At 69.5% G+C, this 57,671-nt stretch carries 51 protein-coding genes and 1 tRNA gene (2 of these 52 cut by a window edge); 35 read left to right on the forward strand and 17 right to left on the reverse strand.

Annotated features, from left to right (window positions below):
* On the forward strand, positions 1-317 hold the 3' portion of the coding sequence (locus ACYVD1_RS00520) for an SRPBCC domain-containing protein (RefSeq protein WP_460765869.1). It extends 121 nt beyond the left edge of the window; the window shows 317 of its 438 coding nt (coding positions 122-438); the start codon falls outside the window, past its left edge; it ends in the stop codon at positions 315-317.
* Positions 318-322: 5 nt separating this feature from the next.
* Positions 323-640, forward strand: a complete 318-nt coding sequence (locus ACYVD1_RS00525) for an ArsR/SmtB family transcription factor (RefSeq protein WP_460766145.1) — start codon at positions 323-325, stop codon at positions 638-640.
* On the opposite strand, the gene ACYVD1_RS00530 is transcribed toward ACYVD1_RS00525, so the two are convergent.
* The 3 genes from ACYVD1_RS00530 to ACYVD1_RS00540 all read right to left on the reverse strand — a co-directional run bounded on the left by ACYVD1_RS00530 (position 612) and on the right by ACYVD1_RS00540 (position 3,282).
* The gene (locus ACYVD1_RS00530; RefSeq protein WP_460765872.1) at positions 612-833 is read right to left on the reverse strand and encodes a hypothetical protein; all 222 of its coding nucleotides are present in this window, start codon (positions 831-833) and stop codon (positions 612-614) included. The two genes, ACYVD1_RS00525 and ACYVD1_RS00530, sit on opposite strands and share 29 nt — an antisense overlap.
* 86 nt (positions 834-919) lie before the next feature.
* On the reverse strand, positions 920-2,110 hold the full coding sequence (locus tag ACYVD1_RS00535) for an endonuclease/exonuclease/phosphatase family protein (RefSeq protein ID WP_460765875.1): 1,191 nt from the start codon (positions 2,108-2,110) through the stop codon (positions 920-922).
* Between the two features lie 155 nt (positions 2,111-2,265).
* Positions 2,266-3,282: a LacI family DNA-binding transcriptional regulator gene (locus tag ACYVD1_RS00540; RefSeq protein ID WP_460765878.1), complete on the reverse strand. Its 1,017-nt coding sequence runs from the start codon at positions 3,280-3,282 to the stop codon at positions 2,266-2,268.
* Between the two features lie 153 nt (positions 3,283-3,435).
* On the opposite strand from ACYVD1_RS00540, the gene ACYVD1_RS00545 reads away from it, so the two are divergent.
* From ACYVD1_RS00545 to ACYVD1_RS00565, 5 genes are all read left to right on the forward strand, one after another.
* On the forward strand, positions 3,436-5,211 hold the full coding sequence (locus ACYVD1_RS00545) for an HAD family hydrolase (RefSeq protein WP_460765881.1): 1,776 nt from the start codon (positions 3,436-3,438) through the stop codon (positions 5,209-5,211).
* Between the two features lie 35 nt (positions 5,212-5,246).
* On the forward strand, positions 5,247-6,227 hold the full coding sequence (locus tag ACYVD1_RS00550; protein ID WP_460765884.1) for a cell division protein FtsQ: 981 nt from the start codon (positions 5,247-5,249) through the stop codon (positions 6,225-6,227).
* On the forward strand, positions 6,224-7,945 hold the full coding sequence (locus ACYVD1_RS00555; protein ID WP_460765888.1) for an ABC transporter ATP-binding protein: 1,722 nt from the start codon (positions 6,224-6,226) through the stop codon (positions 7,943-7,945). The genes ACYVD1_RS00550 and ACYVD1_RS00555 overlap by 4 nt, the downstream gene beginning before the upstream one ends.
* Positions 7,938-8,768: an energy-coupling factor transporter transmembrane component T family protein gene (locus ACYVD1_RS00560; RefSeq protein ID WP_460765893.1), complete on the forward strand. Its 831-nt coding sequence runs from the start codon at positions 7,938-7,940 to the stop codon at positions 8,766-8,768. Before ACYVD1_RS00555 ends, ACYVD1_RS00560 begins: the two co-directional genes overlap by 8 nt.
* 63 nt (positions 8,769-8,831) lie before the next feature.
* Positions 8,832-8,904: transfer RNA gene (locus ACYVD1_RS00565), tRNA-Ala, on the forward strand.
* A 238-nt stretch (positions 8,905-9,142) separates the two neighbouring features.
* On the opposite strand, the gene ACYVD1_RS00570 is transcribed toward ACYVD1_RS00565, so the two are convergent.
* The gene (locus ACYVD1_RS00570; RefSeq protein ID WP_460765897.1) at positions 9,143-9,610 is read right to left on the reverse strand and encodes an SRPBCC family protein; all 468 of its coding nucleotides are present in this window, start codon (positions 9,608-9,610) and stop codon (positions 9,143-9,145) included.
* Positions 9,611-9,652: 42 nt separating this feature from the next.
* Here ACYVD1_RS00570 and glsA point away from each other — a divergent pair, with 42 nt between their 5' ends.
* From glsA to ACYVD1_RS00590, 4 genes are all read left to right on the forward strand, one after another.
* The gene (gene glsA, locus ACYVD1_RS00575) at positions 9,653-10,885 is read left to right on the forward strand and encodes a glutaminase A (RefSeq protein ID WP_460765900.1); all 1,233 of its coding nucleotides are present in this window, start codon (positions 9,653-9,655) and stop codon (positions 10,883-10,885) included.
* 85 nt (positions 10,886-10,970) lie between these two features.
* Complete coding sequence (locus tag ACYVD1_RS00580) at positions 10,971-11,318, forward strand: ArsR/SmtB family transcription factor (RefSeq protein ID WP_460765903.1); 348 nt, start codon at positions 10,971-10,973, stop codon at positions 11,316-11,318.
* On the forward strand, positions 11,311-11,784 hold the full coding sequence (locus ACYVD1_RS00585) for an SRPBCC family protein (RefSeq protein ID WP_460765906.1): 474 nt from the start codon (positions 11,311-11,313) through the stop codon (positions 11,782-11,784). Before ACYVD1_RS00580 ends, ACYVD1_RS00585 begins: the two co-directional genes overlap by 8 nt.
* Positions 11,785-11,882: 98 nt before the next feature.
* Positions 11,883-14,024 (forward strand): ATP-dependent DNA helicase, encoded by a 2,142-nt coding sequence (locus tag ACYVD1_RS00590; RefSeq protein ID WP_460765909.1) that lies wholly within the window; start codon positions 11,883-11,885, stop codon positions 14,022-14,024.
* Positions 14,025-14,079: 55 nt separating this feature from the next.
* Here ACYVD1_RS00590 and ACYVD1_RS00595 read toward each other — a convergent pair whose 3' ends face one another.
* The gene (locus ACYVD1_RS00595; RefSeq protein WP_460755565.1) at positions 14,080-14,604 is read right to left on the reverse strand and encodes a DUF6315 family protein; all 525 of its coding nucleotides are present in this window, start codon (positions 14,602-14,604) and stop codon (positions 14,080-14,082) included.
* A 206-nt stretch (positions 14,605-14,810) separates the two neighbouring features.
* Complete coding sequence (locus ACYVD1_RS00600; protein ID WP_460755561.1) at positions 14,811-15,158, reverse strand: hypothetical protein; 348 nt, start codon at positions 15,156-15,158, stop codon at positions 14,811-14,813.
* Positions 15,159-15,346: 188 nt separating this feature from the next.
* On the opposite strand from ACYVD1_RS00600, the gene ACYVD1_RS00605 reads away from it, so the two are divergent.
* A complete protein-coding gene (locus ACYVD1_RS00605) occupies positions 15,347-16,876 on the forward strand; it encodes a hypothetical protein (RefSeq protein ID WP_460765912.1) in 1,530 nt (509 codons plus the stop codon).
* Between the two features lie 19 nt (positions 16,877-16,895).
* Here ACYVD1_RS00605 and ACYVD1_RS00610 read toward each other — a convergent pair whose 3' ends face one another.
* Entirely contained in the window at positions 16,896-17,699 is an 804-nt protein-coding gene (locus ACYVD1_RS00610; RefSeq protein WP_460765915.1) for a glutamate racemase, read from the reverse strand.
* A 238-nt stretch (positions 17,700-17,937) separates the two neighbouring features.
* Here ACYVD1_RS00610 and ACYVD1_RS00615 point away from each other — a divergent pair, with 238 nt between their 5' ends.
* From ACYVD1_RS00615 to ACYVD1_RS00640, 6 genes are all read left to right on the forward strand, one after another.
* Positions 17,938-19,389, forward strand: coding sequence for an FAD-binding oxidoreductase (locus tag ACYVD1_RS00615; protein ID WP_460765918.1), 1,452 nt, complete (start codon positions 17,938-17,940; stop codon positions 19,387-19,389).
* Between the two features lie 120 nt (positions 19,390-19,509).
* Entirely contained in the window at positions 19,510-20,796 is a 1,287-nt protein-coding gene (locus ACYVD1_RS00620) for a class I SAM-dependent methyltransferase (protein WP_460765921.1), read from the forward strand.
* Between the two features lie 188 nt (positions 20,797-20,984).
* Positions 20,985-21,470, forward strand: coding sequence for a hypothetical protein (locus ACYVD1_RS00625; RefSeq protein WP_460765924.1), 486 nt, complete (start codon positions 20,985-20,987; stop codon positions 21,468-21,470).
* Between the two features lie 145 nt (positions 21,471-21,615).
* Positions 21,616-22,911, forward strand: a complete 1,296-nt coding sequence (locus ACYVD1_RS00630; protein WP_460765927.1) for a sugar ABC transporter substrate-binding protein — start codon at positions 21,616-21,618, stop codon at positions 22,909-22,911.
* A gap of 66 nt (positions 22,912-22,977) precedes the next feature.
* A complete protein-coding gene (locus ACYVD1_RS00635; protein WP_460765930.1) occupies positions 22,978-23,877 on the forward strand; it encodes a carbohydrate ABC transporter permease in 900 nt (299 codons plus the stop codon).
* A 125-nt stretch (positions 23,878-24,002) separates the two neighbouring features.
* Positions 24,003-24,803: a carbohydrate ABC transporter permease gene (locus ACYVD1_RS00640; protein ID WP_460766150.1), complete on the forward strand. Its 801-nt coding sequence runs from the start codon at positions 24,003-24,005 to the stop codon at positions 24,801-24,803.
* Positions 24,804-24,953: 150 nt separating this feature from the next.
* Here ACYVD1_RS00640 and ACYVD1_RS00645 read toward each other — a convergent pair whose 3' ends face one another.
* Entirely contained in the window at positions 24,954-26,531 is a 1,578-nt protein-coding gene (locus tag ACYVD1_RS00645) for a long-chain-fatty-acid--CoA ligase (RefSeq protein WP_460765933.1), read from the reverse strand.
* 261 nt (positions 26,532-26,792) lie between these two features.
* Between ACYVD1_RS00645 and leuS the strand changes: the two genes are divergently transcribed.
* The 3 genes from leuS to ACYVD1_RS00660 all read left to right on the forward strand — a co-directional run bounded on the left by leuS (position 26,793) and on the right by ACYVD1_RS00660 (position 30,704).
* A complete protein-coding gene (gene leuS, locus ACYVD1_RS00650) occupies positions 26,793-29,288 on the forward strand; it encodes a leucine--tRNA ligase (protein WP_460765937.1) in 2,496 nt (831 codons plus the stop codon).
* Positions 29,289-29,370: 82 nt separating this feature from the next.
* Positions 29,371-29,988, forward strand: a complete 618-nt coding sequence (locus ACYVD1_RS00655; protein ID WP_460765940.1) for a hypothetical protein — start codon at positions 29,371-29,373, stop codon at positions 29,986-29,988.
* Entirely contained in the window at positions 29,985-30,704 is a 720-nt protein-coding gene (locus ACYVD1_RS00660) for a hypothetical protein (RefSeq protein WP_460765943.1), read from the forward strand. The genes ACYVD1_RS00655 and ACYVD1_RS00660 overlap by 4 nt, the downstream gene beginning before the upstream one ends.
* Positions 30,705-30,743: 39 nt before the next feature.
* Here ACYVD1_RS00660 and ACYVD1_RS00665 read toward each other — a convergent pair whose 3' ends face one another.
* Both ACYVD1_RS00665 and lexA read right to left on the reverse strand, forming a co-directional pair.
* A complete protein-coding gene (locus ACYVD1_RS00665; protein WP_460765946.1) occupies positions 30,744-31,862 on the reverse strand; it encodes an alpha/beta hydrolase family protein in 1,119 nt (372 codons plus the stop codon).
* Between the two features lie 83 nt (positions 31,863-31,945).
* Positions 31,946-32,677 carry a transcriptional repressor LexA gene (gene lexA, locus ACYVD1_RS00670; protein ID WP_460765949.1) on the reverse strand — a complete coding sequence of 244 codons (732 nt, stop codon included), beginning with the start codon at positions 32,675-32,677 and terminating at the stop codon, positions 31,946-31,948.
* 678 nt (positions 32,678-33,355) lie between these two features.
* Between lexA and nrdR the strand changes: the two genes are divergently transcribed.
* From nrdR to ACYVD1_RS00690, 4 genes are all read left to right on the forward strand, one after another.
* Positions 33,356-33,844 carry a transcriptional regulator NrdR gene (gene nrdR / locus ACYVD1_RS00675; protein ID WP_460765953.1) on the forward strand — a complete coding sequence of 163 codons (489 nt, stop codon included), beginning with the start codon at positions 33,356-33,358 and terminating at the stop codon, positions 33,842-33,844.
* Between the two features lie 162 nt (positions 33,845-34,006).
* Positions 34,007-36,814, forward strand: a complete 2,808-nt coding sequence (locus tag ACYVD1_RS00680; RefSeq protein WP_460765956.1) for a vitamin B12-dependent ribonucleotide reductase — start codon at positions 34,007-34,009, stop codon at positions 36,812-36,814.
* A 138-nt stretch (positions 36,815-36,952) separates the two neighbouring features.
* Positions 36,953-37,117, forward strand: coding sequence for a hypothetical protein (locus ACYVD1_RS00685; protein ID WP_460765960.1), 165 nt, complete (start codon positions 36,953-36,955; stop codon positions 37,115-37,117).
* Between the two features lie 147 nt (positions 37,118-37,264).
* Positions 37,265-37,693 (forward strand): CBS domain-containing protein, encoded by a 429-nt coding sequence (locus ACYVD1_RS00690; RefSeq protein ID WP_460765963.1) that lies wholly within the window; start codon positions 37,265-37,267, stop codon positions 37,691-37,693.
* 40 nt (positions 37,694-37,733) lie between these two features.
* On the opposite strand, the gene ACYVD1_RS00695 is transcribed toward ACYVD1_RS00690, so the two are convergent.
* The gene (locus ACYVD1_RS00695) at positions 37,734-38,039 is read right to left on the reverse strand and encodes a hypothetical protein (RefSeq protein ID WP_460765966.1); all 306 of its coding nucleotides are present in this window, start codon (positions 38,037-38,039) and stop codon (positions 37,734-37,736) included.
* 308 nt (positions 38,040-38,347) lie between these two features.
* Here ACYVD1_RS00695 and ACYVD1_RS00700 point away from each other — a divergent pair, with 308 nt between their 5' ends.
* Together ACYVD1_RS00700 and ACYVD1_RS00705 are read left to right on the forward strand one after the other, a co-directional pair.
* Positions 38,348-40,222 carry an SPFH domain-containing protein gene (locus ACYVD1_RS00700; protein ID WP_460765969.1) on the forward strand — a complete coding sequence of 625 codons (1,875 nt, stop codon included), beginning with the start codon at positions 38,348-38,350 and terminating at the stop codon, positions 40,220-40,222.
* Entirely contained in the window at positions 40,223-41,683 is a 1,461-nt protein-coding gene (locus ACYVD1_RS00705; RefSeq protein ID WP_460765974.1) for an SPFH domain-containing protein, read from the forward strand.
* A 111-nt stretch (positions 41,684-41,794) separates the two neighbouring features.
* On the opposite strand, the gene ACYVD1_RS00710 is transcribed toward ACYVD1_RS00705, so the two are convergent.
* The 4 genes from ACYVD1_RS00710 to ACYVD1_RS00725 all read right to left on the reverse strand — a co-directional run bounded on the left by ACYVD1_RS00710 (position 41,795) and on the right by ACYVD1_RS00725 (position 44,145).
* Positions 41,795-41,983: a hypothetical protein gene (locus tag ACYVD1_RS00710; RefSeq protein ID WP_460765977.1), complete on the reverse strand. Its 189-nt coding sequence runs from the start codon at positions 41,981-41,983 to the stop codon at positions 41,795-41,797.
* Between the two features lie 165 nt (positions 41,984-42,148).
* Positions 42,149-42,805: a hypothetical protein gene (locus ACYVD1_RS00715; RefSeq protein ID WP_460765980.1), complete on the reverse strand. Its 657-nt coding sequence runs from the start codon at positions 42,803-42,805 to the stop codon at positions 42,149-42,151.
* A gap of 75 nt (positions 42,806-42,880) precedes the next feature.
* Positions 42,881-43,489 carry a DoxX family protein gene (locus ACYVD1_RS00720; protein ID WP_460765984.1) on the reverse strand — a complete coding sequence of 203 codons (609 nt, stop codon included), beginning with the start codon at positions 43,487-43,489 and terminating at the stop codon, positions 42,881-42,883.
* Between the two features lie 122 nt (positions 43,490-43,611).
* The gene (locus tag ACYVD1_RS00725) at positions 43,612-44,145 is read right to left on the reverse strand and encodes a CGNR zinc finger domain-containing protein (protein ID WP_460765987.1); all 534 of its coding nucleotides are present in this window, start codon (positions 44,143-44,145) and stop codon (positions 43,612-43,614) included.
* A gap of 56 nt (positions 44,146-44,201) precedes the next feature.
* On the opposite strand from ACYVD1_RS00725, the gene ACYVD1_RS00730 reads away from it, so the two are divergent.
* The 6 genes from ACYVD1_RS00730 (at position 44,202) to ACYVD1_RS00755 (ending at position 51,036) form a co-directional block, all read left to right on the forward strand.
* Positions 44,202-45,398, forward strand: coding sequence for an MFS transporter (locus ACYVD1_RS00730; protein WP_460765990.1), 1,197 nt, complete (start codon positions 44,202-44,204; stop codon positions 45,396-45,398).
* A gap of 15 nt (positions 45,399-45,413) precedes the next feature.
* Positions 45,414-46,112, forward strand: a complete 699-nt coding sequence (locus ACYVD1_RS00735) for a ribonuclease HII (RefSeq protein WP_460765996.1) — start codon at positions 45,414-45,416, stop codon at positions 46,110-46,112.
* Between the two features lie 211 nt (positions 46,113-46,323).
* Positions 46,324-48,804, forward strand: a complete 2,481-nt coding sequence (locus tag ACYVD1_RS00740; RefSeq protein WP_460766001.1) for an AAA family ATPase — start codon at positions 46,324-46,326, stop codon at positions 48,802-48,804.
* A 59-nt stretch (positions 48,805-48,863) separates the two neighbouring features.
* Complete coding sequence (locus ACYVD1_RS00745; protein ID WP_460766006.1) at positions 48,864-49,595, forward strand: nucleotidyltransferase family protein; 732 nt, start codon at positions 48,864-48,866, stop codon at positions 49,593-49,595.
* Between the two features lie 26 nt (positions 49,596-49,621).
* On the forward strand, positions 49,622-50,419 hold the full coding sequence (locus ACYVD1_RS00750) for a tyrosine-protein phosphatase (RefSeq protein ID WP_460766011.1): 798 nt from the start codon (positions 49,622-49,624) through the stop codon (positions 50,417-50,419).
* A 200-nt stretch (positions 50,420-50,619) separates the two neighbouring features.
* Positions 50,620-51,036 carry a DUF3592 domain-containing protein gene (locus ACYVD1_RS00755; RefSeq protein WP_460766014.1) on the forward strand — a complete coding sequence of 139 codons (417 nt, stop codon included), beginning with the start codon at positions 50,620-50,622 and terminating at the stop codon, positions 51,034-51,036.
* A 40-nt stretch (positions 51,037-51,076) separates the two neighbouring features.
* On the opposite strand, the gene ACYVD1_RS00760 is transcribed toward ACYVD1_RS00755, so the two are convergent.
* Positions 51,077-52,690, reverse strand: a complete 1,614-nt coding sequence (locus tag ACYVD1_RS00760) for a hypothetical protein (RefSeq protein WP_460766153.1) — start codon at positions 52,688-52,690, stop codon at positions 51,077-51,079.
* Positions 52,691-52,892: 202 nt separating this feature from the next.
* Positions 52,893-53,180, reverse strand: a complete 288-nt coding sequence (locus tag ACYVD1_RS00765; protein WP_460766017.1) for a three-helix bundle dimerization domain-containing protein — start codon at positions 53,178-53,180, stop codon at positions 52,893-52,895.
* A gap of 578 nt (positions 53,181-53,758) precedes the next feature.
* On the opposite strand from ACYVD1_RS00765, the gene ACYVD1_RS00770 reads away from it, so the two are divergent.
* Entirely contained in the window at positions 53,759-55,825 is a 2,067-nt protein-coding gene (locus tag ACYVD1_RS00770; RefSeq protein ID WP_460766022.1) for a SpoIIE family protein phosphatase, read from the forward strand.
* A gap of 193 nt (positions 55,826-56,018) precedes the next feature.
* Positions 56,019-57,671: the 5' portion of an RNA polymerase sigma factor gene (locus ACYVD1_RS00775; RefSeq protein ID WP_460766025.1), read on the forward strand. It continues 6 nt past the right edge of the window; 1,653 of the gene's 1,659 nt are visible here — the first part of the coding sequence; the start codon lies at positions 56,019-56,021; its stop codon lies beyond the right edge, outside the window.

Genomic DNA, 57,671 nt, shown 5'->3' on the forward strand with positions numbered 1-57,671 from the left:
TCAGCGAGGGCGTCCAGGACGTACACGACCCCACGCATGGGAAGTTCCGGATCCGGACCGAGAAACTCGATCCGCCGCACTACGCCGCGTTCCGCTGGATCGGGGGCGAGATGGACCAGCACATCGCGGAGCGATCCACGCTGGTGGAGTTCTGGCTCGACGAGCGGCCCGGCGGGGTGACGCTCAGGGTCGTGGAGAGCGGTTTCTCGAAGCTCAGCCTCACCGAAGAGGCCAAACGTCAGCAGGTCGCGGAGAACACCAAGGGCTGGGAGGTCGAACTCGCGGCGGCCAAGGCTCTTGTGGAGGGTGGCCGGTGAGCGGTGTGGAGACCTCGCTGCCTCCGGTCTTCGCCGCTCTCGGCGACGACACCCGGTGGAGTGTCCTGGTCCGGCTCGGGCGGGGATCCGCCTCCGCCTCCGAGTTGGCCCGGGAGCTGCCCGTCTCCCGGCAGGCCATCGTGAAGCACCTCGAGGCCCTGCGTGCGGTGGGCCTCGTTCGCGCGGAGAAGCGCGGCCGGGCGGTCGTTCACGAGGTCGACGTCGTCCGCTTGGACGAGGTCGGGCAGGGACTGCGGAGCATCGCCGCGGCCTGGGACCGCAGGCTGGAGAGCATCAAGAAGATCGCGGAGTCCCAGGGCTGAGCCGCTGTTCGACGAAGGCGAGCAGTTCCGGGTCGGAGGAGGTCAGCCGGTCCACCTCGGTCCCTCCGTCACAGGTGCGCATCGACACCGTCACCGCGGTGGCGGTGCGCGCCACCACCCGCCATCGTGCGCCGTGCTCCTCCCAGCGCAGCAGCGAGGCGACGTGCGGGTTCAGGGGGTCACCGGTAGCCACCGCTGTCACCTCCGTCAACCAGAGCGGGTTCCCAGGATACGAAAGGGCGGCGGGCCCTCCCCGGCTCTCGGGAAGGGCCCGGCGGGTCAGGACGGGAGCGAGTAGAAGGTGAGCACCGCCGCGTGGTCGGTGGTCCACTCGTTGTCCTCGTGGTCCGGGTACGGGGCCGGGTCCCCGACGACCAGGTCGTGGGAGTCCAGCACACCGAGGTCGCCCGCGTGGTAGACGAAGTCGATCCGGTCCTGCGGCTCCTCCGGGCCGGTCGACCCCTCGTGGTACGGGTACACGGGGGACCAGGTGTTCCCCGGCTCGGCCCCGGGATCGGGGTGGGCTTCGCGGTAGGAGTCCGTGAACCCCTCCTCGGTCGGCAGCGTCGAGGTCGGCCAGGGCACGTCGGCGTAGCCGCAGTTCTCCTCGCGCAGCTCCTCGGTCCAGTCCAGGTGCGAAGGCGCGTTGAAGTCACCCACGAGCAGCACCGGAACATCGTCGGCGGCGTCGACCTGGTCGGACATCGCTTCGAGGGTGTCGGTGATCTGCGGGGTGCGGCCCGACTCGGCCTCCCGCTCCAGGACCTCGTCCGCGTCCATCCCGTCGAAACAGAAGTCGTAGGGGCCGTACGGGGTGTACCCGAGGTGCACGTTCCACAGGTTGACCTGGGACTCCTCGCCGTCGAGCTCGATCCGGACCCCGCCCGAAGCGTTGACCTCGCCGTACTCCTCCGCGATCGGGTAGCGGCTGAGTACTCCGAGGCTGTCGGAACCCTGCCAGTGGTACCAACCGAGTGCTTGGGCCAGCCGCTCGGTGTGCTCGCCCCGGGTCTCCTGGAGCCCCACGACATCGGCGTCGCTCTCCAACAGGAAGCGGACCTGCTTCTCGTGGTAGTCGTTCACCTGCGTGCCGCCGTGCCAGGTGTTGAAGCTCATCACCCCCAGCTCGTCGACGAGCGGCTGGTCGTGGTCCCGCACCGGGACGGTCACCTCCAGGCTCGCGGCCGAACCGTCGGCGGCGGTCGCCTCGACCGTCACTTCGGCCGAGGTCTCAGGTGTTCCCGAGAGGGTGCCGTCCGACGACACCTGGACCCAGCCGTCCCCGTCGACCTTCGCGAACTCGGTCCCCGAATCACCGCCGGAGACCAGTCCACTGAGCTCCGCCTCGTACGGCTCGCCCTCACGGGCGTTGTGCAAGGTGGCCTCATCGACCGGGAAGGCGATGCCCTCGTCCGCGGTGTTATTCACGTCCCCCAGGTCGGCGGAGAGGGGGCATGACCCCAAGGTCATGACCAATCCGGCGGCTGCCACTGGGGACAGGAAACGGACACGCATCCGGGCCTCGGTTCTCTAGGCGATTGTGGACCGGCCAGAACCTACCGTGTGGCGATGGTAAGCGGTAGACCGAGGATGGTGCCACGGGTGCACACCTTGCGGATGGGCACTCAGGAGCCCGGAGGGGCAGTGGAAGCACGGACGACCAGGCTCGGGGCGAGTACCTCGTGTCGGTCCCCGGTCCGTCCGCCCACACGCTCCAACAGCAACCGGGTGGCCAACCTCCCCATCACCAGACGGGGCTGGTCCACGCTGGTCAGGCGGGGCCGCACGGTCTCCGACAACGACGTGTTGTCGTAGCCCACCACCGAAACCCCACCGGGAGCGGCCCTCCCCGACTCGTGGGCCCCGTCGAGTACGGCCAGAGCGGCGAGGTCGTTGGCGGCGAACACCGCGGTGGGCTCCTCCGCGAGCAGCTCGGCGGCGGCTCCCTCCCTGCCCTGCCCGTCGCCGACCCGGCGGATGCTGATGTGCCCGGCCAGTCCCAGGGCACGCATGGTCTCCCGGTATCCCGCTTCACGCGCCCGCGAAGCCGGACGCCCGCTCCCCGCCAAGTGCGCGATCCGTTCATGGCCCAGGCCCGCCAGGTGGCTCACGGCTTCCTCGGCACCGGCCAGGTCGTCGTTGGCGACGGTGTCCACCCCCGGGGTGAAGGCCTCCGGCCGACCCACCACGACGAGGGGCACGCGCCGGGCGGCGGCGGCCAGCGCCTCGGGCGGCAGCCAGGAGCTGACCACCACCACACCGTCCACGTTCAGCTGGAGCAGCGCGTCCAGCTGTTGGGAGAGCCGGTCCGGGTCCCGGCGCCCGTGCGCCAGCAGCACCGTGAACCCGCGCTCCTCCGCGGACTCTTCGACACCGGACACGACCTCGGTGTGGTACGGGTTGGCCAGGTCGGTCAGGAGCACGCCCAAGAGCATGGTGCGCCCCTGGACGAGACCTCGCGCGAGGGTGTTGGAGCGGTACCCCAACTGGTCGGCGGTGGCGAGGATCCGCGCGCTGGTCGCGGGGCTCACCCCGTGGTCGCCACGCAGCGCGAGGGAGACCAGGGACTTGGACACCCCGGCGGCGGCCGCGACGTCCACGATGGTGGGGCGCGGCGCGCGCCCCTCTTCGCCTCTGTTCACAAGGACATTGTGTCGTGCGCGGGGCACCGGTGCGCGCCGAATCTGGAACGTTCCAGATTCGTTTCCCGAAGGTCCACCCGGGGGACTCCGGGAGTCCGTTGCCCGTGCCTAGCTTGTCCGGTGAACGCGGACCCAACCGGCAGGAGACCCCCCTTGGACACGGCCGTACTCCGACACCGACCAGACGCCCTGCTCCTGGACTTCGGCGGGGTCGTCTTCCAGACGAGCAAACGCCCCGAAGGGCGCTCCGATGCCGCCCGCCACCTGTCTGAAGTACTGGCCCGGGCCGGTCACCACGTCCCCCAGGAGATCCTGCACTCCTCCCTGGACGCCGGCCTGGCAGCGCTGAAGGACTGGAAGAACGCGTCCGGCCGCCGGCGGGCCCCGGAGGAACTGGACCACCGCACCATCTGGACGGACTTTCTCGCCTCGGACCTGGACGACCGCACCCGGGCGGTCCTCGCGGGCAGTGCGGCCGACCTCCTGGCTGATATGTCGCCCCTCATCTCCGAGCACGAGGTCCGACCCGGCATCCACGACCTCCTGGCCGCGGCCGAGACCCTCGGAGTGCGTGTCGGCATCGTCTCCAATGCCCACTCGGGCCGATCGCACCGCCGTATCCTCCGCGAGGCCGGGCTGGAACGCCGGTTCGGCGTGCAGGTCTACTCCGACGAGGTCGGTATCCGAAAGCCCCACCCCGAGATGGTCGCCCTCGCCGCCCGAGCGCTCGGCACCGTGCCGGAGCGCTGCTGGTACGTGGGGGACACCCAGGACCGGGACGTCGTGGCCGGGCGCAGGGCCGGGGCCGGTGCCGTGATCCTCACCCGCCACCGGCATACCGACACGCCCCCCTACCCCGTCCTGGAACGCGCCGACGCGGTCCTGGAGACCCCGGAGGGCCTGGTAGGTCCGCTTCTGCGCAGCTGTACCGATGAACCCGCTCCGCCCACCGGCACGGCCGGCCCGGCCCATCCCGCCCTCCCGGTCGACACACCCGGGCCGGTCACCTCCCCCGCGCAGGACACGGCCGAAGCCCGAGTCTCCTCCGAGCCCCACGCCCCCGTCCAGCCACCGTTCCAAGTTCCGGTCCGCGGACGGCCCGAGGGCCTGAACGGGATCCCTGGGGCGCTCCTCCTCGACCAGGGCGGTGTGATCGCGAAGTCCGTCCCCACCCCCGATGCCCAGCGCGCCTTCGCCCGCAACCTCGCCGCCCGGCTGGACCGCGCCGGGTACGCCGCCACCACCGAAGCCGTCCTCGCCCGGATCCTGGCCGGCCGAGAGCACTACCGGGCGTGGAAAGCCACCCACCCGGAGAACGGTCCAGTCCCCGAGGTCGCGCCCCGCCGGTTCTGGTACGAGATGGTCGGCCACGGCCTACCGGACCGCGCCAGGGCCCTCCTGCTCGCCGAGTCGGCCGAACTCATGCTCGAGTACGCCCGCACGAAGAGCTACGCCACCATGCGCCCCGGTGTGCGCGATGTCCTGGATTTCTGCGCCGAACGCAGCATCCCCGTCGGGATCGTGTCCAACACCGTGTGCGGACGCGCGGTCCGAGAGGAGCTCGACCGCTTCGGAGTACTCCACCTGATCGGCACCCACGTGTACTCCGACGAACTCGGCCGCCGCAAACCCGACCCCGCCACGGTCCGCGCGGCCACCACGGCCCTGGGCGCGGCGCCAGCAGACGCGTGGTTCGTGGGTGACAAACCCTGGCGCGACACCGCGGCCGCCCGGCGTGCCGGAGTCGGCGTCTCGGTGGTCGTTCGCGGCGGGTCGGCCTCCGACGAGCGGATCGACGCCGTCCCCGCCGACCTGTGCCCCACCCATGTCATCGACGAGGTGGGCGATCTGCTCGGGCTCTGGGCCGACCAGACCGCGCACCCGGCCCCCGAACCCCTCAGCCCGCCAGTCCCACGGTCACTGACCTGACCAGCCCGTCCCCCCGCTCCGGCGAAAGGCACCCCATGACCGAGTCCCCCCGCCCCACCCCGTCCCCCGACGCCAGCCGCCCTGCCAAGTCCCCCCGGAGTTCCGGCCCGCCCGAACTGAACTCCGGACAGAAGCTCATGGTGTTCGTCCTCTCGATGACCCTCTTCGGGCTGGCGACGATCCTGACCGAGATCATCCCCCGGATCCACGTCGGTCCCGTCGACCTCAAGGTCTCCTACCTCGTGTTCGTCCCGCTCGTCATGGTCGCCTTGTTCAATCCTCTGTGGGCGGCCCTCGGAGCACCGCTCGGCGAGATCGTCTTCGTCGACCTGCTCATGGGCGACTTCTCCGGAATCGGAGAGCTCGAGGGCTACGTGCAGATGTTCCTCGGCCTCTACATCGCAGGGTGCCTGGTCCGCGACCCGCGCAACCGGTGGCAGTTGGGCATGGCGGCCCTGGTCGTGGTGCTGGTGGACAAGTTCCTGTCGGCGATCGTGGACATCGCCAAGGTGTGGGTCGGTGTGGAGGGAGCCGAATACGTTCCCGGCCTGCCGCAGTCGATCCTCCTCCTGGAAGCCGTCGATATCCTGGTCGCGGTGGCCATCAGCGGAGTCCTCTTCGGTGTGCTGCCGGCGATCGCCCTCGCACCCCGCCTGCACGGCAAGATCGAACCCCTCCTCGGACTGGCTCCGCGCGACCCCCGCCACCCGATCCCGCTCGCAGAACGAGGCACCGCCGCCTTCCTGCTGCTCGCCCTCTTCCTCGCCTTCGTTTCGATGATCGCCGCCTTCACCTCCGCGATCTTCGACAACTTCGGGGTGTGGGACCCCGACTTCATCGACGTGTACGGCGCCCGTTTCCTCTGGGTTGGGGTGTCAGCCGCGCTGCTGGCCCTGATCGGCCTGGTCCTCACGGTGCGCTTCGTCATCGCCTCACGCCGCCAGCGGGCGGGGCAGGGCCCGACAGAGAACACGGGCCAGGACTCAGCCCCGGCGGAGCGGGGAGGGCGGCGATGACCGGCACGGACACCGCCCCGGCCATCGAGGTCGAGGAGCTCGCATTCCGCTACCCGGGTGCAGACAGCGACTCGCTCACGCGAGTGGACCTCCGGATCGAACGAGGAGACTTCACGGCCGTGGTCGGCGGCAACGGCTCCGGGAAGACCACCCTGTGCAAGACCTTCAACGGGCTGGTCCCGCACTACTGGTCGGGACGTTTCGACGGCTCCGTGCGGGTGCTGGGACAGGACACACGCGAGCTTTCCGTGGGCGCCCTTTCCCACCTGGTCGGCTACGTCTACCAGGACTTCGGAAACCAACTGGTGCGTCCCACCGTCCGCGACGAGGTCTCCTTCGCCCCTGTCAACTTCGGCCTGGCCGACCACGGCGAACGCACCGACGAAGCCATGGAACTGCTGGGCATCACCCATCTCGCAGACCGGTTCACGTGGCAGCTGTCCGGTGGCCAACAGCACCTGGTCGCCCTCGCCGCCACCATGGCGCTTCGACCTGAAGTGGTGGTCGTGGACGAGCCCGTCGCCGAACTCGACCCCGTTCACGCCGACGGCATCTACGAGGCCCTCGCGGACCTCAACACCCGGCTCGGCACCACGGTGGTCGTCATCGAGCACCACGCCGAGTATGTGGCCCGCCACACCCGCTCGGTGGTACTCATGGCCGACGGCGCACCCGTGTGGCACCTGCCGACCCGGGCCGCGGTGGAGCGCGTCGAGGAGCTCGAACGGCACGGCATCCCCGCACCCCAGGTCGTTCGGGCCACACGGAGTCTCGCACCGTGGGCCCCGGTCCCGCTGACCGTTGAAGAGGCTGCCGGACACCTGCACGGACTCGTTCCCGCCCCTGAACCACAGAATCCCCGCGGGGGTCCCCGAACCTCCCGGGGCCATGGGGAACCGGTCGCCGAGATGACCGGCGTCGGGCACGGCTACCGGGAGGTCGGCGGCGACCTGTCCGCCGTTCTGCGAGGCCTCGACCTGACTCTGCGCGACGGGGAACGCGTCGCCCTCGTCGGCGGGAACGGGGCGGGCAAGTCCACGCTCATGCGCCTGCTCACCGGTCTCAAGGTGCCACGGGAAGGCACGGTCCGGGTCGGCGGCACCGACACCCGGACCGTCCGTCCTGCCGACCTCGCAGACCGGGTCTGCTACCTCTACCAGCGTCCTGAGCAGATGTTCCTCAAGGACAACGTGCGCGGCGACGTCGCCATGTTTCCCCGTGGACGCGGCCGACCCGACACCGACACCCTCGTCGCCGACGTCCTGGACCGGGTCCACCTCACCGGCCTGGCCGACCGCGACGGACGGCTCCTCTCCGGAGGCCAGCAGCGCCGCGCCACCCTCGCCATCGGCCTGGCCACACGCCCCGCACTGCTTCTGCTCGACGAACCCACCTCCAGCCTGGACACCGCCAGCCGCGAAGCCGTTATCACCCTGCTGGACACCCTCGCCCACACCATCCGCTGCACCCTCGTCGCCACCCACGACATGCACCTGGTCGCGGAATGGGCCCGCAGAGTGCTCGTCCTCGACCAAGGACGAGTCATCGCTGACACCACACCCGCCGAACTCTTCGCCGACCCCGCCCTCATGGGGGCCGTCGGCCTGACCGCGCCCCAGATCACCCGCCTCGGACTCACCCTCGGCCTCAACCCGCCGCCCCTGACCGTCGGGGAACTCCTCGACCGGCACCAGCCCACCGGGAGGACCCGTGCGTAAGGAACGCGACAAGCTCTCCGTGGAATGGGTCAAGCTCGAGCTGCTCCGCACCGCCTACGCCACTCGCGGTGGCATGCTCGCGGCCCGGGACCCCCGGTTCGTCATCGGCTGGTACCTGATCTTCGCTATCGTCCCGTGGCTCACCCACAACATCACCGTGCTGGTCGCGCTGTTCACCGTCTGCGCCGCGGCCGTCATCCTCAGCCGGGTCGGTCCGCTCATCCTCGGCCTGTTCGTCATCGGGTTCGTCGTGGAAAGCTTCTACGTCCTGTTCGCCTCCTGGTTCTTCGGCGGCGACCTCACCACCGTCCTCGCGCTTGTCGTGCTCACTCTCAAACTCGCCACCGTCAGCCTCGCCAGCATGGCCGCCTTCGTCTCCCTCGACCCGGAGAAGCTCTCCGACGGCCTCCTCAGCCTGCACGCCCCCGCCATGCTCAGCTTCGGCGTGAGCTACGGGTACCGGATGCTCCCCGTCCTCATGGAGGAGTTCCACACCGTCGTCGACGGCCACCGCCTCCGCTCCGCACCCCTGCCCGCCAAGGGCGTCCTGGGCTGGCGCCTGGTCGTCCGCACCGCCACCACCGTCGTCCAAGCCTTCTACCCGCTCATGCTGAACACCGCCAAGCGCACCCGTACCACCGTCGAAGCCCTGGAGACCAAGGGATTCACCTACGCCGCCGAACACCCCGACGGACGCCGCATCCGTCTCGCCCACTTGCGCGCCGACCACTGGGACGTCCTGCTCCTCGCCGGAACGGTCCTCCTCGTAGCCGCGGCCTTCGCCCTCGGCCACGCCTACCCCCTCCACGGAGGGGTGCGCTGAAACACCCTCCCCGCCCGTGCAACCCACCCCTCCCCTTCCGCTAGACTGGTGTCATCGCTTCACGGGGCTATGGCGCAGTTGGTAGCGCGCCTCCATGGCATGGAGGAGGTCTGGGGTTCGAATCCCCATAGCTCCACGAGTCGGCCCGCGTGGTCGGTTGCTTGGCAACCTTCCCCGCGGGCCGTTCCTGTTTTCGGGGGGCGACCCCCCGAGCCCCCCGGTGTGCGCTCGCTGGTGCTCGCGCACCTCGCCGCCTCTGTTCGCGCGTGGGTGTGCTCGCTGCGGCGGCTCGCCTGTGGCCGGGGCGGGTGGTCGGCGCGCCGCTCAGCGTGTTGAATGCGGCCTCGGATCGGCTGCTTCCGGTCGAGACCCGGTCACCGTTCCACGTGGGCGGCCAGGTTGGCCAGGGACGAGGCCAGACCGGCCTCGTGGTCCTGCTGGGAAATGCCCGGGGGGACGTCCGCCGCCCGGATGGTCACCAGGGTTGCCCCGCCGGAGTCCTCCAGCTGCCAGGTCATGGTCATCGTCCCGGCGAAGGCCGGATCCTCCGACTCGAACACCACCCGTTGGACGACCCGCTCGTCCGGTGCCAGCTCCGTGAACTCCGCCTCCACGACATCGGTGTCCTCCGACGACTTGCCGTGCCCGGCTTCCCGGTAGGTGAGCACCATCCGGTAGCCGCCGCCCCTCCGGGCGTCGAAGTGCTCCATCCGTCCGGTCATGCCCTCCGGAGGGAGCCACTGCTCCAGGCTGCGGGGGTCCACCAAGGCGCGGTAGACCGACTCCCTGGGAGCCCGGATGGTCTGGCTTCCGCTGTCGACACGCCCCTCCGGATTGCTCATGGAGCGAGGTTACCCGCGGTCTCGCGTTCCTAGACTGAGCGGATGGACCACACCGTGAACGGCCAGGCGACAGACGAGACCAGCCCTGTCATCCAGGTGCTGGAGGGGATCCGCGACGAGGTCGCCGAGATGTCCGGCGGCACGGTGGCGGACTACATACCCGAGCTCACGAGTGCGGCACCGGAGACCTTCGGTATCGCCGCGGTCAGCGCGCACGGCCGCTCCTACTGTGTGGGCGACTCCGACCACACCTTCTCCGTCCAGTCGATGTCCAAGCCGTTCGTCTACGCGATCGCCGTGGAGGAGTGCGGGCTCGACAGGGTCCACGAACACGTGGGGGCCGAACCCAGCGGGGAGCCGTTCAACGCGATCAGCCTCGACGAACTCGGCCGCCCCGAGAACCCGATGATCAACGCCGGAGCGATCGTGACCACCTCACTGGTCGAGGTCGGGGCCTCGGGTGACCGGTTCAAGCGGATCCAGTCCGTGCTCTCGGCCTTCGCCGGAAGGGACCTGTCCGTCGACGAGGACGTGTACCGCTCGGAGGCGGAGACCGGGCACCGCAACCGGGCCCTCGGATACCTGAGCCTGTCCGGGGGCGTTCTCGTCGGGGACGTGGAGTCGGCGGTCCAGGACTACTTCCGCCAGTGCGCTCTGTCCGTCACGGTTCGGGACCTGGCGGTCATGGCCGCCACCTTGGCCGTGGGCGGGATGAACCCGGTGACCGGCGAGCGGGTCGTGTCCCAGCGGACGGCCCGGCACACCCTGTCCATCATGTCCAGCTGCGGCATGTACGACCGTGCGGGGGAGTGGGGGCTGCGCGTGGGCATCCCCGCCAAGAGCGGGGTGAGCGGCGGCATCCTCGCCGCGGCACCCGGTGCTTTCGGGGTGGGGGTGTTCAGCCCGCCATTGGACGACGCGGGCAACAGCGTGCGCGGGGTGGCCGCCCTGGAAAGGCTCTCGGACGACTACGACCTGCACATGCTCCAGATGCCCTCGGAGCCTCCGTCGCCCGTACACAGCGTGACGCGTTCAGACGGCATGCTGGACGTCCGGTTGCGGGGTGAGATCGACTTCCTCGCCGCCGAACAGGTGGTCTCCCGGCTGGCGGAGGCGATCGACGACGCGGGGGTGGACTCCGTCAGCGTCGCGCTCGAACGCGTCTCCGGGCTGAGCGAGGCGGCCCGGTCCCTGCTGGCCGCGGAGCTCACCGAGCTGGCCGATGCCGGGGTCGATGCCACGGTCAGCGACCCGCGGGGCGTACGCGAACCCTGATCGATCATGCTGCCCCCTTGATTTCGGGCTCAGTGCGGCGCATAATCAACCTATAAGTTGATCAACGGAAGGGTTGAATAGGCAGATGGCGGACGATCCGCTCAGCCTCACGTTCGCGGCGCTGGCCGATCCGACCCGCCGAGCGATCCTCGCCCGGCTGTCCGAGGGCGAGGCGACCGTCAACACACTGGCCGAACCGTTCGACATGAGCCTCCAAGCGATCTCCAAGCACCTGAAGGTCCTGGAGAGGGCCGGACTCATCACCCGGGGGCGCGACGCCCAGTGGCGGCCCTGCCGGCTGGAGACCGCCCCGCTGGAAGAGGTCAACCTCTGGGTGGACAGCTACCGGGACCGGTGGGAGGAGCGCTTCACCCGACTCGACGAGGAAATCCGCAGGATCCAGGGCAGTAAGGGAGAGAAGAACAATGAGTGATCTCAAGGTCGTCGCCGAACCCGGGCGCCAGGACATCGTCATCACCCGTACCTTCGACGCGCCGCGCGAGCTGGTCTGGCGTGCCGTCACCGACCCCGATCTCGTCGCCCGCTGGTTCGGGTTGGACTCCACCACGACAGAGGTCGACCCCACCGAGGTCCGCACCGGTACCCCGTGGCGGATCTCCGAGAAGGCTCCGGACGGTGAGGTGTACGCCTTCCACGGGGTCCACCACGACGTCCGGGCTCCGGAACGGGTCGTCCGCACCTTCGAGTTCGAGGGCGTGCCCGAACACGTGTCCCTGGAGACCCTCACGCTGGAGGAGGCCGACGGCCGCACCGAGTACCGCGCCGTCGCCCTCTTCCAGTCGGTCGAGGACCGGGACGGCATGGTCGCCTCCGGTATGGAATCGGGGCTGTCACAGTCCCTCGACAAACTCGACGAGGTTCTGCGCTCCCTGCGCTGACCCGTGGAGACGACAGGGCCCCGGGACTTCTTCGCCGCCCCGGGGTCCGGCCTGTGGACAACGCCGAACCTGTCGTCGGCTCCGGGTACTGTCGTCCCGTGGCAGATCTCCCCGACGTTCCGACCCTGCTCGGCGCAGCCGTCAAGTCCCTGGGCGGCAGTACCCGAGAGGGCCAGCAGACCATGGCCGACGCCGTCGCGGCGGCGGTCGACCGACGCGAACACCTGGTGGTCCAGGCCGGTACCGGCACCGGTAAGTCCCTGGCCTACCTCGTGCCCGCGGTCAGACACGCGATGGCGACCAAGACCCCCGTGGTGATCTCCACGGCCACCATCGCGCTCCAGAACCAGCTCATCGACCGGGACCTGCCGCGCCTTGCCGCCGCGCTGGCCCCGCTGCTGCCGCGCGAACCCACGTTCGCCGTGCTCAAGGGCCGCCGCAACTACCTGTGCCGCAACCGCATGCAGACCGCTTCCGAGGACGAGGCCGAGGGCACCGAGCTCTTCGACCCCCGACAGCTCTCCTCCCTGGGCCGCCAGGTCGCCCGGGTGCACGAGTGGGCGGAGGACACCCTCACCGGCGACCGCGACGAACTCGTTCCCGGCGTCAGCGACCTGGCCTGGCGCCAGGTCTCGGTGGGCGGCAACGAGTGCATGGGCGCCCGCGTGTGCCCCTTCGGCCAGGACTGCTTCGCCGAGTTCGCCCGGGAGGCCACCACCGGGGTGGACGTCGTGGTCACCAACCACGCGATGCTCTCCATCGACATGTCGCAGGGCTACCACATCCTGCCCGAGCACAACACGATCATGATCGACGAGGCCCACGAACTCGTCGACCGCGCCACCTCCGTGGCCACCGGAACCCTCACCGAGCGCGGCGTCACCACCGCCGCCAAACGCGCCGCCCGCCTGGTCGAGCCGGGTATCAGTGAACGGCTCACCGAGTGCGCCGACGGGTTGGCCCTGATGTTCACCGACGTTCCCGAGGGGCGCCTCGACCACATCGACGAGGGCCTCGCGGGCGCGGTGGCGGCCACCCGCGACGCGGCGGCCGCATGTGCCTCGTCGATCGGCCCCTCCCCGGGCGAGGCCGATCCGGACACCGCCAACGACCGCCGCCTCGCGTTGGCTGCGCTCACCGAGGTCCGCGAGGCGGCCGAACGGGTCCTCGAGTCCTACGAACCCGCGCTCCGCGACCGCACCGAGGTGGTGTGGCTGACCAAGGCCATGTCCCGGCCGCCCGCGCTGAACGTCGCCCCGCTCGGGGTGGGCGGTCTGCTGCGCGAGAAGCTCTTCGGCGACCGCACCGTCGTGCTGACCTCCGCCACCCTCACCCTCGGCGGGGACTTCACCGCTCTCTCCCGGCAGTGGGGGCTCGGACGCGAGGTCGTCCAGGAAGCGGCCGAGCGCGTGGCACGGTCCGACACCGCCGAACCGGCGGACCCCGCCTCGGACGCACCGGCGGCGGAGGAGACAGCCGCCGCCGGCGAGGCGGGCACGGATGACGATGACGGCCCGCACCGGGCCGCAGGGGAGCCGCGCTGGCGCGGCCTGGACGTCGGCTCACCCTTCGAACACAGTCGCACGGGCATCCTGTACGTCGCCCGGCACCTGCCCAAACCCGGCCGCGACGGGCTGTCGGAGCAGTACCTGGACGAGATCGCCGGGCTCATCGAGGCCTCCGACGGGCGCGCCCTCGGCCTGTTCTCCTCGATGCGGGCCGCCCAGCAGGCCACCGACGAACTGCGCGAACGCCTGGACCAGCCGATCCTGTGCCAGGGCGAGGACTCCACCGGCCAGCTGGTCCGCCGGTTCGCCGAGGAGGAGCGGGCCTGCCTGTTCGGCACCCTGTCCCTGTGGCAGGGCGTCGACGTGCCCGGCTCCTCGCTCCAACTGGTGATCGTGGACCGCATCCCCTTCCCGCGGCCGGACGATCCGCTGGCCTCGGCCCGGCAGCGCTCCGTCTCCGCGCACGGTGGCAACGGTTTCCTCTCGGTCTCGGCCACGCACGCCGCACTGCTGCTCGCACAGGGCACGGGTCGCCTGCTGCGCTCCACCCAAGACCGCGGGGTCATCGCGATCCTGGATCCCCGCCTGGCCACCGCGGGCTACGGCGGTTTCCTCCGGGCCTCCCTGCCGCCCTACTGGGGGACCGCCGACCCCGAGGTGGCGCGTGCGGCGCTGCGCCGTCTGGCGGAGAAGGCCGGTGCCGGGGAGAAGGAGAGCGAGTCCGCGGCCTGAAGCCGACATGACGGCGGCCGGGCCGCCCGTCAAGGGTGCCCGGCCGCTGCCGTCGTTATCCGCGTGTGCGGTAGCCGAAGAGGCGGACCGCGTACCCGGGGGAGTCGTCCTCAGGTTCCTGGATGTGCCAGCGGTCGTCGTGGTCGCCGACCAGAAGCTCGTTCCACATCATGTCGATGAGTTTGAGCCGGGACACCACCGAGGCCTCCGGATCCAGCACGATCGAGTAGGCGTGGTCGGTGAGCCGCTGGGTCACCATGCCCACCGACTGGCCGTCCCAGATCGCGGGGACGGATGCGTGGCCGATCTCGACCCCGCACAACCGGAGCTGTTCCACCTCCTCGTCGAGGGCCTCGGCGGCCAGGGCGCCGTCGAGCCGGAGCGCGTCCTCCAGCTCGTCCCGTTCCTCGTCGGTCCGCAGGTAGGCGTGGTAGGTGCGGTAGCCGCACGGGCGGCACTTGCGCCACACCACGCAGCGGGCCAGCCCGTAGGCGGACTGCGCCTCGCCGACGCTCTGGTAGTCGCTCACCTCGCGAACCATGCCGCATTCGCAACACAAGGCAGTGAGATCCTGCTTCATCGGAGTCCCCCCTCCCAGGTGAGTATGCGACGGATGGAGCCCGTTAGGGAACCCGTTCTGAGAGGAAGTCGCGGCAAGGACTCGTCATCAATGCCCAAAATGGCCGGGTGGCTGGTTTCGGACGTGCTCAACGGGTGTTCGGAGGTGTCCGAGCACACCCTTGACGGGTATCCCCCGCCCCGTCAGCCGGGGCGGGGCCGGGTCCTCTAGTCGTCCATCGAGAGACCGCGCTTGTTCCGCGCGGTCCATTCGCGCATCCGCCTCGGGTAGCCGACGATCTGGACGTCGTAAGCGGGCGCGGGGATCTTGCTCGCGACCTTGCGGATGACCTCGGGGGATCCGCATCGGCGCCGGATCCACTCGCCGTCCGTGGCCACCGCGACCGCGGTGGTCTGCGTGGCGAAGGTTTCGGGCTCGACGAAGAACTCCACGCCGACCCGGCTGTTCGCGAAGTCGATCAGTGCCTTGATGTCCGAGTCCTCTGAGGGCCGGTCGAAACGGGTCTTGCCCCTGCGGTTGGCCTTGCGGAGTCCGAAGCGGTCTCGCCATCCCATCGACGCTCATGTCCCCTTAGTGCCTCTACGTACCTGCTTCTCGCTGGTACTCCCGAGTGTATCGGCCGAGGCCGCTCCACAACCGGCCCCGGTCGCCCAAGCTGCACCGGTTTCACGCGTTTTCCGGACAGATTTGTAGTCGCGCTGCTACGTTCTGCTCACGCATGATTCGGTCAGGGGGAGAGAATATGCCGATGTGGACATGGGCGGGGGAGACAGGACGTCAGCTGCGCGCCGTGGGCCAGGAGGAACTTGCGGACGCCGTCACGGCGTTGCCTCGGCTCAGCGAGGCGGGGGACGCGGTGAAGGTGGAGGCGCTGGCCAGATCCGCGATGCGCACCGCCCGGCGTTTGGTGGCCGAGGCCGGGAACGTCGAGGCCGCCGTACCGGGGGTGTTCGGACCGCCGACACTGTTCTTCCTCGCGCACTGGCCGCTCGCCGTGCGCGTGGGGAGCCTCGGGGAAGGGGGACGGGCCCTCGAACAGGCGAGGGCCGCCGCCGAGGACGAGCCGGAACCGCACACCCACGGACCGCTCCCGGTATCCGCCCTGGAGACACTGGTCCGCTGCCACGCCAACGTCGACGCCCGGGGCAGCACGGGGCAGCGCCGCGAGCTGCTGTCCTCCCGCCGCCTGTCAGGCTGGGAGAACACACCCGCCTGGCCCGCCTTCACCCTGGCCCGGGTCCACCTCCTCATCGACGAGGAACGGCCCGACCGCGCCGAGGCGGAACTGCGCCGCTTCGAACACACCGCCACGGGCCCCGCGGTGCTCGGCGCCGACGGGATTTTCGCGCTGGTCAGGGCCCTACGGCATCAGGACAGGCACACGGACGCGCTCGATGCGCTGGACCGTCTGGAGGCCGAACTCGACTTGGGTGAGGCCAACGGCACCGGCGCCAACCCGCGCCGGACCGCGCTGCGCCGCATGATCCGCTTCGAGCGCGCCCGGCTCCTGTCGTGGCTGGCCCGCCTCGGGCTGTGTGACGCCCGCAAGGCCATCGCGCTGCTGCCCACGGTCGAGGAGGCGGAGACCTACCCGAGGCTCCGCCCAGCATGGACGGACGCGGTCGAGAACCTGGTGTGCCAGGGCAGCGTCCGCAACGACTGGCGCCTGGGCGTGCGCGTGACCACCTGGTCCCGCTACTTCGAAAGGGTGGGCGCGCAGAGGCGCGGCGCCGAGCTCGCCCTCGCGGCCACGCGACTGGCCAGCGGGAGGGGCGCCCGGTGGGTGGCCGAGTGCTCGGCCCAGCGCGCCGAGCGCCTCATCCAGGAGCTTGGCGGGGCAGAGGAGATCATCGGTGACCTGGTGGAGGTCAGGTCGATGGTGCGCGGGATGAAGCCGATCCAACCGATGGCGCCGGCCGACGGCATCCTGGACTTCCTGCGAGCTCAGCCGACCGAGGACGTCAACCCCGAAGAGCAGGCCGAGCAGGTCAACGTCGCGCTCTCCGGGCAGCCGCACGACTCCGCGCTGCTGAGCGCGCTGGGACAGGTGGGCCGGACCCTCATGCTGTCCGATGCCGCCACGGAGCCGCAGTGGCGCCACGTCCGTGAACAGCCCGGTGACCAGCGCGCGGCCCTGTCACTGCTGGAGACGCTGCTGCACGACAACGACACGGCGGGCGTACGCAACCTGGTCCGGACCCTCGCCGCCGGTGCGCTGCAGCCGGCGCCCACAGCCGTGGAACCGCTCAGGTCCATCTCCTCCTCAGGCTGAATGCCCCGGCCGCCCCGATTCAGGCCCGGGCGTTCCGTGCCCCGTCCAGCAGGGACCGTCCGGCCGGGTAGCTGAGCGCCGCCGGGGGGAGGTCGGAAGGGCGGCCACTGGCCAGGACCCGCACCCGGCCCGAGCGGTCCGCCCGGCCGACCGGGACGCTCGGGCCGGTGACCGCCTCGACCCTGCGCAGGGCCTGCGCCGCCACGGCCCCAGCGCCGGTGAACAGGCTGGCGCGCCCTCGCAGGGCCTGGATGATCTGTTCGCTGACCAGGTCGTAATGGGTGCAGCCCAGCACTACTCCGCGCACCTCGGGAGGGGTGAGGGACGCCGCGTACGCCACGGCTTCGGCGATCCGGTCGGGGTCAGCGGTCTCCACCGCCTCGGCCAGGCCCACGCACGCCACCGGGGTGACCGGGACGTCCCGGGCGAACGTCTCGACCAGCCGACGCTGGTAGGCGCTGAGGGTGGTCGCCTCGGTGGACCACACCGCGATGGGTCCGCCCGCGGCGGCCGCGGGTTTGATCGCCGGAACCGTGCCGATGACCGGGATCGCGGGTTCGAACTCGGTGCGCAGCCGGGTCAGGCTGTGCACCGACGCCGTGTTGCAGGGTACTACCACGGCGTCCAGGGAACCGTCGGACGCGTATTCCGCGGCGCGGGCCCCGGCCAGGGCCCGGTCGATGATCCGGGTCGGGGTGTGGGAACCCCAGGGCATGTGGTCCGGGTCCATGGACAGGAACAGGTCGGCGTCGGGCCGGGCCGCGCGGAGGGCGGCAGCCGTGGACAGCATGCCGATGCCGGAGTCAACGAGAGCGATGCGCACGGAACGGAATTCTATGCGGGCCCCCGGGTGACCCCGACAACACCGCAGGTAAGGAAGGTGTCGCGCCGCCGGCGCCCTTGCGGCTGCCCGTGGCGCTGTCCCCCAGTGGGTAAGACACGTACAGAAATGGGGTGGCAGGAGACCGTTACCGGTAGGTAGAACTGAGTGCATCGGCCTGCCAAGGCGCACCACAGATCCCGGACGCCCGGGGCGACCGCGTGGCACAGGGGGAACCGGCATGACTCCGAAACAGCCCGGCACGACTTCGCAGCAGCGGGACACCAGCGGTGCGGGACTCGCTGCGCACATCGCGGCGGTGCACAGGCTGAGGCAGGACTACCGGGCACTGCCCACGGGAGCGCCGGTCCGCCTGGCGAAGCCGACCTCGAACCTGTTCCGTTTCCGTGAGCCCTCGTCGGCGCCCGCCCTGGACGTATCGGCCTTCTCCGGGGTCATCTCCATCGACCCCGTCGAGCGCTTGGCCGATGTCGGTGCCATGACCACCTACGAGGAGCTGGTCGCCGCCACCCTCCCGCACGGGCTCATGCCCATGGTCGTGCCGCAGCTGCGCACCATCACCCTGGGCGGGGCAGTCACCGGCTTGGGGATCGAGTCCTCCTCGTTCCGCAACGGGTTGCCGCACGAATCGGTGCAGGAGATGGAGATCCTCACCGGCTCCGGGGACGTCGTCACCGCCACCCGGGACAACGAACACCGAGACCTGTTCCACGGCTTTCCCAACTCCTACGGAACCCTCGGATACAGCCTGCGGCTGCGCATCGAACTCGAACCCGTCGCACCCTTCGTGCACCTGCGCCACCTGAGGTTCCACGACGCCTCGGAGGCGATGGACGCACTCACGCGGATCTGCGCCGACGCCTCCCACGAGGGCCGGCCCGTGGACTTCGTGGACGGGGTGGCCTTCGGTCCCGACGAGCTGTACCTGACCGTGGCCCGCTTTACCGACCACGCCCCGTGGACCAGCGACTACACCGGCAACGACGTCTACTACCGCTCCATCCGGCGCTACGCTGGCCCCGGGCCGGGCGACTACCTCACGACCCACGACTACCTGTGGCGATGGGACACCGACTGGTTCTGGTGCTCGCGCGCCTTCGGGACCCAGAACCCTCTCGTCCGCCCGCTGTGGCCGCGTGCCCTCAAACGGTCCGACGTCTACCGCAGGCTCGTGGCCTGGGACCGGCGCACCGACTTCTCCCGGCTCCTCGCCCACTACCGGGGACGCCCCCAGCAGGAGCCGCTCATCCAGGACATCGAGGTGGGGGTCGAGCGCGGGGCCGAGTTCCTGGACTTCTTCCACGCCGAGGTCGGCATGGCTCCGCTGTGGATGTGCCCTCTCCGGCTGCGCGAGCCCCGCCGCCCGGCCCTCGCGGACGACGAGCACGTCTGGCCGCTGTACCCGCTGGAGAACGACCGCCTCTACGTGAACTTCGGGTTCTGGGGACTGGTCGACATGGTGCCCGGACAGCGCCGCGCCCACCACAACCGGGTGGTGGAGGAGGAGGTCACCCGGCTCGGCGGGCACAAGTCCCTGTACTCGGACGCGTTCTACACCGAGGACGAGTTCTGGACGCTCTACAACGGCAGTGCCTACGACGGCCTCAAAGAGACCTACGACCCGAACGGTCGGCTCCTGGACCTGTACGCCAAGTGCGTGCGCAACCGCTGAACGACCTGACAGCCGACCGACCGAGACCGCCACCCGGGCTGACACCTCCGGGACAGACACCACCACCGGGACGCGACCCGTGGGGAAGGGCCGCATCCACACAGGAGGAAGGACCAGCGCATGCGGCTTGCAGAGATCTTCGAGCGTGTCGTCGGATCTGACGCGCCGATCCGCTTCACCGCCTATGACGGAAGCTCCGCCGGTGACCCGAACAGCGACGTCACGCTGAACGTGCGCACCCCCGTAGCCGTGAACTACCTCGCCCAGTCACCCAACGCCGTGGGCCTGACCCGCGCCTACGTCACCGGTCACGTGGAACTCGAAGGCGACATGTACACCCTGCTCAGGCGAATGGCGGACTTCGCCTTCGCCCAGGGCATCAACGTGAACGCCCGGGACGCCTTCGAGATCATCCGCTCCGTCGGCTGGGTCAAGTTCGTCAACCGGGTGGCCCCGCCGCCCCAGGAGGTCCGGCGCGGCACCCTGATCGGGCGGGGACTGCGCCACTCCAAAGAGCGCGACGCCGAGGTCATCCACCATCACTACGACGTGTCCAACGAGTTCTACGAACTGGTCCTCGGCCCGTCGATGACCTACACCTGTGCGGTCTTCGACGACGAAGACGGCTCCCCGGACCGCGTCGGCGCCTTCGACGGGGCCCTGGAGAGCGCCCAGTTCCGCAAGTACGAACTGGTCTCCCGCAAGCTCGGCCTCCGGCCCGGCATGCGCTTGCTCGACGTCGGCTGCGGGTGGGGCGGCATGGTGCGCCACGCCGCCCGCGAACACGGCGTGAAGGTGATCGGGGTGACCCTCTCCAAGGAGCAGGCCGAGTGGGGAGCCAAGCGGATCGCCCAGGAAGGGCTCACCGACCTGGCCGAGATCCGCCACATGGACTACCGGGACGTGCCCGACGGCAGCTTCGACCGGATCAGCTCCATCGGCCTGACCGAGCACATCGGATCGCGCAACCTCGACCCCTACTTCAGCTCGCTCCACGACAAGCTCGTGCCCGGCGGGCGGCTGCTCAACCACTGCATCACCCGGCCCCGCAACAACCTCAAGCCCATGAACACGAAGGGATTCATCAACCGGTACGTGTTCCCCGACGGAGAGCTGGAGGGCCCCGGCCAGATCCAGACCGCCATGAACGACGCCGGTTTCGAAATCCGCCACCAGGAGAACCTGCGCGAACACTACGCCATGACCCTCCGCCACTGGGGCGCCAACCTGGAGCGCGACTGGGAAGAGGCGGTCGCGGAGGTCGGCGAGGGCACCGCGCGGGTGTGGCGGCTCTACATGGCCGGGTGCGTGCTCGGCTTCGAGCGCAACGTGGTCCAGCTCCACCAGTTCCTCGGGGTGAAACTCGACGACACCGAGTCGCAGATGCCCCTGCGGCCGGCCTTCTGACTGCGGCACGGGCCACTGGGGGTGTTCGCGTGGCGCGGACACCCCCGGCCACGCATCCCGCCTGCGCCAAGGAACGGCCCCGAGGCGGCATCATGGTGCCGTCGCACGGATCCGGCCCTCCGGATCCGCCACAGCGAGTCCGACCCGCCGGATCCGCCACACCCAGCAGCCGTGAAGGGACCAACCCCGTGTCCTCCGACGACAACGCGCCCCAGGGCGACCAGCCACCCGCGAACGAACCCCCGGACCACGTGAAGGAGACCGCGATCGCTCTCGTGAGCGCCTACGCGGACCACAACCGGGGGGAGCTCGACCGGACCATCCCCCGAGCGGCGGACGACGCCGACGACGTCCTGTCCGAACTCAAGGTGATCGCCGCCTTCCTCAGCCGCCGCGTGCAGCGGACGGGGGTGGCGTGGAAGCCCGCCGACTCCCGTGAGGCCGTGGCCCGCACCGTCGCGGAGATGCTCCCTCCGGAACTGGAGTTCGCGGTCTCCACCGCGTGGGAGGCCCACTCGGTGGGGGAGGAGGAGACCGCCGAGCGCCTCACCCGGGGCGACCCCATGGTGTTCGTGCACATGCTCGCCGCCTTCTGCGCCGCCATCGGTCTGGCCGTCTACAAGCGCGCCGAACTCGTCTCCACCCTGCGCCAGGTCACCCGTCTGGGCGACTGACCGGTCGACTGACAAGCCCCGCCGGAGCGGTGTCCCCTAACAGCTCAGACACAAGTGGCAGTGGTTTACTTCACAAGCCGTCGTTCTTTACGTAGGTTTCCTACCAACCCTCAGGGGACCTTCGAAAGGAACGGGAGGCGAGCCGATGGCCCGCAGACGAGTACACAGGTACGTACCCCTCCCCGCAGCCACACTGGCCCTAGTGCTTGCGGCGACCGCCTGCAACGGCGGTGGCGACGGCGGTGATGGCGGAGGCGACACCGACAGTCTCCAAGTGTGGATCATGGAGGGCACCAACCCGGACGCCACGGAATTCTTCGACGACGCCAACGCGGCGTTCACCGAGGAGACCGGAATCGACGTCGAAGTCGAGTTCGTGCCGTGGGCCGACGCCCAGGACAGCATCTCCACGGCCATCGCGGGCGGTACCTTCCCGGACGTCGTCGAGCTCGGCACCACGTTTACACCGGAATACGCGGACGCGGGCGCCCTGCACGACCTGTCCGGCTACATCGACGACCCCTCCTCGTACAACCAGGAGATGTACGAGATGGGCGTCATCGACGACGCCGCCTACGGTGTGCCGTGGTACGCGTCCATCCGCTCCATCATCTACCGCACGGACATCTTCGAGGAGCACGGCCACGACGTCCCGGAGAACTGGGACGAGCTGCGCGAGACCGCGATCGACCTGGCGGAGGCCGAGGAGGACATGATCGCCTTCCCGGTCCCCGGCGACGCCCAGTACTCGGTCATGCCCTGGATCTGGGGCGCCGGGGCGGATGTCGCCGTCGAGGAGGCAGACGGCACCTGGACCTCCACCATCAACAGCGAGGAGGGCCGCGCCGGGGTCGAGTTCTTCACCGGCCTGTCCATGGAGGACGACCTGTCGACGACCGGTGCGGTCAACTGGAACGAGATCGACGTCATGGAGTCGCTGTCCGACGAGGACGCCATCATGGCGATCTCCAACAGCTCCAACCCCATGGCCATCCTGGAGTCCAACCCGGACCTGGAGGGCAGGATCGGCGCCTTCACGCTCCCCGGCCAGGAGAGCGGTTACACCGACTCCTTCGCGGGCGGTTCCGTGCTGTCGGTGTTCGAGGGCTCCGGCAACGAGGAGGCCGGCTGGCAGTACGTCGAGCACCTCACCGACGATGAGTTCTCGACCCGCTGGGCCGAAGACACCGGTTTCTTCCCCGGCGGAGCGGACGAGATTGCCGAGTACGCCGCATCCGACGACGAGCTGGTCCAGCCGTTCGCCGTCCAGCTCGACGAGGCCGGGCGCGGCACTCCGGTCACCCCCGCCTGGGGCCAGGTGGAGGCCGAAGGTGTCCTCGTCGGAATGCAGCAGGACATCCTGAACGGCAACGCCACCGTGGAGGAGGCCACCGACAACGCGGCCGAGACCATCGAGAACATCCTCAACGAGGGCAGTTAGTTGCAGCTGGGTACACCCGTCCGACCGCCGTCCGGCGGGAGGAAGAGGAAAGCGCCGCTCCTGGGCATGCGGGGGCGGCGCGCTCTGCTGCCCTGGGTGCTGCTGGCCCCGCCACTCGTGGTGATCGGGCTGCTCCTGCTGTTCCCCATCGCCCGGATCGTGTGGCTGTCCTTCCGCGACTTCCACCTGCGCAACCTGGTTTCGGGCGAATCCGACTTCATCGGTTTCGACAACTACGTCACACTGCTCACAGACCCGTACCTGTGGCAGGTCGTCCTGCTCAACACGGTCGTGTTCGCATTGGTCGCGGTGGTCACGACCGTGGTCCTGGGCACGCTCGTCGCCCTGCTGCTGGCCAACCTCAAACCCGTCACCCGGGTCATCGTGGTCTCCTGCATCATGGTGGCCTGGGCGATGCCCGCGGTGAGCGGCACTTACGTATGGATCTGGATCTTCGACGTCGACCAGGGCGTCGTCGCCCAGGCCCTGCAGGCCCTCGGCGTCATCGACCCCTCCGGTTACAACTGGTTCGCCGACCGCCTCTGGTTCTACGCGATCGTCACGCTCAACATCGTGCACAGCGGCTTCCCGTTCGTGGCCGTCACCGTCCTCGCGGGCCTGCTCACGGTGCCCAAGGAGCTGCACGAGGCGGCGCGGATCGACGGTGCCGGGCCGTGGAAGCGCTTCTGGCACGTCACCTTCCCGACCCTGAAACCGGTGTTCGCGGTGGTGACGGTGCTGTCCACCATCTGGGACTTCAAGGTGTTCGCGCAGATCTACCTGATGCCCGGCGGAGACGTGGGGGGCTCACAGATGCTCAACCTGGGCGTGTGGGCCTATGTGCGGTCCTTCGGCCAGAACGACTTCGGCATGGGTTCGACCATCGCGGTCCTGCTCACGCTGCTGCTCCTGGGGATCACCATCGTGTACCTGAGGGCGCTGTTCCGAGAGGACGAGCTGAGATGACCCAACCGAACACCGGTTCCTCCGCCGCGTCCACCGCCGCCCGGTCCGCCGAGCAGCGCGCCGCTTGGGAAGCGCGGGTCCTGGCAGCCCAGCGCCGGGGCGGGGCGCTCCGCGTCGGCCGGATCATGGGCAAGGCGGCCGGGGTGAGCGCCCTCCTGTTCTTCACGCTCTTCCCCGTCTACTTCATGGTGGTCAGCGCCTTCTCGGACAGCAGGACCTCCGGGACCGGGGCGCTGCTGCCGACGGACGTCTCGTTCGAGAACTTCGTGTACGTCATGACCGAGGGCAACTTCGGCGTCTACCTGCGCAACTCGCTGGTGGTCGCCGGGATCACGGTGGCGTGCGCCTGTGTGCTGTCGATGCTCGCGGCCGTGGCGGTGGCCCGCTTCCGCTTCCGGTTCCGCACCGCGGTGCTCGTGATGATCCTCATCGTGCAGATGGTGCCCCTGGAAGCACTGGTCATCCCCCTGTTCATCCAGGTGCGCGACCTCCAGCTGCTCAACACCGTGATCGGGCTGAGCCTGGTCTACGTTGCGCTGTCCCTGCCACTGGCCGTCTGGATGATGCGCGGCTTCGTGGCTGCGGTACCCAAGGAGGTGGAGGAAGCCGCCTACATCGACGGCGCCTCCTGGCCGCAGATGTTCTGGAAAGTCCTGTTCCCGCTGGTGGCCCCGGGGCTGGTGGCCACCGCGATCTTCTCGTTCATCGTCGCGTGGAACGAGTTCGTCCTGGCGATGACCTTCATGACGCAGAGCGAGAACTACACGGTCGCTGTGGGGCTGCGCCAGTTCTTCGGCCAGTACGCCAACGACTGGGGGCACGTGATGGCCGCCTCGACGATCATCACCATCCCCGTGATGGTGTTCTTCATCCTCGTGCAGCGCTGGCTCGTCGCCGGGCTCGTGCAGGGCGCGGTGAAGGGCTGAACCGGGCCCCGCCGCGAGGCGGGCCCGGAGAAGGCGTGCACAGAGAAAAGTTAAGGCGGACAAGGGAAAAGGGGCCGGTCCTCCGGGGGGGGAGGACCGGCCCCTTCGCCATGGCCCCGAGGGGCCGACCAGGCGAGGCCGCGCTTCGGCTCAGCCGCGCAGGTCGCGCTTGAGGATCTTGCCGGTGGAGGTCATCGGCAGCTCGGTGCGGAACTCGATCTCACGCGGGTACTTGTACGCGGCCAGTTTCTCCTGGGCGAAGGCGGTGAGGTCCTCCGCCGTGGTCTGGGAGCCCTCCTCGAGGATCACGAACGCCTTGATCTCCTCGCCGTGCGTGTCGTGGGGGACACCGATGACGGCCGCCAGGCTGACGGCCTCGTGCGTCATCAGGACCTCCTCGACCTCCCGCGGGTACACGTTGAAGCCACCGCGGATGATCATGTCCTTGGAGCGGTCGATGATGAAGTAGAAGCCGTCGTCGTCGCGGCGGGCGATGTCACCGGTACGGAACCAGCCGTCCTTGATGACCTCGGCGTTGATCTCCGGGCGGTTGTGGTAGCCCTTCATGATCAGGTGGCCGCGGATCGCGATCTCGCCGACCGGGTCCTCGTCGCCCTCCTTTGCCACCGTGTTCCACTCGGGGTCGATCAGCTTCATCTCCACACCCCAGACCGGGCGGCCGATGGAACCGAGCTTGGCGCCGGTCTCGGGGTTGTTGAAGGACGCGACCGGGGACGTCTCGGACAGGCCGTAGCCCTCCTTGATACCCACGCCGAACAGCTTGGTGAAGTCCTCGGCGAGCTGGCCGGGCAGAGCCGAACCACCGGAGACGGCGTCCACCACGCTCGCCGCGATGGCCTCCAGGTCGTACTTGCCGGGCTCGGCGGACTTGACGGCGTTGAGCAGGCCCCAGTACATGGTGGGCACGCCCGCGAAGCCGGTGACACCCTCCTTCTCCATGAGCTCCAAGGCCTGGTCGCCGTCGAAACGCGGCATGAGGATCATCGTGCCGTGGCGGTAGAGGCTGGCGTTGAGCATCACCGTCTGGCCGAAGATGTGGAACAGCGGCAGCACCGTGAGCGCCACGTCGCGGCCGTCCGGGTGCGGATTCACCAGGCTGGAGGCCACGATGGCGTTCACCATCAGGTTGTTGTGGCTCAGCTCGGCGCCCTTGGGCTTACCGGTGGTGCCGCTCGTGTAGATGATGACCGCGGTGTCGTCCGCGTTGGACTGCACGGTCTCGAAGGTGCCCGGCTGGCCGTCGAGCGCGGCCCAGATGCTCTCGGCGCCGTCGATCGTGGACTCCGTGGCCCCGGCCGTGGCGGGCATGTCGATGAAGAGCTCGCAGGTTTCCACCTGGTTGAAGGCCTCGAAGGAGCGCTCACCCAGCGGGAGCTCGGGGGAGCCGGTGAAGGCGAAGAGGGCCTTCGCCCCGGAGTCCTCCAGGTGGTAGGCGATCTCGCGCGGTGTCAGGAGCACGTTGAGCGGAACGACCACGGCGCCCGCCTTGAGCGCACCGAAGTACACGAACGGGAAGTACGGCAGGTTGGGGCTGGCCAGCGCGACCCGGTCACCGGGCTTGATGCCCCGAGAGACCAGCAGGTTCGCGACCTGGTTCGCGATCATGTCGGTGATCGCGTAGTTCAGTCGAGTGTCGCCGAAGACCAAGCACTCCTTCTCCGGAACGGATCGTGCGCCGTCCTCAAGAAGCACGGACAGGTTGAACATGGGGGCCTCCCGCAGCCACGTGAATACAGACAGGTGAAACGAACCAGGTGTGACCTGGGCCGCGTGTTCTGCGCCACTTTTACGGCAGAGTAACAAACCGCGCGGTCGGTGTGGAGGGCCGAGGGGCCCCATCCTGCATCCGCGTCGCTGTCACCCGGCCACAGGCAGAGGTTCCGGGCGGGGAAAACTGGTCTTCGGCCGGGTGCCGCAGCCGCTAACCTGAAGTCAGCACACCCAGAACCGACTAAGGAAACCTCAGCGATGACAGCGGTAGACGGCGACCAGACGACGGGCGACACCTACGACGCCCGCGCCCTTCAGGACAAGTGGCAGGCGCGCTGGGCCGCCGAACTTCCGTTCGAGGCGAACGAGGATCCGGACGACACCCGGCCTCGCTCCTACATCGTCGACATGTTCTCCTACCCCTCCGGCGACCTGCACATGGGCCACGCGGAGGCGTACGCCATCGGCGACGTGATCGGCCGCTACCGCTTCCAGCGCGGCGACAACGTCCTGCACCCGGTCGGCTGGGACTCCTTCGGCCTGCCCGCCGAGAACGCGGCGATCAAGAACAACACCCACCCCCACGCGTGGACCTACGCCAACATCGAGACCCAGGCCGCCTCGATGCGCCGCTACGGCCTGGCCCTGGACTGGTCGCACCGCCTGCACACCAGCGACCCCGGGTACTACAAGTGGAACCAGTGGCTGTTCACCCGCTTCTTCGAGCGCGGCCTGGCCTACCGCAGGGACGGCCTGGTGAACTGGTGCCCCCAGGACCAGACCGTGCTGGCCAACGAGCAGGTCGTCCAGGGCAAGTGCGAGCGCTGCGGATCCGACGTCGAACGCCGCGCGCTGAACCAGTGGTACTTCAAGATCACCGACTACGCCCAGCGCCTGCTGGACGATATGGACCAGCTGGACAACGGCCGCTGGCCGGACGAGATCCTGGCCATGCAGCGCAACTGGATCGGCCGCTCCACCGGCGCCGACGTGCACTTCGAGATCGAGGGCCGCAACGAGCCGGTCACCGTCTACACGACCCGGCCGGACACCCTGTACGGGGCCACCTTCTTCGTCGTGGCCGCTGACGCCGACCTGGCCGACGAGCTGTGCGCGCCGGAGCAGCGCGAGGCCTTCGAGGCCTACCGATCCGACATCGCCAAGCTCTCCGACATCGAGCGCCAGACCACCGAGCGCCCCAAGACCGGCGTGTTCCTGGGCCGCTACGCCGTCAACCCGGTCAACGGCGAGCGCATGCCCGTCTGGGCCGCCGACTACGTCCTGGCCGGGTACGGGCACGGCGCCATCATGGCCGTGCCCGCACACGACCAGCGCGACCTGGACTTCGCCCTGGCCTTCGACCTGCCGGTCCGGACCGTGGTGGAGACCGGTGAACCCGACCCGGCCGAGACCGGCGTGGCCACCGCGGGGGAGGGCACCCTGCGGGCTTCCGGACCGCTGGACGGCCTGTCCAAGGCCGACGCCATCGACCGCATCGTCGGAATCCTGGGCGAGCGCGGCACCGGCGAGGCGACCGTGAACTTCCGCCTGCGCGACTGGCTGCTGTCCCGCCAGCGCTACTGGGGCACACCGATCCCGATCATCCACTGCCCCTCCTGCGGTGAGGTACCGGTCCCCGACGACCAGCTGCCGGTCACCCTGCCCGACCTCAAGGGCGCCGAACTGGCCCCCAAGGGCATCTCGCCGCTGGCCGCGGCCAAGGACTGGGTGAACGTCGACTGCCCCTCCTGCGGCGGTGCGGCCGAGCGCGACACCGACACCATGGACACCTTCGTCGACTCGTCCTGGTACTTCCTGCGCTACGTCTCCGCGCACCTGGACACCGCGCCCTTCGACACCGAGGCCGTCAACAAGTGGGGCCCCGTCGACCACTACATCGGCGGTAAGGAACACGCGACCCTGCACCTGATGTACGCGCGGTTCTTCACCAAGGTCCTGTACGACATGGGCATGGTGAACTTCACCGAGCCCTTCCGCCGCCTGACCAACCAGGGCCAGGTCATCAACCAGGGCAGGGCGATGTCCAAGTCGCTGGGCAACGGCGTCGACCTGGGCGACGAGATCGACCTCTACGGGGTGGACGCGGTCCGGCTGACCATGCTGTTCGCCTCCCCGCCCGAGGAGGACGTGGACTGGGCCGACGTGTCCGTCGTCGCCGCGAGCAAGTTCCTCAACCGTGCCTACCGGGTGATGGGCGAGGCCGGGGCGGCCAGCGCACCCGGGATCGACTTCGCCGAGGGCGACACCGAGTTGCGCAGCTTCACCCACCGCATGATCGACCAGATCACCGGCCTGGTCGAGGACCGCCGCTTCAACGTCGCCATCGCGCGCTGCATGGAGCTGGTCTCGGCCACCCGCAAGGCGATCGACTCCGGGCCCGGCGCCGCCGATCCGGCGGTCCGCGAGGCCGCCGAGTTCGTGGCCGTCGCCCTGTCCCTCTTCGCGCCCTACGTCGCCGAAGAGGGCTGGGAGAAGCTGGGCCACACCGGTACGGTCGCCGTGGGCAACTGGCCCGAGGCCGACCCGGCCCTGCTGGTCCAGGAGTCCGTGACCTGCGTGGTCCAGGTGCAGAGCAAGGTCCGCGACAAGCTGTCCGTCGCGCCCGACATCGACCCCGACGAATTGGAGCGGCTGGCCCTGGCCTCGGAGAAGGCACAGAACTTCATCGCCGGCAAGACGGTCCGCAAGGTCGTGGTCCGGGCACCCAAGCTGGTGAACATCGTCGTCGGCTGACCCGCCGCGCGGGGCGGTGGTCGCGAGGGCGGCCGTCGCCCCCTTACTGTGGCGTGACAACGGACTGGGAGGCGGTGGCCGGGTGGGCTCTGCGACGGGCGGTGAACCCCGCCCCTGGACGCGAGCGGTGATCATCGGCGCGGGTGCTGTGGTGCTCTCCGGCGCGGCCATCGGCGGTGGTCTCTGGTTCGCCGGGGACGACCCCGACGAACCCCACAGCGGTGACGTCCACACCGCTGCACCCGTGTGCGGGGAGGTACCCGAGGAAGCCGTCGCCGAAGCCGTACCCGAGGCGGTCCTTGAGTCGACCGGGAACGGGCCTCTGGCTGGCGGAGAGAACACCGCCTGCGTGTGGACCTCGGCGGGGCAGGACGACGGCGTACAGGGCGTCCTGCGCGTGGACCTGTCCGCGCGCTTCACCGACCCCTCCGCCGAACCCGCCGTCACCGGTGACGCATCCGCCGCCGAGGCCCGGGGCGCGGTGGTTCCCCCGCGCGGTGAACCCGTCGACCCCGACGCCGGGATCGACGGCGAGGTCTGGCGCGGCCAGGTCCCCGGTGCCGCCGAGCTCGCCTTCCACACCGACAACCTGGTGGTCCGCGTCTCCTACTCGGGCGTCTCCGGCGGAGACCCCGTGCCCTTCGAGGAGGCCCGTGACACCACCGTGGCCTTCGCTGGCCGACTCGGGGAGGCACTGTGACCGCACCACCGCCGGACGGGACCGAACCCACGCCACCGCACGGCGCTTCGCCTCCGCACGGCGCCACTCCACAGGCCGGGGCCGCACCGCGGACCGACGACCCCGGCGCCACACCGCCGCAGAGCCGCGGGCTCGCCATCACCCTCCTGATCATCCTGCTGGTGGTGGCGCTGGGCCTGGCCGCGTGGCTCGCCTGGTACCTCCTGGCCAACGGGGTGGAGCGCGGCGACTTCGAAGCCGCACCCGAGTGCGACATCGGGGAGACCGAAACCCTCGAGGAGCTCGTGCCCGGCTATGAGGCGGAGATCGAGGAGACCATCGGCACCGTCCAGGACACCTTCGGGGAGGGCTGGCAGTGCCGCTGGGCCACCCCGGAAGGATCGGGTGACTCGGTCCCCGCGGCCGCCACCCTCGTACTGGTGGCCGCACCCGTGGAGGGCGGCGAAGAGACCGCCGCCGACACCCTGCACGACACCGCCGACGGCAACGGATCCGAACCCGTCGAAGGGCTGGGCGACGAGGCCCTGAGCTGGGTCGAGGAAGGCACCTTCGAGGTGGGCTGCGTCGGCACCCGGGTCTCCAACCTGTACGTGGAGTCCTGCTACACGGCCGCCACCGACTACGACGCGGTCGGCTCGGTGGACGGCGACGTCGCAGCCGGGGAAGCGCAGCGCCTCGCAGAGGCCGTCGTCGACGAGCTGCCCGAGTCAGAGTAGGACCGATCGGGCCGGAGCCACGCCGGGCCTACCGAGGGTCTACCAGAGGCCGTCGACGAAGTCCTCCACGGCCGGGGCGACCTCCGGCGAAAAGGCGCGGTCGGCGTCCAGCGCGGCCGCACCCGGGGAGTCGTCGTACTCGCGCAGGACGTGGTCCACCCCGGCCAGGTCCACCCGCTCGGCGCCGTCGAAGCCCTCCATGAGCCGATCGATCTCCGCACGGTTGACCTGGGCGTCCTCGTCACCCCACAGGACCAGCACCGGGGTGCCCCCCGGGAGCCCTTCGGCGAGCTCCGGCGGGTCGAAGTCGTCGATCCAGGCGAGGAATTCCTCGCTCTCGGAGCTGAAGAGCCCGGTCCCGTCCTCCTCGGGCAGATCCTCACCGGCGCGGATCGCGGCCCGGGCCGCCCGGGAGTCGGAGAGCATCGCGACGGCGTCCGCCTCCTCGAGCCCGCCCTGGGCCTCACCCATGCGGACCTGCTCGGCGACCTGGCGGTCGATGAGGTCCAACATGCGGGTGCCCGGAGGGGCAGCCAGTACCAGTGCGGGATCAGCGTCCAAGAGGTCGTGGGCGCGCAGCGCGAACAGCGCACCCTCGCTGTGTCCCAGGACGACGGTGCGCTCAGGGTCGACCTCGGGCTGGGAGAGCAGCTCCTGGTAGGCAGCGACCATCTGCTCGTCGAAGACGAGCGGATCCACCGCGCCCTCCATGGCCGCCTGTTGGGACTCGTCCATGTCCGCCTCGTCGCCGCTGCCCAACTTGTCGTAGCGCAGCGTGGCCACCCCGGCGCCGGTGAGGACACGGGAGAGGTTGAGGTTGGTGTCGGCCTCGGGACGTTCCGGACCGTTGCCGTCCCGGTCGGTGGGCCCGCTGCCGGAGATGATGAGCGCCCCGGGGACGGTGCCGTCCCGGCCCTCCGCGGGGGAGGTGAAGGTACCGGGGACGGTGAGCCCGGCGCCCTCGAAGGAGACCTCGCGCTCGTCCCCGGCCGCGCCGGGCAGTTCCGGACCGTCCTCCGTGGGCATGCAGGCCGTGGCGAACAGCGTCGCGGCGGCCACGGCCGCGGACAGGAGGACGCGGGGCGCGGGCAGGAGTGAGCGGGCGCGGCCGCTGGTGCACGGTGGGCGGTGCGCGGAGGCGGTGGCAGGTGTCGACACGCCTTTCAGCGTATCGGCCCGCCGACCGCCCCCGTCGCTCACGTGCTGGCGGCGGGGCACCGCCCCCGCCGCACGGTCGGGGCTCAGACCCGGCGCATCACGGTGACGACCTTGCCGAGGATGGTCGCGTCGTCGCCGCTGATCGGTTCGTAGGCCTCGTTGCGGGGCATCAGCCAGGCGTGCCCGTCCTTGTCGCGGTGCAGCACCTTCACGGTCGCCTCGTCATCCAGCAGCGCCGCCACGATGTCGCCGTTCTCCGCGTCCTGCTGCTGGCGGATCACCACCATGTCACCGTCGGTGATGGCGGCGTCGATCATGGAGTCACCGACCACGGTGAGCATGAACAGGCGCCCCTCGCCGACGAGCTGGCGGGGCAGGGCGAGCACGTCCTCGACTGCCTCCTCGGCCAGGATCGGCCCACCGGCGGCGATCCGGCCGACCAGCGGCACCGAGGCCGCGCGGGTGGACTCAGCGGTGAGCTCCTCCGGGGTAAGGGACTGCCCGGTATCGCGGCCGGGCCTGCGCAGCTCGACGGCGCGCGGCCGGTTCTGGTCCCGGTGCAGGTAGCCCTTGCGCTGGAGGACCTTGAGCTGGTGCGCCACGCTGGACGGGCTGGACAGGCCGACCGTGTCACCGATCTCCCGGATGGACGGCGGATAGCCCCGCTCCCGGACGTACCGCTGAATGCAGTTGAGAACGCTCTGCTGGCGCGCGGTGAGTTTGGGGGAGTCGGGCGTGTCAGTGCCCGTGCCACCCACGGGCGAAAGAACAGTGGTGGGTCCGGAGCCGACGGCTCCGGGATTCTCCTCCGGCACGGCCGGGCCTCCTCGGCATTCGGTTCGGTCAGGGCCTGCAAGCGTGGCCAGTGCCGACCCGCGACCGCGCCGACCTGGTGGTCCACGGGGTGGCGAATCCGGCGTTAAGTCAAGCTCAACATTAGTCGTTGCACACGGTGATATCAAACAAGCGTTCGAGCGTCCGCAGGGTATTGCCGAGGATTTCCGATCCCCGTTTCCGGCGGGTCCCGCTTATGTGTGTACACGTGTTCACCCGTCGTTGTCTCCCGAATGGCACAAGAGGATCCGGCTCGATCTTCAGGGAAGTGTGCTCCGGCCGGTCGCCGGCCGGTATGGGGTTCGTCTCGCGTCCGCGTCCTGAGGGTGCCGATGCCGGAAAGGCCCATGTGGGGCGGGGTCCGGTCGATGCCGCGGGTGTGGTGTCCGGAAGGCCAGGTGCCCCAGCCCTCTATCCTTGGAGGCGGCTCCCAGTGCCGAAAGCCTCCGAGCCCCGTCTTCCCGTGTCCCGATCGCGGCCCGTCGGTCGCGGTGCCGTGTCGTGTGCGGAACGCGCCGCGGGGAAGGTTGCGGCACACGCCGCAGGGGTCATAAGTTCGACCACAACATCTGGTGTTGCCCATGGGGTAGCAGGCCAGAAGTTGTGGTTTAGTAGAGTCACGGGTTGTTGTTCGGGTAGAGGGAAGCAGGTGAACCGGGATGCACTGTCCGTTCTGCCGCCATCCGGACACCCGGGTGATCGACAGCAGATCCACCGATGACGGCGCGGCCATCCGGCGTCGGCGGTCCTGCCCGGTCTGCGAGCGCCGGTTCACCACACAGGAGACCGTCCTGCTGATGGTCGCCAAGCGCTCCGGAGTCACCGAACCCTTCAGCCGTACCAAGATCATCGCCGGGGTGCGCCGAGCCTGCCAGGGCCGCCCGGTCTCCGAGGACGCCCTCGCCAAACTCGGCCAGAAGGTCGAGGAGGAGATCCGGGGCCGGGGCGTGGCCGAGGTGCCCGCCAACGAGATCGGCCTCGCCATCCTCGGCCCGATGCGCGACCTGGACGAAGTCGCCTACCTGCACTTCGCCAGCGTCTACCGGGGCTTCGAGAGCCTGGCCGACTTCGAGTCCGAGATCGCCAGCCTGCGCCAGGACCGCGAGGACGAGGAGACTCCCGCGGTCGACACGACTTCCACCGGGTAGCGCCCCCGCGCGTCGAGCGCGCCGCCGGGACCAGCCGCCCCAGGGTGGTCTGACACGGGACGACAGAGCACGCCACCGTGCCCGCACCACCCCGACCTTCAAGTACGCCCGCGCGGTCACCTCCGGTCCGCGCACGAAGAGCATTTTCGGGGAGACGCCACCATGACCGAAACCACCAGCGGCCCAGCGGGGCGCAAGGGCAAGGGGCCCCGCAAGGGCCTCAAGATGAAGCGGGTCTTCACGGCCGAGGGGACACACCCCTACGACGCCCTCGAGTGGGAGCGCCGCGACGTCGTCATGACGAACTGGCGCGACGGCACCGTCAACTTCGAGCAGCGCGGCGTCGAGTTCCCCGCCAGCTGGTCGGTCAACGCCAGCCAGATCGTCGCGAGCAAGTACTTCCGCGGCGCCGTCGGCACCCCCGAGCGGGAGTGGAGCCTCAAGCAGCTCATCGACCGCGTCGTCGGTATGTACACCGAGACCGGGCGCACCAGCGGCTACTTCGCCTCCGAAGAGGACGCGGAGATCTTCGACCACGAGCTGAAGCACGCGCTGGCCAACCAGCTCTTCAGCTTCAACTCGCCGGTCTGGTTCAACGTGGGCACCGCCTCCCAGCAGCAAGTCTCAGCGTGTTTCATCCTCTCCGTCGACGACACGATGGAGTCGATCCTCGACTGGTACAAGGAGGAGGGGATCATCTTCAAGGGCGGCTCCGGCGCGGGTGTGAACCTGTCCCGGATCCGCTCCAGCATGGAGCTGCTCACCTCCGGCGGCACCGCTTCGGGCCCGGTCTCCTTCATGCGCGGTGCCGACGCCTCAGCCGGGACCATCAAGTCCGGCGGCGCCACCCGGCGCGCGGCCAAGATGGTCGTGCTGGACGTCGACCACCCCGACATCGAGGAGTTCGTCGAGACCAAGTCCCGCGAGGAGCACAAGATCCGTGCCCTGCGCGACGCCGGTTTCGACGTGGACCTGGGCGGCGACGACATGTTCAGCGTCCAGTACCAGAACGCCAACAACTCCGTCCGGGTCTCCGACGCCTTCATGCGCGCCGTCGACACCGGGTCCGAGTTCGGGCTCACCTCCCGCACCACGGGCGAGGTCCTCGCCACCGTGGACGCCAAGGACCTCTTCCACCGCATGGCCAAGGCCGCGTGGGAGTGCGCCGACCCGGGCATCCAGTACGACAGCACCATCCAGGACTGGCACACCAACCCCGAAACCGGACGAATCAGCGCAAGCAATCCGTGCTCGGAGTACCTCAGCCTGGACGACTCCTCCTGCAACCTGGCCTCGATCAACCTGCTGGAGTTCCTGCGCGAGGACGACAGCTTCGACGTGGAGACCTTCACCAAGCTCACCGAGCTGGTCATCACGGCGATGGACATCTCCATCACCTTCGCCGACTTCCCGACTCAGCAGATCGGCGACACCACGCGCGCCTACCGTCAACTGGGCATCGGCTACACCAACCTGGGCGCCCTGCTCATGGCGACCGGCCACGCCTACGACTCCGACGGCGGCCGCGCGGTCGCCTCCGCCATCACCTCGCTGATGACCGGTACCGCCTACCGCCGCAGCGCGGAACTGGCCGGCGTCGTCGGGCCCTACGACGGCTACAAGCGCAACGAGCAGGCGCACAAGCGCGTCATGCGCAAGCACGCCGCCGCCAACGACGACCTGCGCACGGTCGGCGTCCTGGAGCGGCCGATCCACGCCGCCGCCACCAAGGAGTGGGCGGACTGCCTCAAGGTCGGCGAGCGCAACGGCTGGCGCAACGCCCAAGCCAGCCTGCTCGCTCCCACCGGCACCATTTCCTTCATGCTGGACAGCGACACCACGGGGATCGAGCCGGACTTCTCGCTGGTGAAGTTCAAGAAGCTGGTCGGCGGCGGCTCCATGCAGATCGTCAACCAGGCGATCCCGCGCGCGCTGCGGAACCTGGGCTACCAGGAGGAGCAGATCGAGGCGATCGTCGAGTACATCGCCGAGAACGGCCACGTCGAGGACGCGCCCGGCCTGCGTCCCGAGCACTACGAGGTGTTCGACTGCGCCATGGGCCGCCGGTACATCCAGCCCATGGGCCACGTGCGCATGATGGCCGCGGCCCAGCCGTTCCTCTCGGGTGCCATCTCCAAGACGGTGAACGTGCCCGAGGAGGCCACGGTCGCCGACTTCGAGCACATCTACTACGAGGGCTGGCGCCTGGGGCTGAAGGCCCTGGCGGTCTACCGCGACAACTGCAAGGTCGGCCAGCCGCTGTCCACCGCCAAGACCCAGGACAAGTCCGAGGACGCCCCCCAGGTTGTGGAGGTGGTCCGCCCGGTCCGCCGCCGGCTGCCGAAGAAGCGGCCGAGCGAGACCACCTCGTTCTCCGTGGGCGGTGCCGAGGGCTACATCACCGCGGGCTCCTACCCGGACGACGGCCTCGGTGAGGTCTTCATGAAGCTCGGCAAGCAGGGGTCGACCCTGGCCGGGGTCATGGACGCCTTCTCCATCGCGATCTCCATCGCCCTCCAGTACGGGGTCCCGCTGGAGACCTACGTGGAGAAGTTCACCAACATGCGCTTCGATCCGGCTGGGATGACCGACGACCCGGACGTGCGCATGGCGCAGTCGGTGGTGGACTACATCTTCCGCCGCCTGGCCCTGGACCACCTGCCCTACGAGGAGCGGGCGGCCCTCGGCGTCCTGTCCGCCTCTGAGCGCGAGGCGCAGCTGAACGGTGAGGACCCGGCGCAGCTGGCCGCCCAGGTCGAGTCGTACGCGCAGTCGGCCGCCTCCACGGACGCGGCCCCGGCCGCCCCGAAGGAGGAGCAGTCCACCGAGGCCGCGCCCACGGCCGAGGCGCCGCGTACCGGGGGCTTCGTGGCCGACGCCCCGCTGTGCATCACCTGCGGTACCAAGATGCGCCCGTCCGGCAGCTGCTACGCCTGTGAGGGCTGCGGTGCCACCAGCGGCTGCAGCTGACCACTGAGCCTGCTCGGACCACGGGCGGCTGAGTCGTAAGCCGGCACCCGGGCACAGGAGGGAAGGTGGCGCTCAGCGCCACCTCCCCTCCTTGTCATTCTCCCAGACCGGTCCACTTCGACACGTGCACCGAGGCTCGTGAACACCTCCTTCATCCCCGGCGTGCCTGTGGCGGCGGACGGCTCGACCTTCGACGAAGCGGTCACCGAGATGGTGGACGCCCTGCGCGAGTACGCGGAGGACTGGCAGGACCGTCTGCTCGATACGCCCAACCGCCGGGACAACTGGGGCCTGGTCCAGTAGGTCAGCCTCAGCGACAACGCCCGGTTGCGGTCTTGGATCGTGGGTGAGGGACCGCCCGGGTCTGGGGTGGTCCATACCTGTGGTTGGTGGTGGAGGGGAGCGGGTAACCCATCGGCACCCAGCGAGCTTCAGCGGAAGGTGGACCCCATGCTGATTGCCGCGATTCTCCGGACGAAGGGTCCGGAGGTGGTGACCGTCGCTCCTGACGCGACCGTCGCGGAGCTGCTCACCGCACTCGCCCACCACAACATCGGCGCCATCGTCGTCGCCGAGAACGACACACTCATCGGGATCGTCTCCGAGCGCGACGTCGTCCGGCACCTGGAACATCGAGGGCCCGACCTCCTGTCCGCGCAGGTTACGGAGATCATGACCGCCGACGTGGTCACCTGCACCACCGAGGACACGGTCGAAGAGGTCAGCGAACACATGACCCTGCGGCGTTTCCGGCATGTGCCGGTGACCTCCGAGGGTCGGCTGGCGGGCATCGTCAGCATCGGTGACCTCGTCAAGAGCCGCCTGCGGGTGTTGGAGGACGACCGCAGCCAGTTGGAGGCCTACATTCACGGACGATGACGGATCGTCGGCCGACCGGACGGCGGCACCGCGGCCGCCGTCAGCCTTCGGCGCGCTTGCCCGTCGCCGCTGCGACGGCGGCGGTCGCCGCGGTCACGCCAAGCACGGCGGGCCAGGAACCGACCTTCTTGGAGAGCGGGTGCGAAAGGCCGAAAGCGGCCACGTACACCCCCGCCAGCGCGGTCGCCGAGCCCAGGCCCGAGCGGCGGCGCGTGGTCTCGAAGGCCGCCGCTCCGAAGGCGGCCAGGACCGCGCCGCCCAGCGGGCGGTTGCCGGTGGCGCGGGCGACCGAGTAGCCGCCGATGAGACCGGCGGTGGTCAGGGCGGCACTGGGTACTGCGGGCATGGGGACCCCCGTTTTGTTCCGATTCGGCGTCATCGACCCTAGCCCCACGGTGAGTGCCGCACCATTTGGCGCGCGGGTTTCGGTGGCTGTCCCGCTCGAAGTACTGGTCGGGCGGGATTACCGGGAAGCTGATTCCCAGTCACACTCGGGAAACAACCCATGGGTTTCGGTTGGTGGGCGTGAAAGGCTAGACGCAGACCACTACCGCTGTTTCGTGCGTCAACCCCGTCCCGACCTGGAACCGGAAAACGGTACGCCGCGTCGAAGCCGATAGTTCCCGATCTTCCTGTGACAAGGAGTGCATGCCTATGTCGTTCGCGCAGACCGTGCGCGGCGCGGCCGGTGCGGTAGCCCAAGGGGGCGACCCGCGCGAGGTTGTGACCGACGCAGTGCAACAGGCCGCTGGCCAAGGGGCTGCTCAGAGCTCCGACCAGGGGTCCGGTCAGAGTGCGGAGGGCGGACTCGACCCGCGGGACTTCGTCGCCGCGCGTGAGCAGGGCGCCTCCGTCGACACCCGGATCGAGCAGAAGAGCGCCGCGCTCGGCAACGCGGGCGAGGCGCTCAACCGCAGCTACTACGAGCGCGGCCGGGGCGGACCGGTCCACGTGATCTGCCCGATGGTCATCCCACGGGGCCGCACGCTCGTCACGATGCTTCCGGCGATCGCCCTGGTGATCATCGGTATCGTCGGGACCGTCACGGTGGGCGCCACCCAGGCCGTCGGCCAGGGCGTCAACCCGCTGCTCAACCCGTTCTTCGGACTCCATTACTGGATCATCACCCTCGGTGTGACCGCGTTCATGTGGTGGCGCCAAGGCATGGTCATGGTGCCCGAGGGATGCGAGGCGATCGTCACCCGCTTCGGCAAGATGGAGAACGTCTACGCGCCGGGCAGGGTCACCCTGTTCAACCCGTGGAAGCGCGTCTCCTACATCGTCAACACCACGCGCGAGTACCCGTTCAACGCGCCGATCCGCTCCGCGCCCACCAAGAGCGGCGTCCAGGCCTCGGTCGACCTGTTCGTGCAGTTCAAGATCGAGCGGGCCACGGACTTCGTGTACACCCTCGGTGGTGTCCCGGGCCTCCAGGAGAAGCTCAACAACGCGATCAGCGAGACCACCCGAAGCCTCATCTACGAGCAGGAGGCCTCGGCGATCTACGACATGGTCGGTGAGAGCACCCACACCCTGCTCGACCAGCTGAACCGGCAGTTCGGCGGCATCGTCGTCCTCACCAGCGCCAACATCACCCATGCCGAGCCCTCCAGCCAGGAGTACCGGATGGACCTGGCGGCTCCCGAGATGGTGCGCGTGGCCAAGGACGCCTACACCTTCGAGTACGAGCTGCAGCTGCGCAAGGAGCAGAACGAGGGTGACCTGAACAAGGAGCTCGCGACCCTCAACGAGACGCTCTCGGCGATCCAGGCCGACATCGCCCAGTACCAGGCGCAGATGGACACGGCCTTGGAGCGCGAGACCAACCGGGCCCGCGCCGTGGCCCGGCAGCGTTTCGTGGAGGCCGAGTCCGAGGCCAACGCCAACGCCGCGCTCCTCCAGGCCCAGGCCCTGGACATCCGCGCGGTCAGCGCTTCCGAGGCGCCGGAGATCCTCAACTACCGCTTCCGGGAGAACCTCCTGGACAAGCTGGAGTCGGTCTCCGACAGCCTCCCTCAGGTGCTGCGGATCGGTTCCGGGGACGAAGCCAGCGTCGACTACCTGCGTATCGCTCAGGAGATCATCGGCCAGGCCGATGCCGCCCTGTTCTCCGCCGAGGACATGGCCGCCATCCGTGAGCGGCTGGGCGACATCAAGGACAGGATCTCGCAGCGCGAGCGGGAGATCGACGAGCTCGTCGAGGACGAGAGTGCCAAGGTCCGGAACCCTGAGGCCGACGACCCGGGTGAGGACCGGGTCGAGGAGATCCGGCAGTCGGTGAGCGACGACGCCATCGACGAGCGCATCTCCGAGGCCACCCAGGACGAGCAGGGGCCGTCCCCGGAATCCCAGCCGCAGCAGCCCCAGCAGCCCCAGCAGCCCCAGCAGGCTCCGCAGGGCCAGCCCTCGCACCCTCAGCAGCCCCAGCAGGCGCCGCCCCAGCAGGCACAGCCTCCGCAGGATCCCCCGCCGCCCCCGTGGGCGCAGGGCGGACCCCAGGGCCACGGCCAGAACCCGGGAGGTCAGTAGATGAGTGAGTCCTTCAACCCCGGCGGCGGCTCCAACATCAAGGAGTCCCTCGCCTCATGGAGCGACCTCGCGGGACTGCTGCGCGGTGGCGACCAAGGCGCCATCGTCCCGGTCGTGATACCGCGTGACAACCGCGGTCTGCGCTGGACCATGCTGGTCTGGTTCGGCCTGTTCGCGCTGCTCTCGGCGCTGATGATGGCCGTCAACATGGTGGCCGGTGACGGGGCCGTGCTGTTCGGCCTCCTCTCCGTGCCGACCCTGATCGTCGGTGTGCTCAGCATTCTCGCCGCGGGCCTGTGGTGGTGGCGCGGATCGATCGTGGAGATCGAGGAGGGCACCACCGGCATCCTCACCAAGTACGGTGCCTTCGCCAAGAGCATCGGCCCCGGCCGCCACTACCTGTGGCACCCGTGGTCCCGCGTGGACTTCGTGGTGGACACCCGTACGGAGATCCCGTACACGGCGCCGGTCCTGGCCTGCCCCACGCGCGAGAACGTGCCGCTGAAGTCGATCGAGTTCTTCCTGAAGTTCCGGATCGAGGAGCCGTACCTGTTCGTCACCACCATCGGTGCGAGCAACTTCGACCTCGTGCTCTCCAGCGCTGTACAGGACGCGATCCGCCAGCGCAGCCGCATGGTCAACACCGAGTCCGCCTACGACCTGCGCGGTTCGAACGTCGAGGACATGCGCCGCCTGCTCAACGAGCAGCTGCGCAAGTACGGCGTGGTCATCACCGGTTGCAACATCCCGGACGTGCAGCTGCCCAGCCAGTACCAGCAGCACCTGGCCACCCGTGAACGGGTCGCCAAGGAACTGGTCGCCTACGAGCAGGAGTGGGAGCTGGCCCGCAAGCGGCGCATCGACACCCTGCTCATGGACATCGAGCGGTCCAAGAAGACCCGTGACGCCAAGATCGTCGAGGTCAACGCCTCCCTCAACAAGGCGCGCAAGGACGTCGCGCAGATGTTGGAGGAGCAGGAGACCGAGGCCCAGCGCGTGCGGTACGAGATCGAGACGCGCGGCCGGGCCGACCTGGTCGCCGCCGAGAACGAAGCCAAGGCGCAGCAGCGCCTGGCCACCGCCTACCGGGACAACCGGGCGGTGCTGGAGTACGAGCTGGCCCGTCGGCGCCTCGATGTGGGGGCCGTGCTGGCCGAGCACGCGCCGCGCCCGATCGTGGTGCAGACCGAGGGCGGTTCCGGGGACGGTTCGGCGCTGTCGACGCTCCTGACGGCGCAGTTGCTGCCGCAGGTCATGAACGGCGGGGGCGGCTCCTCCCGTTCGCTGGGCCCGTCGGCGTCCCAGGACGCCTTCGACGCCGCGCAGGGGTCGGTGGCCGCCGCGGCCGCCCGACAGCAGCAGCGGTCGGAGGGACAGCAGAGCCAGCAGGACAACGCGATGCGTGAGCAGTTCGACCAGGGTCAGGGGTACGGCGGAAACCAGGGACGCCGCGGCCGCTGACAGCCGTTTTCGTGAGCCGCCGAACTAGGCGGGCACGGGAAAGGGGCCCCGCGGACACCGCTAGAACCCAAGGTGTCGCGGGGCCCCTTCGTGCGTCGAGGCGGAGGGGCGTCAGCCCGTGGGTGACAGGGCCGCGTAACCGGCGATGTCGATCCCGTGCCGGGCGGCGATCTCCACCAGGTCCTCGACCTCACCCGCCTGAGAGGTGGCCAGGTCGTCGTCGCCCACGGCGTGGGCTCGGCGCAGCGCGGTGATCGCGTCGTGGATGCGCAGGTGAAGGGTGAGCACGAACTCGTGCATGGAAACCTCTCCTCGGGTGGGCGGTGCTGCCATGGGGGAGCACTTTGAGGGTGTCTCCCGGGGGACCGCCCCTATCTCTACAGGCCGAGGGTGAGAGTTGAGTTGGAGTGGGACAGTACCCGGCAAAGAGCCGGGTAAGAGTCCGGGCCGCTGGTCACGGCAAGGTCAGTGGTCCACCCAGATGTACCAGTCGCCGGAGAGGTGCTCGTAGATCCTGGAACCCTGTCCGGGCACGAAGACACCCGTAGGGATGTCCTCGGAGCTGTGCGCCAGGCCCGAGGTCCGGAGGGTCCCGGCGCCCTCCACCGAGTAGTGGGTGACTTCCTCGCCCACCGAGATGCTCCGCAACGGATACAGGCCGGTCCACTCACCGTCACGGGAGGTGGTGGTGGGGCTGTCCACCTCGTCACGCAACTCGAGGAGCTGCTCGGAGGAGGCCTGCACGCGCATCTGCAGGGGCAGGTCGGCGACGGAGAGACCCAGCGCCATGGCCGCGATGATCGGGGCGGAGACCCAGCGCAGCCAGTAATAGCGGATCATGGGACGGGCGATGGCGAGCGCGATCCCCAGGCGCAGGGCGCCCATGCCGGCGAGGAGCAGCCCACCGACCAGGCCGATCACGAACGTGGGAAGGTGCCCCCCGGGCACGCTGTCCTCGAAGAGCAGGATGAGTCCGATCACCGCGCACGCCGGGATGTAGAGCCGACCGGGTGGCCGCGAGGCCCAACTGATCAGGCGCTCACCCAGCGTCGGCTTCTCGGCGATCTCGATCAGCTTGGCCACGGAACCGTCGGGGTTCGGGCCGGAAGCTGAGGCGGACATGGCTTTCCCCCCACCGGAATCCGGTTTGTGGCGACGCGGTGCCCGGGAGTATCCACAGGGGATCGACGGGCCGCGTCACAGTCGATACGGCCGTCGTAGCGCGGCCTGTTCCACAGGATAGAGCAGTGGCGGAGCGTGTTCGGGGCGTCGGTGAGAAATAGTGGGAGCTTTCCCCTGTGTCGTGGTTGGCGGCCGGTGCCGGGCGGACCGGCGAGCGGGAGGCCGGGGAGCGAGGACCAGGTAGTCCCACGACCATCGTCCGCCGTTCACTGACAGGAGGACACACGCAGTCGTGACCAGCACGGTCGCGCCCCAAGACCCGAACGGGGACAGGTGTTCGGCGCCCGCGGCCAGGGTGCCGGCCACGGCTGCCAAGGCGAGCAAGGGTCCGGACAGCCATGTGAGCAGGCCCACGGCGAAGGCGATCGAGAGCACCACCAACAGCACCGGAACGAGGGGTGCGACGAAGGCCGCGATGGGCATCCCGGCATCTGAGAGGCGCTCGGCGACCATCGCCTCGCGGTTGCGCAGCGCCAGACCGTACTCCGCGAACACCCAGCCCACCCCCACCCGGGTGGCGGCCGAGGCGATGTCGTAGAGGCGTCCGCGGGTGACGCGGTGCTTGGTCCGGGGCCCTGGCCGGGACGCCGACCGTGTCGTGGGCGTGGTGCGCTGCATGTCCATTCCTCCCGGGCGGCCCGGCACGGCGGTTCCGACAAGCGGAAACTACCTAAGGTGACGGAGCATTGCTGGATGTGGTCGTCGGTGAGTCGCACAATGCTCGGCGGATTGGCTCCCCGGCGGTTTCACTGCCCTGCTTTGGCCGCCTGCTCGCGGTGCCTGCGGACCCGCATCCGGGTGGAGCAGCGGTCGGAGCAGTAGTGCCGGTTGGCCCGGTGCGAGCTGTCCAAGAACGGGGTGTCGCAGTTGTCAGCCCCGCAGGAGCGCACACGTGCGAGAAGCCCCACCTCCCACGCCCGCATCACGCCGGGGATCAGGGCCTCGGCCACGCGGGCGACCGGACGCCGGTCCGGGCTCACATGCCGTAGCGGGCCGCCCAGGGAGTCCACGGCGGGGGTGAGTGAGAACTCCGCGGCCAGTGCGGACAGCGTGGCGGGGGCCGCCGCCGGGTCCGGGTCCAGGACCAGCGGGGTCAGGCGGTCGCGCAGAGCGCGGACCTCGGCGAGGTCGCCGGGTGAGGTGTCAGTCAGGGCCAGCGGGGCCAGCGGGCGTAGGCGTTCCAAGGAATCCAGTTCCTCCGGCCACTGACCCACGGGGCGGGTGGCCATCAGGTCCAAGGTGATCCGCAGTAGGTCTTCCACCGAATACTCCGAGGTCATCCCCCCATGCTCCCATGTAACGGTAGAATGTCGTAGGAAACCGTTACGTTGGTTGCATGAACTTACCCCTCAGAGCCACACTCACCTCCCGACGATTCTGGACCTACTCCCTGGTCGCGGCCCTGTGCCGAGCACCCGCACTGATGGTCGCCGTCGCCGCGACCACCACCAGCCTCCTCATCACCGGCAGCATCGACACCGGTGCCCTGATGACCACCGCCCACGTGGTCGGCATGCTCGCCGCAACCCCGGTCGCGGCCCGGATCGTCGGCCGCTGGTCGCCGCGCCGCGTACTCGCGGTCCAGATGGGCGCACACGGACTGCTGTGGGCCGGGGTCTGGGTCGCGGCCGGGACCGGACAGCCCGCGTGGACCTGGTACCTGGGCGCAGCCCTGGCGGGAACGGTGATCGCGGGGTCCGGGGGAGTGGTCCGTTCCCTGCTCCTACGCACCGTCCCCGAGGGTGCGGGCCGCTCCGCATCCACCGTCGACGTCACCTTCATGGACCTGCTGATCTTCCTCGCCCCGCTGGTCGTAGCTGCCGCTGCGCCGATCCATCCGCTGGGGCCGCTTGCCGCCGTCGCCCTGCTCAGTCTGGTGGCCGCCGCAGCGGTGCCCCTGACCGGACTTCCCGACCCCCGAACCGGTGGGGACGGGGCAGGTGAGGACCGCGTGGCCGCGCACCGGCTCCGCTGGAGCACTGCGGCGGTCTGCTGGATCGTGTTCGGTGCGGCCATCGGCCTGTACTTCGCCGCTGTGGAAGTGGGGGCCACCGCTCTCGTGGTCGCCTACGGATACGACGTGAGCACAGCCTGGGTGGTCTTCCTTCTCCTGTCCCTGGCCAGCATCGTCGGCGGTTTTCTGGACGCCGCCCGGGTACCCGGGCGCCACGAGGCGGCGTGGGCGATCGGGGCCGCCACCCTGCTCCTCGTGGGCTGCCTGCTCCTGGCTGCGGGGCCGCCCCTGCCCATGGCGGCCTTCGCGCTGCTCCTGAGCGGCCTTCCCGTCGCGGCACTCCTCGGCCTGCGCTCCCACATGATTGACACCGCCGTGCCCGTCGGCCAGCGCGCGGGGTACTTCTCCTGGGCCTTCGCCGCCCAGAACGTCGGCTTCGCCCTGGGTAGCGCACTACTGGCTGTCATCGGGCAGTCCGCGCTGCTGGTGGTCTCCGCGCTCACCACGGCTGTCGCGCTGGCCGTCTCCCTGTACCTGTCCCGCTCCGCACACGAACCGGCACTGGAAGCGGCTCCATAGCCCTAGGGTTGTGCTGTGCCGACGACTTCGCAGAAGAACAGCCCGCCGCCCGCACCGACCTTCGAGGTCGAGGACGAGCTCCGTGCCGCTGGCGCGCGTGTGGTGGCCGGAGTGGACGAGGTGGGTCGGGGCGCTTGGGCCGGGCCCCTCCTGGTGTGTGCCGCCGTGCCCGGCGAGGGTGCGCCGCCCGCCGGGCTCACCGATTCCAAGCGCCTCACCCCGAAGCGCCGCCGTGAACTCGCCGAACTGGTCGAGCCCTGGGTCGCCGACCACGCCTTCGGATGGTCCGAGGCGGCCGAGATCGACGAAGTGGGCATGACCGAGGCCTTGCATCGGGCCGCTCGGCGCGCCCTTGACGCGCTGGCACCCAGTCCCGAGGGCGTCATCCTCGACGGTCGGCACGATTTCATCGGCCGACCCTGGCGGGTGCGCACCCAGGTCAAGGGCGATCTCACCTGTGTGAGCGTGGCAGCGGCCGCGGTCCTCGCCAAGGTGCGCCGCGACGCCCTCATGGCCGAACTCGCCGAGGAGCATCCCGGCTACGGCTTCGAGAAGGCCGCGGGCTACCCCTCTCCCGTGCACAAGACGACCCTGGCGGAGGCCGGGCCCACCCCGCACCACCGGATGAGTTGGGCCTACCTCGACGACCTGCCGCGCTGGCGCCACCTGCGCAAGGTCCGGCTCGCTCCCGGGGGCCAGATCCCCCTGCTGTGAGCCGGGCCCGGCGACGACACGCCGCCCCGGACTGGACATCCGCCCCCACTTGGGGCAAGGCTGTTCCTAGTCCACGGCCATGTCGCGGGTGCCGGCCCCCTCCGGTTGCCCTGGCCCGACCTTCGGCCCGAGCCCCTGACCCGTCCCCCGGGCCCAGCGCAGGACGGACCGTCGGGCCGACCACGCGACCCCCACGCAGGAAGGGACATGGATGACGCGCGAGACGCGCTCGACCGCCGCCGCGCAGCCGGACCGCGCCTCGGGTCTGGACCGCCTGCGTGCCAGCTACCACCGGATCGCCCTCGGCAGGCGCCTGGTGGCCGCGTTGGCCGTGCTCACGCTGGTCGCGGTCATCGCCCTGTTGTCGCCGGTTCCGGTGCTCTCGGCACTGGTCGTGACGCTCCTTCTGCTGGTGGCGTTCGCCGCGCTGATGCGGTCCTTCGATGCCTTCCTCACCGTTGTGGTGTCGGTGGTGTGGCTGTTCATCACGGTGCCCCTCTTCCAGATCCCGCTCACCGGGGAACCGGTCACCCTGCTGCTCCTGCCGGTGCCGTTCCTGGCGGTCCTCGCGGCGGGCCGCGCCCGCGAGTTCCCCGTCTGGCACACGGCCCTGCTTGCGCTGACCGCCGGGCTCATCGTCGGGTTCTCCGTCGCTCTGGTCGGCATGGTCGTCGAACCCTTCCCTTCCGGCGCCGGGATCGGTGCGCTCTACCTCGCCGCGGGCGCGTGTCTGCTCTGGCGCTTGCTCGCGTCGGGGCAGGTGTCCAAGGAGAGCCGGGAGAACGACGAGAAACGGCGCAACAGCACCTCCAGGCCGTCCGGGGCCAAGGACGGTCCCGGAACCAAGGACATCCCCAGAAGGAGGGAGGAGGCACCGCCCCTGCGCGGGCGCGCCTCGGACACCCCTCGACGGGGCAAGGCCGCCAAGGGCGAACCGGAGGGAGAGGAGGAGCCCGTCCCGGTCGACCAGGCTCTGGCCGAACTCGAGGACATGATCGGCCTCGACCCGGTCAAGCAGCAGGTCCGCGGGATCGCCGCCTCCATCGAGGCCGCCCGGCTGCGCGCCGACGCCGGGATCGCCGTCGAACGCCCCCTGCGCCACCTGGTCTTCTCCGGGCCTCCCGGTACCGGTAAGACCAGCGTCGCCCGCACCCTGGCCACGATCTTCCACTCCTTCGGCCTCCTGCCGACCTCGCGGGTTGTGGAGGCCCAGCGCGCCGACCTGGTCGGCGAGTACCTGGGTGCCACCGCCATCAAGACCAACGAGCTCATCGACAAGGCCCTGGGCGGGGTGCTGTTCGTCGACGAGGCCTACTCGCTGGTGAACGAGGGCGACGGCCAGTCCGACCGGTTCGGCAACGAGGCCGTGCAGACCCTCCTCAAGCGGGCCGAGGACGACCGCGACCAGCTCGTGGTCATCCTCGCCGGATACGAGAAGGAGATGGACGCCTTCCTGGCCTCCAACCCCGGTCTGGCCTCCCGCTTCGCCACGCGCATCAGTTTCCCCAGCTACTCCGCGGCCGAGCTGTTCCGCATCGCCGAGTCGCTGGTGGCTCAGCGCGGTGACGCCCTCGACTCCGATGCAGCCCGGACACTGCGGAGGCGGTTCGACCAGACCGTCCAGCGGGAGGCCGTAGACGAGCTGGGCAACGGCCGCTTCGCCCGCTCCATCGTCGAGAAGGCCGCTCAGGCCCGCGACGTGCGGGTGGTGACCTCCGGGGTGACCGAGGGCGAGCCCGCACCCCGGCCCAGCGCCGACGATCTCGTTACCGTGCACAGCCAGGACGTCGAGTCGGCCTACAACGAGCTCACCTCCCGCCTGCCCGGTTTCGGCGAGTCGCCCGGCTTGGAGGAGGCGATGGCCGAGCTCGACGGCATGATCGGCCTGGAACCCGTCAAGGAACAGGTGCGCTCGCTGGTGGCGCAGCTCCGGGTGGCGAGGCTGCGCGAGGAGCAGGGCCTGCCACACCAGCCACCGATGCGCCACCTGGTGTTCACGGGGCCCCCGGGAACGGGAAAGACGACGGTGGCGCGCGTGCTCGGACGCGTCTTCTCCGCCCTGGGCATGCTGGGCCGTGCCGAGGTGGTCGAGGCCCAGCGCGCCGACCTCGTCGGTGAACACCTTGGTGCGACCGCCGTCAAGACCAACCGCCTGATCGACCGGGCCCTGGGCGGGGTGCTGTTCGTCGACGAGGCGTATTCCCTGGTCAACCCCGGCTACAGCGGCGGTGACGCGTTCGGCGCCGAGGCCATCCAGACCCTCCTCAAGCGGGCCGAGGACGACCGCGACCGGCTCGTGGTGGTGCTTGCCGGCTACACGGCGGAGATGGACCGCTTCCTTGCCTCGAACGCCGGGTTGTCCTCCCGGTTCAACGTGCGGGTGCGGTTCCCCTCCTACAGCCCCGACGAGCTCTCCGAGATCGCGGACACCGTGGCGGCCCGCAGTCATGACGCCTTCGACGACACCGCGCGGGACGACCTGCACAGCATCTTCGCCCACGTGTGCGAGACCGGTTGGATCGACGAACTCGGCAACGGGCGCTTCGCCCGTTCTCTCTATGAGAGGGCATGTTCCCACCGTGATCTCAGGGTGTCCCTGGAAGTGGGGGAGGACGCCACGGCGACCGAGCTCACCGTGGTGACCAGCGGGGACGTTCGCAAGGCCTACTCGGATGCCACGCAACAGAGCTGACGCCAGCTGGATGAACACGCCTTGAGCCGTCGGCCGTGCCTGGTGCTACTGTCCGGTACATGACCGCTTCACCTTCATCCACCGAGTCCCCCGTCACGCAGGCGCTGATCCTCGCCGGTGGACAGGCCACCCGGCTGCGTCCCTATACCGACACCCGCCCCAAGGCGATGGTGGAGGTGGCCGGTCGACCGATCATCGACTACCAGCTGGAGTGGCTGGCCGCCCATGGGGTCGAGCAGGCCGTCGTCTCCTGTGGTTACAAGGCCGAGGTCCTGCGCGAGCACCTGGAAGCGCGCCAGGGCGGCCCGGAGATCACGCTGTTGGTCGAGGACGAACCGCTCGGCCGCGGCGGTGCGCTCCGCTATGCCTCCACCGGCCTCCGCGAACAGGAGGCCCCCTATTTCGCGCTCAACGGCGACGTCCTGACCTGGTTCCCCCTGGACGAGTTCACCCGGCACCACCGGGCCAAGGGCGGTCTGGGTACGCTTGCCCTGTCCCAGTTCCGTACCACCTGGGGCATTGTCGACGTCGACGGCGAGGACCGCATCGAGGGCTTCACACAGAGCCCTCTCCTGCCGGTCTGGATCAACGCGGGCGTCTACCTGTTCGAGCCGGGCCTGACCGCGCTGCTGCCGACCAAGGGCGACCACGAGTCCTCGACCTTCCCGGACCTGGCGAAGGAAGGCAAGCTGACCGCCTACCGCATCGACGGTTTCTGGCGCGGAGTCGACACCGCCAAGGACGTCAAAGAGGCCGGCGTCGAGATCGAGGCCCTGCGCGTGAAGTCCTGACCGTTTTCTGGCGGGGTTCTGGGGTGGTGGGTATTGTCGCGAACGTGACGAATGACGGTTTCCTCCTCCCCAGCGCCCCCAACTTCCGCGACCTCGGCGGTCACCGCACAAGGGAAGGCCTCACCGTACGTGGCGGTCTCCTCTACCGGTCCGACGCCCTACACAGCATCTCCGAGCAGGACGTGCCCACGTACAACGGTTTCGGGATCCGCCAGCTGATCGACCTCCGCACCCACCACGAGCGAGGCCGCCTTCCCGACCAGGTTCCCGACGGCGCCGAGTACGCGGCCGTGGGCGTGCAGAACGCCGAGGCGGCCGGGGCCAACTTCGTGGAGCTCCTCGCCGACGAGGAACAGGCCCGGGCGATGTTCGGGAACGGTGCCGCCGAGCGCTTCATGTTCGACGTCTACCGCGAGCTGGTCACCGACGCCGAGGCCTTGGAGGGCTACCGGGACCTGGTCGAGCGCGCCGCCAAGGGTCCGACCGCCCTGGTCTTCCACTGCAGCGCGGGCAAGGACCGCACCGGTTGGGGAGCGGCCCTGCTGCTCACCCTGCTCGGTGTGGACCGCGAGGCGATCACCCAGGACTACCTGACCAGCAACGAGCGCCAGGCCAACACCGACCACTGGATGCGCCAGCTGACGGAGCACAGCGGCCTGCCCTGGTCCGACGTCGAACCGATGACCCGCGTGCGCGCCGACTATCTGGACAGTTCATTCGGGCACATCGAGGAGGTCTACGGATCCTTCGACAACTACGTCGTGGACGGCCTCAAACTCTCCGGCGGCACCCTGGAGAGCCTCCGCGAGCGCATGCTCCGCTGATCGTCCACGGGCCGCGCGGGACGGGTGATTCCGCGCGGCGGAATGTCCGCGCTGAGTCGTCCGGAATAGCCGAGCGGGTCGAGTCGGCTGGACTGGGAGCGTCGCTCCACACCGTCGACTGACGCTGGTGCGCTCGGGGCGCCGATGCATGGCTGTGCGAAAATGTCCGGAATTTCCTGGTGGGCGGCTGAGGAGGCGCGGTGGGGTGGGGTTTCCTGGCGATGGCGGTCGGGCTGGTCCTCGTGGTGGTGCCCCTCGGCATGGGGGTCAACGCGTGGAGGCGGCGGCGCACCTGGCATCGTGCCGACGGGACCGTCATCTCAGTACGGGAGCGCAAGGACCCCAGCAGCTCCGGCAGCGGCAACGCGAACTCCACCACCACCGTGGTGAAGTACCGCTTCGCTGATCCCAAGGGCAAGTATCACACCGGTACCGATACCCCTGTCCTGCGGAAGCCGCGCCGAGGCGGTCAGCTCGTGGTCCGGTACGACCCCGACGCCCCGGACTCCAACGAGCCCGCCGCCGACTTCCCCGGCATGATGGTGTTGGCCGCGGCCCTGCCCGTCGCCGGCGCGGGTCTGGTCGTGTGGGGGTTCGCCCTCATGGTCGGTGCCTGACGGCCAGCTTCCGAACACCCGTGCCGATGGGCACAGGCTTTTAGAGCGCGTCCAGCCTTCGCCGCAGATCCCCCTCGCTGTTGGCGGAGTACAGGGCCTCGACCAGGGTCTCCAGCACCGTCGGCCGATCGATCCCCCGGTCCAGCAGCCTTCTGGCCGCCGCCCACAAGTTGGCCGGACGGCCGTCCCACAACCTCTTGGCCAGCCTTTCGTGGCGGTCCAGCTCCCGCTCCCGCTCGGGGTCGTTTCCGGTCACCGGGCGGTACCAGTGGTCCTGGCCCGTCGAGTGGTGCCGACCGCTGTGCGGGGTGGCGGCCTCGTACTCGCCGTAGTGGTCGAGTCTGAGCAGTGCCCGGCGGCCCTTCGACGTCGCGGGGTCGAACTCTTCCGGAGCCCCCGTCACGAGTTCACTGGACAACAGCGGGAAGGCGAACATCCGCCGGGCCAGGGACGCGAAGTCGCCGTCGGGCAGCAGCCGGCGCACCGCCTCCTGGCGCAGGCCCAGCGGGCGCGCCGGGTCCCGGTAGGTTCGGGAGAACTCGGAGGTTGCCTCCCACAGGGCGTCAAGAGTGGCGCTCACGGCAACCTCCGGCAGCTGGGTCCGAGGCCCGGCCCAGCGCACCCACGCCGCGAGGACGTGCGGCATCGCCTCCTGCTCCTCGGGAAGCAGCACCACCCTGCCGGGCAACCAGTGCAGCAGGAACGACTCGATCTTGAGCGGGCTGACCCGTGTGGGGCGCCCGCTGTCCACGTTGCAGCCGTGCGCGATGATGTGGTCCGTGCACCGGCTGGCGGCGTAGGAGTCCGAAAGCTCTGCGGCCTGGTCCGACGCGAGGAAACGTGCGGCCAGGACCGCGCGCCGGTCGCGCCGCCAGACCGGGACGGGGGAGTCGGAGACGCCCTTGGGCGGATAGGGCAACCGCTGTACACGGGCTGCTGCCAGGGCGAAGTGCGCCGCCAACGATCCGCCCGTGAGGTCGGAGGCGGCGATACCCACCGGCTCCACCGCGGGACCCGCGGAGGGGTCGGCGGCGGCCCCGGTGACCAAGCGTTCGGTGCGCTCCAAGGCACGCGAGAGCAGGGGGCGGGCCTCGCTCAGCTCCAGCTGCTCGAACCGGGCGAAGTCGTCGCTGCCCGCGCGCTCACGGCACTGCTCCAGCAGCTGGTCGACCTTGGTGGTGACCCAGGCATCGCGCAGCAGCCCGCCGCTGTTGTGGTCCACGACCAGGATGAGCGCGTGTTCAGGCGGCAGGGAACCGGTGCTGTCGGGGGCGTCACGGCTGAACACACACACCACGTCGTCGGTGTCGCCGAAATGGTCGCCGTTCACGTACACGGAAACGGGGGTCACCGCGCCCAGCTGGGTGGCCCAGGCCGGGGCCTGCAGGCCCCGTTCACGCAGCGCGATCATGCCCTGCTCGGCCAGCTCCCGCTGGGAGGCCGAGGTGCCCAAGGCGGTGACCCCGGCCAGGACGCCCAGTCCGGCCGGCTTGCCGGAGGCGGTGGCGTGCGTGATCAGGCCCTCGCCGAGCAGGCGCTGGACGTCGACCCCGGGGACCCGCTCACCCCACCAGGTTCCGAGGAGTTCACTGAAGGCCAGCTCGGCGTCGAGCGGGTGCCGCATCGCGAGCAGGGCTCTGGCGGCGCGCAGCATCTCCTCGAAAGCGGCGGCGGGAACGTCGGGGCCTGTGGGTGACGGCGTAGGGGAGGGCACGAGTCCGAGCGTATGCCAGTTGGAACCGGGTCTGGCCCCGGTTGTGGACGAGAGGGTCGACAGGCCTGAGAGCCGCACGGACCCGGGCGCGGAAAGGCCGGGCACGGGCCGTCGTGGTCCGTGCCCGAAGGTAGTTCGCGGGTCAGCGCGGTTCGGGAATCGCCCGGTGGCCGGTGAGCAGTGTGGTTCCCGAGTGGAGCGCGGTCCTCCTGGTCGTCTGCGAGGGCGGCACGGATTTCACCATCGCTTCGAGGTGCTCGCGGGCGACTCGCTCGACGAGGTTGGGTGTGACCGTGATGCCCAGGTGTTCGACGCAGTTCCAGGTATCGCTGACACAGCGCTCGACGCAGCGGGGTGACAGCCCGCTGAACTCGTTGTGAAGCCTCGCCGAGATCTGCCTGAGATCCTGGACCGGGAAGGTCTGGAGCATTCTCGCTCACACCCCTAGCTGAAGATGGCCTGGACGGTGACCTCCACCCATTCCACTTGTTCTGGACGGACTGTCAACCCCTCCCGCGGCACGCTGTTGATAAAACCTGCGGGAGGTACGGTTTACTCGAGTCACAACATCACCGCAGGTCATCAAGGCGAAATGGACGTTTCGGACATATAACAGTCCGGTTTCGAAGAGTTCGTCGCAAACCCGCCATCCTTGCCCAAGCCCGAGAATTATGGGAAAACACGCCCGTAAAAGCCCCGGTCGGCTGCGTCCTGAGGGGTCGGTGGCCTACTATTTGCCTTCCGAGTCCACCGACGGCCCCCGCCATGACGGCCGTTGCGTGTGGACGGGTGTGTCTTATGCTTGAGCCGTGACAGCGGCCGAGAGGAGTCATGGAGCGTGACTCCTGGGAGTCGCGGAGCCCCCGATCCGATTCGGTGCCGCGCGTCCCGCGCCACGGTGCCGCCGGGAAGGGGCGGCGTGCACGGTGCGCAGTGGGCCACGCGGTCCAGAAACAGCCCCATCGAAACTCTGGTGGGGATTCCGACGGCTCCGGAGGTGTCGAGCAGTTGAGCGCCGAGACGTCCATTCCCCCACCCCGGATCAGCGTGGCGGAACTGCCAGACGCGGTGAAATCCCTTCTCACCGATGCACCTATCGGATTCGCCCTGCTGGGCCCCGACGACGGCTTCGGCTCTATCAACCAGCGCATGGCCGCCGTCTTCGGCAGCACCCCGGACCGCTGCCTGGGCCGCACACCGACCCAGGTGCTCAAGGCGGCCGACGACCCCGCCGGCGCCTCCGCGCACAGTGACACCTTGGCGAGCGTGCGCGAGCACGGCCACGCAGTACGCGACCGCCACCTGACCCCCTCCGGGCAGGCCTGGGACCTCACCTGGTTTCCGGTCAACGGGCCCGCCGACGGGGGCGAGTACATCGCCCTCATCGCTGCGCGGGACCACGAAGGCGCCGACCGCCAGGAGCACGACCGCCAAGAGCAGCGGGTGCGCGCCCTGCTGCAGGCGGGCAACCAGATCGTCTGGTCGGCGGGGCCCTGCGGCGACGTCGGCGAGGACTGTCCCCAGTGGCGCTCCATCACCGGCCAGGACCTGGACGCCTACCTCGGCCGGGGCTGGCTGGACGCGCTCCACCCCGACGACCGCTCCCGGGTCGAACGCGCCTGGGACGACGCCGTCCTGGACGCCACCCCTTTCGACGCCACGTTCCGCGTGCGCACCCGTGCGGGTGGCTACGACCACTACCGTGCCCGGGCCAATCCGGTCATGGACGGCGCCGAGACCGCCGAATGGGTCGGCACTTTGGTGGATGTGACCACCGAACTCGAGGCCGACGAACTGCGCCAGCGCCTCAACCAGCAGCTCAGCGAGGCGGCGATGCGTACCGCCCGACTCCAGAAGGCCACCTCTGACCTGGCCGAAGCGCTCAGCGCGGACGAGGTCGTCCAGGCCATGTCGGAGATCGGCCGTTCCGGTGTGGGCGCCGACCACACCTCCCTGGCCCTCTTCGACCGGGACCGCCTGCGCCTGCGGATGCTCTCCGCCGACGGCTGCCTGGGTCTGCCTGAGCGCGGTTTCGGCCTGGACTATCCCGACGTGGCGGCCAAAGCCGTCGCCGACCGCGTGCCCCAGCTGGCCGCGAGCCCGGCGGAACTGCGCGAACTCATGGAGGACGCCGCCGAGGTCGAGGCGCTGGCCGAGCAGACGCGTGAGCGCGCCTGGGTGGCGCTGCCCATGATGGCGGCGGGGCGCCCCATCGGCGCGCTGCGCTTCTCCTTCGAGGCCCAGCGCGAGGTCACCTACGAGGAGCGCGTTTTCCTGGAGGCGCTCGCCGGACAGTGTGCCCTGGCCATAGGCCGGGCCATCGTCTACGAGCGCGAACACGGCACCGCGGAGGACCTCCAACGCAGCATGCTGCCGGAGGAGCTACCCGAGGTCCGTGGAGTACGCCTGGCCGCCTACTACCGGTCGGGCTCCCAACACGTGCAGGTGGGCGGCGACTGGTACGACGCATTCCCCCTGCCCGACGGCCGTGTCGCCGGAGTCCTCGGCGACGTCATGGGCAAGGGCATCCCGGCGGCCGCGGGAATGAGCCGGATTCGCAACGCCTTGCGTGCGCTGGCCTTCTCCATGCCCGAACCGGCCGATGTGTTGACCGGACTCGACCGCATGTTCACGGCCACAGAGGGAATGGAACAGGTAACAACCCTGGTCTACTTCGTCCTGGACCCGGTCACCGGGCAACTCGACCTCAGTAACGCGGGCCATCTCCCGCCGCTGGTGGTCGCCGGTAGCGCGGGGCCGTCCCTGCTCGACACCGAGCCGGACACACCGCTCGGGGTCAGCTCGACACGAGGCCACCACAAATTCTTCGTGCAACCCGGTAACACCGTGGCCCTCTACTCCGATGGACTGGTTGAGAACCGCAGTCGATCCGTCGACGCCGGTCTCGACAAGCTCGTCAGTGTGGCGTCAACGGCTCAGCCCGAAGTGGTGGGCGATCCACAGCAGATGCTGGAGTACCTTGTTGAGAGCATGCTCGAAGGGTATGAGCAGGACGATGATGTCACTCTGCTCGCCGTTCAGCTTCCGGTGATCGATTCCGTGTCGGAGCGGTAGACCGTACGAACAAGTCCATTGCCTTGCCTACAGTGAAGAAGCCGTCGTGCCCCGTGAAGCGGGGGTGCCCCCGGCTTCCCCGCCCAGTGGGGACGATCCCAGGCCGCAGGTGGGAGAGGATGCAGTGCCCGGTCCCGGCCAGGCGGACCACCGGGTCCGACAATCTCGCCACACGTCCGTTCGAGAGGTGTTTGTGTCATCTGCCAGTTCGACTCGCTCGAAGCAGTCCGAGTCACTGCAAGAGCCCGTCATTCAGCAGCTGATCGAGCGTGGGCGGTCCCAGGGCTTTCTTGAGCCCGAGGACGTGCGCCGTGCCTTCGAAGAGGCCGAAATCCCGATGTCGCAGGCGCAGTCCGTGCTCCGAAGCCTCGCCAAGGAGAGCGTGACCGTACTCGTGCCGGAGTCGGCTTCGTCGCGGCGCAAGTCCACCAAGTCCGCCAAGGCCGCCCGACGCAAGTCGGCTGCTCCTCGGCCCAGCTCGACCGCTGACGCGGGCCGGGCCGCCAAGCCCTCCCGTGCCGCGGCTGCCCAGGAACAGCCCGAGACGGTTACCGCCGTCGTCGACTCCTCCGAGGGGACCACCGAGAAGAAGCCCGCGGCCAAGAAGGCGACCGCTAAGAAGGCGGCGGCCCCGAAGAAGGCCGCGGCCAAGAAGACCACGGCTACCAAGAAGACCACGGCTACCAAGAAGTCGACGGCGAAGAAGGACCTCGAGCTCGCCTCGGGTTCGGGCGAGTACGCCGAAGAAGGCCTGGACGACCTCGAGCACACCGGCGCCGAGCTGGAGCTGGTCGAGGACACGGCGGACTCCGAAACCGCCGCCAAGCCTGCCAAGCCCGAGACCGTCGGTGCGCCCGTCAAGCCGAGCAAGGACGACGACTCCTTCGTCCTGTACGACGATGACGACGACGCCCCCGCTGCCCAGGTGATCGCGGCCGGTGCTACCGCGGACCCGGTCAAGGACTACCTGAAGCAGATCGGCAAGGTGCCGCTCCTCAACGCCGAGCAGGAGGTCGAGCTCGCCAAGCGGATCGAGGCCGGCCTGTTCGCCGAGGAGAAGCTCTCCGAAGACGCGGACGTGCTCACCTTCGAGCTCCGTGACGAACTGGAATGGATCGCCGAGGACGGCGGCCGCGCCAAGAAGCACCTTCTCGAGGCCAACCTCCGTCTGGTCGTCTCCCTCGCCAAGCGCTACACCGGTCGCGGCATGCTGTTCCTGGACCTGATCCAGGAGGGCAACCTCGGTCTGATCCGCGCGGTGGAGAAGTTCGACTACACCAAGGGCTTCAAGTTCTCCACGTATGCCACGTGGTGGATCCGCCAGGCGATCACCAGGGCGATGGCCGACCAGGCCCGCACCATCCGTATCCCGGTGCACATGGTCGAGGTCATCAACAAGCTGGCCCGCGTCCAGCGCCAGATGCTCCAGGATCTGGGCCGTGAGCCCGCCCCGGAGGAGCTGGCCAAGGAACTCGACATGACCCCTGAGAAGGTCGTCGAGGTGCAGAAGTACGGCCGCGAGCCGATCTCCCTGCACACTCCGCTGGGTGAGGACGGCGACAGCGAGTTCGGTGACCTCATCGAGGACTCCGAAGCGATCCAGCCGGGCGAGGCGGTCAGCTTCACCCTGCTCCAGGAGCAGCTGCACTCGGTGCTCGACACCCTGTCCGAGCGCGAGGCCGGCGTCGTCTCGATGCGCTTCGGGCTCACTGACGGCCAGCCGAAGACTTTAGACGAGATCGGTAAGGTCTACGGAGTCACCCGTGAGCGCATCCGGCAGATCGAGAGCAAGACGATGTCGAAGCTCCGTCACCCGTCGCGCTCCCAGGTGCTCCGCGACTACCTG

This window comes from Nocardiopsis nanhaiensis (assembly GCF_054778635.1).

Coding starts and splice junctions, on each gene's coding strand:
- ACYVD1_RS00695 (WP_460765966.1), bottom strand. CDS start 38,039: ATGCCCGCAGTACCCAGTGCCGCCCTGACCACCGCCGGTCTCATCGGC.
- ACYVD1_RS00725 (WP_460765987.1), bottom strand. CDS start 44,145: ATGACCTCGGAGTATTCGGTGGAAGACCTACTGCGGATCACCTTGGAC.
- ACYVD1_RS00640 (WP_460766150.1), top strand. CDS start 24,003: ATGGGCAAGGCGGCCGGGGTGAGCGCCCTCCTGTTCTTCACGCTCTTC.
- ACYVD1_RS00550 (WP_460765884.1), top strand. CDS start 5,247: ATGACCGAGTCCCCCCGCCCCACCCCGTCCCCCGACGCCAGCCGCCCT.
- ACYVD1_RS00715 (WP_460765980.1), bottom strand. CDS start 42,805: ATGTCCGCCTCAGCTTCCGGCCCGAACCCCGACGGTTCCGTGGCCAAG.
- ACYVD1_RS00705 (WP_460765974.1), top strand. CDS start 40,223: ATGAGTGAGTCCTTCAACCCCGGCGGCGGCTCCAACATCAAGGAGTCC.
- nrdR (WP_460765953.1), top strand. CDS start 33,356: ATGCACTGTCCGTTCTGCCGCCATCCGGACACCCGGGTGATCGACAGC.
- ACYVD1_RS00645 (WP_460765933.1), bottom strand. CDS start 26,531: ATGTTCAACCTGTCCGTGCTTCTTGAGGACGGCGCACGATCCGTTCCG.
- ACYVD1_RS00555 (WP_460765888.1), top strand. CDS start 6,224: ATGACCGGCACGGACACCGCCCCGGCCATCGAGGTCGAGGAGCTCGCA.
- ACYVD1_RS00700 (WP_460765969.1), top strand. CDS start 38,348: ATGTCGTTCGCGCAGACCGTGCGCGGCGCGGCCGGTGCGGTAGCCCAA.
- leuS (WP_460765937.1), top strand. CDS start 26,793: ATGACAGCGGTAGACGGCGACCAGACGACGGGCGACACCTACGACGCC.
- ACYVD1_RS00535 (WP_460765875.1), bottom strand. CDS start 2,110: ATGACCTTGGGGTCATGCCCCCTCTCCGCCGACCTGGGGGACGTGAAT.
- ACYVD1_RS00745 (WP_460766006.1), top strand. CDS start 48,864: ATGACCGCTTCACCTTCATCCACCGAGTCCCCCGTCACGCAGGCGCTG.
- ACYVD1_RS00730 (WP_460765990.1), top strand. CDS start 44,202: ATGAACTTACCCCTCAGAGCCACACTCACCTCCCGACGATTCTGGACC.
- ACYVD1_RS00605 (WP_460765912.1), top strand. CDS start 15,347: ATGCCGATGTGGACATGGGCGGGGGAGACAGGACGTCAGCTGCGCGCC.
- ACYVD1_RS00690 (WP_460765963.1), top strand. CDS start 37,265: ATGCTGATTGCCGCGATTCTCCGGACGAAGGGTCCGGAGGTGGTGACC.
- ACYVD1_RS00680 (WP_460765956.1), top strand. CDS start 34,007: ATGACCGAAACCACCAGCGGCCCAGCGGGGCGCAAGGGCAAGGGGCCC.
- ACYVD1_RS00600 (WP_460755561.1), bottom strand. CDS start 15,158: ATGGGATGGCGAGACCGCTTCGGACTCCGCAAGGCCAACCGCAGGGGC.
- ACYVD1_RS00760 (WP_460766153.1), bottom strand. CDS start 52,690: ATGCTGCGCGCCGCCAGAGCCCTGCTCGCGATGCGGCACCCGCTCGAC.
- ACYVD1_RS00580 (WP_460765903.1), top strand. CDS start 10,971: ATGGCGGACGATCCGCTCAGCCTCACGTTCGCGGCGCTGGCCGATCCG.
- ACYVD1_RS00720 (WP_460765984.1), bottom strand. CDS start 43,489: ATGGACATGCAGCGCACCACGCCCACGACACGGTCGGCGTCCCGGCCA.
- ACYVD1_RS00635 (WP_460765930.1), top strand. CDS start 22,978: ATGCGGGGGCGGCGCGCTCTGCTGCCCTGGGTGCTGCTGGCCCCGCCA.
- ACYVD1_RS00765 (WP_460766017.1), bottom strand. CDS start 53,180: ATGCTCCAGACCTTCCCGGTCCAGGATCTCAGGCAGATCTCGGCGAGG.
- ACYVD1_RS00585 (WP_460765906.1), top strand. CDS start 11,311: ATGAGTGATCTCAAGGTCGTCGCCGAACCCGGGCGCCAGGACATCGTC.
- ACYVD1_RS00570 (WP_460765897.1), bottom strand. CDS start 9,610: ATGAGCAATCCGGAGGGGCGTGTCGACAGCGGAAGCCAGACCATCCGG.
- ACYVD1_RS00740 (WP_460766001.1), top strand. CDS start 46,324: ATGACGCGCGAGACGCGCTCGACCGCCGCCGCGCAGCCGGACCGCGCC.
- ACYVD1_RS00595 (WP_460755565.1), bottom strand. CDS start 14,604: ATGAAGCAGGATCTCACTGCCTTGTGTTGCGAATGCGGCATGGTTCGC.
- glsA (WP_460765900.1), top strand. CDS start 9,653: ATGGACCACACCGTGAACGGCCAGGCGACAGACGAGACCAGCCCTGTC.
- ACYVD1_RS00620 (WP_460765921.1), top strand. CDS start 19,510: ATGCGGCTTGCAGAGATCTTCGAGCGTGTCGTCGGATCTGACGCGCCG.
- ACYVD1_RS00615 (WP_460765918.1), top strand. CDS start 17,938: ATGACTCCGAAACAGCCCGGCACGACTTCGCAGCAGCGGGACACCAGC.
- ACYVD1_RS00630 (WP_460765927.1), top strand. CDS start 21,616: ATGGCCCGCAGACGAGTACACAGGTACGTACCCCTCCCCGCAGCCACA.
- ACYVD1_RS00710 (WP_460765977.1), bottom strand. CDS start 41,983: ATGCACGAGTTCGTGCTCACCCTTCACCTGCGCATCCACGACGCGATC.